At 61.4% G+C, this 56,309-nt stretch carries 52 protein-coding genes, 4 tRNA genes and 1 pseudogene (1 of these 57 cut by a window edge); 32 read left to right on the top strand and 25 right to left on the bottom strand.

Translation table 11 applies throughout. The annotated features are described in order from the left end of the window. The 3 genes in view from H2170_13030 to H2170_13020 are tightly spaced (at most 1 nt apart) and all read left to right on the top strand, a layout consistent with a single transcriptional unit that may run on beyond the window. A protein-coding gene (locus H2170_13030) for a hypothetical protein (protein MCS6300994.1) crosses the window boundary here: on the top strand, positions 1–250 show its 3' portion. Its footprint begins 134 nt before the window's first position; only the last 250 of its 384 coding nucleotides appear in the window; its start codon lies beyond the left edge, outside the window; its stop codon occupies positions 248–250. 1 nt (position 251) lies between these two features. Then, positions 252–497 (top strand): hypothetical protein, encoded by a 246-nt coding sequence (locus tag H2170_13025; GenBank protein ID MCS6300993.1) that lies wholly within the window; start codon positions 252–254, stop codon positions 495–497. Further along, the gene (locus H2170_13020) at positions 494–1,096 is read left to right on the top strand and encodes a hypothetical protein (GenBank protein ID MCS6300992.1); all 603 of its coding nucleotides are present in this window, start codon (positions 494–496) and stop codon (positions 1,094–1,096) included. The genes H2170_13025 and H2170_13020 overlap by 4 nt, the downstream gene beginning before the upstream one ends. 221 nt (positions 1,097–1,317) lie before the next feature. On the opposite strand, the gene H2170_13015 is transcribed toward H2170_13020, so the two are convergent. Continuing rightward, positions 1,318–1,394, bottom strand: a tRNA-Pro gene (locus H2170_13015). A gap of 142 nt (positions 1,395–1,536) precedes the next feature. On the opposite strand from H2170_13015, the gene H2170_13010 reads away from it, so the two are divergent. From H2170_13010 to H2170_12985, 6 genes are all read left to right on the top strand, one after another. Beyond that, the gene (locus H2170_13010; GenBank protein MCS6300991.1) at positions 1,537–2,070 is read left to right on the top strand and encodes a LysM peptidoglycan-binding domain-containing protein; all 534 of its coding nucleotides are present in this window, start codon (positions 1,537–1,539) and stop codon (positions 2,068–2,070) included. A 68-nt stretch (positions 2,071–2,138) separates the two neighbouring features. Beyond that, positions 2,139–2,732, top strand: coding sequence for an NUDIX hydrolase (locus H2170_13005; GenBank protein MCS6300990.1), 594 nt, complete (start codon positions 2,139–2,141; stop codon positions 2,730–2,732). A 120-nt stretch (positions 2,733–2,852) separates the two neighbouring features. Further along, a complete protein-coding gene (locus H2170_13000; protein ID MCS6300989.1) occupies positions 2,853–4,106 on the top strand; it encodes a CoF synthetase in 1,254 nt (417 codons plus the stop codon). A 285-nt stretch (positions 4,107–4,391) separates the two neighbouring features. Beyond that, a complete protein-coding gene (locus H2170_12995; protein ID MCS6300988.1) occupies positions 4,392–5,195 on the top strand; it encodes a succinate dehydrogenase cytochrome b subunit in 804 nt (267 codons plus the stop codon). Between the two features lie 27 nt (positions 5,196–5,222). Continuing rightward, positions 5,223–7,208, top strand: a complete 1,986-nt coding sequence (locus H2170_12990; GenBank protein MCS6300987.1) for a fumarate reductase/succinate dehydrogenase flavoprotein subunit — start codon at positions 5,223–5,225, stop codon at positions 7,206–7,208. Between the two features lie 72 nt (positions 7,209–7,280). Next, a complete protein-coding gene (locus H2170_12985) occupies positions 7,281–8,063 on the top strand; it encodes a succinate dehydrogenase/fumarate reductase iron-sulfur subunit (GenBank protein MCS6300986.1) in 783 nt (260 codons plus the stop codon). 180 nt (positions 8,064–8,243) lie between these two features. On the opposite strand, the gene H2170_12980 is transcribed toward H2170_12985, so the two are convergent. Continuing rightward, positions 8,244–8,320, bottom strand: a tRNA-Arg gene (locus H2170_12980). Between the two features lie 356 nt (positions 8,321–8,676). On the opposite strand from H2170_12980, the gene menD reads away from it, so the two are divergent. Beyond that, on the top strand, positions 8,677–10,404 hold the full coding sequence (gene menD, locus H2170_12975; GenBank protein ID MCS6300985.1) for a 2-succinyl-5-enolpyruvyl-6-hydroxy-3-cyclohexene-1-carboxylic-acid synthase: 1,728 nt from the start codon (positions 8,677–8,679) through the stop codon (positions 10,402–10,404). A 434-nt stretch (positions 10,405–10,838) separates the two neighbouring features. Here menD and H2170_12970 read toward each other — a convergent pair whose 3' ends face one another. From H2170_12970 to H2170_12930, 9 genes are all read right to left on the bottom strand, one after another. Then, on the bottom strand, positions 10,839–11,924 hold the full coding sequence (locus H2170_12970; protein ID MCS6300984.1) for a Gfo/Idh/MocA family oxidoreductase: 1,086 nt from the start codon (positions 11,922–11,924) through the stop codon (positions 10,839–10,841). Positions 11,925–12,163: 239 nt separating this feature from the next. Then, a complete protein-coding gene (locus tag H2170_12965) occupies positions 12,164–12,934 on the bottom strand; it encodes a ThuA domain-containing protein (GenBank protein MCS6300983.1) in 771 nt (256 codons plus the stop codon). Positions 12,935–13,174: 240 nt separating this feature from the next. Continuing rightward, complete coding sequence (locus tag H2170_12960; GenBank protein ID MCS6300982.1) at positions 13,175–14,305, bottom strand: glycosyltransferase family 4 protein; 1,131 nt, start codon at positions 14,303–14,305, stop codon at positions 13,175–13,177. A 98-nt stretch (positions 14,306–14,403) separates the two neighbouring features. Continuing rightward, positions 14,404–14,703 carry a type II toxin-antitoxin system RelE/ParE family toxin gene (locus tag H2170_12955; GenBank protein MCS6300981.1) on the bottom strand — a complete coding sequence of 100 codons (300 nt, stop codon included), beginning with the start codon at positions 14,701–14,703 and terminating at the stop codon, positions 14,404–14,406. Then, positions 14,682–14,894 (bottom strand): hypothetical protein, encoded by a 213-nt coding sequence (locus tag H2170_12950; protein MCS6300980.1) that lies wholly within the window; start codon positions 14,892–14,894, stop codon positions 14,682–14,684. The genes H2170_12955 and H2170_12950 overlap by 22 nt, the downstream gene beginning before the upstream one ends. Before the next feature lie 87 nt (positions 14,895–14,981). Then, on the bottom strand, positions 14,982–17,468 hold the full coding sequence (locus tag H2170_12945) for a DEAD/DEAH box helicase family protein (protein MCS6300979.1): 2,487 nt from the start codon (positions 17,466–17,468) through the stop codon (positions 14,982–14,984). Positions 17,469–17,494: 26 nt separating this feature from the next. Further along, positions 17,495–19,336, bottom strand: coding sequence for a site-specific DNA-methyltransferase (locus tag H2170_12940; protein MCS6300978.1), 1,842 nt, complete (start codon positions 19,334–19,336; stop codon positions 17,495–17,497). A gap of 229 nt (positions 19,337–19,565) precedes the next feature. Further along, on the bottom strand, positions 19,566–20,381 hold the full coding sequence (locus tag H2170_12935; protein MCS6300977.1) for an SDR family oxidoreductase: 816 nt from the start codon (positions 20,379–20,381) through the stop codon (positions 19,566–19,568). Between the two features lie 233 nt (positions 20,382–20,614). After that, positions 20,615–20,866: a hypothetical protein gene (locus H2170_12930; GenBank protein MCS6300976.1), complete on the bottom strand. Its 252-nt coding sequence runs from the start codon at positions 20,864–20,866 to the stop codon at positions 20,615–20,617. 90 nt (positions 20,867–20,956) lie between these two features. On the opposite strand from H2170_12930, the gene H2170_12925 reads away from it, so the two are divergent. The 4 genes from H2170_12925 (at position 20,957) to H2170_12910 (ending at position 25,497) form a co-directional block, all read left to right on the top strand. Then, the gene (locus tag H2170_12925; protein MCS6300975.1) at positions 20,957–21,682 is read left to right on the top strand and encodes a hypothetical protein; all 726 of its coding nucleotides are present in this window, start codon (positions 20,957–20,959) and stop codon (positions 21,680–21,682) included. Positions 21,683–22,285: 603 nt separating this feature from the next. After that, positions 22,286–22,669 carry a hypothetical protein gene (locus H2170_12920; protein MCS6300974.1) on the top strand — a complete coding sequence of 128 codons (384 nt, stop codon included), beginning with the start codon at positions 22,286–22,288 and terminating at the stop codon, positions 22,667–22,669. Between the two features lie 360 nt (positions 22,670–23,029). Further along, positions 23,030–23,968, top strand: a complete 939-nt coding sequence (locus tag H2170_12915; GenBank protein MCS6300973.1) for a PEP-CTERM sorting domain-containing protein — start codon at positions 23,030–23,032, stop codon at positions 23,966–23,968. 14 nt (positions 23,969–23,982) lie between these two features. Beyond that, positions 23,983–25,497, top strand: a complete 1,515-nt coding sequence (locus tag H2170_12910) for a hypothetical protein (GenBank protein ID MCS6300972.1) — start codon at positions 23,983–23,985, stop codon at positions 25,495–25,497. A gap of 243 nt (positions 25,498–25,740) precedes the next feature. Here the strand turns inward: H2170_12910 and H2170_12905 are convergent, their stop codons facing one another. The 5 genes from H2170_12905 to H2170_12885 form a co-directional block, all read right to left on the bottom strand. Beyond that, positions 25,741–26,109, bottom strand: coding sequence for a hypothetical protein (locus H2170_12905; protein ID MCS6300971.1), 369 nt, complete (start codon positions 26,107–26,109; stop codon positions 25,741–25,743). Further along, on the bottom strand, positions 26,106–27,338 hold the full coding sequence (locus tag H2170_12900) for a tetratricopeptide repeat protein (protein ID MCS6300970.1): 1,233 nt from the start codon (positions 27,336–27,338) through the stop codon (positions 26,106–26,108). Before H2170_12900 ends, H2170_12905 begins: the two co-directional genes overlap by 4 nt. Further along, positions 27,335–27,814 carry a hypothetical protein gene (locus H2170_12895; GenBank protein ID MCS6300969.1) on the bottom strand — a complete coding sequence of 160 codons (480 nt, stop codon included), beginning with the start codon at positions 27,812–27,814 and terminating at the stop codon, positions 27,335–27,337. Before H2170_12895 ends, H2170_12900 begins: the two co-directional genes overlap by 4 nt. 198 nt (positions 27,815–28,012) lie before the next feature. Then, positions 28,013–28,927: an RluA family pseudouridine synthase gene (locus H2170_12890; GenBank protein MCS6300968.1), complete on the bottom strand. Its 915-nt coding sequence runs from the start codon at positions 28,925–28,927 to the stop codon at positions 28,013–28,015. Then, positions 28,924–29,742, bottom strand: coding sequence for an SDR family NAD(P)-dependent oxidoreductase (locus H2170_12885; GenBank protein MCS6300967.1), 819 nt, complete (start codon positions 29,740–29,742; stop codon positions 28,924–28,926). Before H2170_12885 ends, H2170_12890 begins: the two co-directional genes overlap by 4 nt. 56 nt (positions 29,743–29,798) lie before the next feature. On the opposite strand from H2170_12885, the gene raiA reads away from it, so the two are divergent. Further along, entirely contained in the window at positions 29,799–30,173 is a 375-nt protein-coding gene (raiA, locus tag H2170_12880; GenBank protein ID MCS6300966.1) for a ribosome-associated translation inhibitor RaiA, read from the top strand. 621 nt (positions 30,174–30,794) lie between these two features. On the opposite strand, the gene H2170_12875 is transcribed toward raiA, so the two are convergent. Continuing rightward, positions 30,795–31,985 carry an alkaline phosphatase family protein gene (locus tag H2170_12875; GenBank protein MCS6300965.1) on the bottom strand — a complete coding sequence of 397 codons (1,191 nt, stop codon included), beginning with the start codon at positions 31,983–31,985 and terminating at the stop codon, positions 30,795–30,797. Then, positions 31,982–32,650: a uridine kinase gene (gene udk / locus H2170_12870; protein MCS6300964.1), complete on the bottom strand. Its 669-nt coding sequence runs from the start codon at positions 32,648–32,650 to the stop codon at positions 31,982–31,984. The genes H2170_12875 and udk overlap by 4 nt, the downstream gene beginning before the upstream one ends. Positions 32,651–32,968: 318 nt before the next feature. Here udk and rpsA point away from each other — a divergent pair, with 318 nt between their 5' ends. The 4 genes from rpsA (at position 32,969) to ligA (ending at position 39,530) form a co-directional block, all read left to right on the top strand. Continuing rightward, positions 32,969–34,639, top strand: coding sequence for a 30S ribosomal protein S1 (gene rpsA / locus H2170_12865; GenBank protein ID MCS6300963.1), 1,671 nt, complete (start codon positions 32,969–32,971; stop codon positions 34,637–34,639). Between the two features lie 453 nt (positions 34,640–35,092). Next, a complete protein-coding gene (locus H2170_12860; GenBank protein ID MCS6300962.1) occupies positions 35,093–36,685 on the top strand; it encodes a 2,3-bisphosphoglycerate-independent phosphoglycerate mutase in 1,593 nt (530 codons plus the stop codon). 284 nt (positions 36,686–36,969) lie between these two features. After that, positions 36,970–37,479 (top strand): VanZ family protein, encoded by a 510-nt coding sequence (locus H2170_12855; GenBank protein MCS6300961.1) that lies wholly within the window; start codon positions 36,970–36,972, stop codon positions 37,477–37,479. Continuing rightward, a complete protein-coding gene (ligA, locus tag H2170_12850; protein MCS6300960.1) occupies positions 37,476–39,530 on the top strand; it encodes an NAD-dependent DNA ligase LigA in 2,055 nt (684 codons plus the stop codon). Before H2170_12855 ends, ligA begins: the two co-directional genes overlap by 4 nt. A 143-nt stretch (positions 39,531–39,673) precedes the next feature. Here ligA and mntR read toward each other — a convergent pair whose 3' ends face one another. Both mntR and H2170_12840 read right to left on the bottom strand, forming a co-directional pair. Then, the gene (mntR, locus tag H2170_12845; GenBank protein MCS6300959.1) at positions 39,674–40,096 is read right to left on the bottom strand and encodes a transcriptional regulator MntR; all 423 of its coding nucleotides are present in this window, start codon (positions 40,094–40,096) and stop codon (positions 39,674–39,676) included. A 33-nt stretch (positions 40,097–40,129) separates the two neighbouring features. Continuing rightward, positions 40,130–40,402 (bottom strand): hypothetical protein, encoded by a 273-nt coding sequence (locus H2170_12840; protein ID MCS6300958.1) that lies wholly within the window; start codon positions 40,400–40,402, stop codon positions 40,130–40,132. 146 nt (positions 40,403–40,548) lie between these two features. Between H2170_12840 and H2170_12835 the strand changes: the two genes are divergently transcribed. Continuing rightward, a tRNA-Gln gene (locus H2170_12835) sits at positions 40,549–40,622 on the top strand. Positions 40,623–41,188: 566 nt separating this feature from the next. Here H2170_12835 and H2170_12830 read toward each other — a convergent pair. After that, positions 41,189–41,347 carry a hypothetical protein gene (locus H2170_12830; GenBank protein MCS6300957.1) on the bottom strand — a complete coding sequence of 53 codons (159 nt, stop codon included), beginning with the start codon at positions 41,345–41,347 and terminating at the stop codon, positions 41,189–41,191. A 277-nt stretch (positions 41,348–41,624) separates the two neighbouring features. On the opposite strand from H2170_12830, the gene H2170_12825 reads away from it, so the two are divergent. The 8 genes and pseudogenes from H2170_12825 (at position 41,625) to H2170_12790 (ending at position 47,755) form a co-directional block, all read left to right on the top strand. Beyond that, positions 41,625–41,900, top strand: coding sequence for a helix-turn-helix transcriptional regulator (locus tag H2170_12825; GenBank protein MCS6300956.1), 276 nt, complete (start codon positions 41,625–41,627; stop codon positions 41,898–41,900). Next, positions 41,897–42,205 (top strand): HipA N-terminal domain-containing protein, encoded by a 309-nt coding sequence (locus H2170_12820; GenBank protein ID MCS6300955.1) that lies wholly within the window; start codon positions 41,897–41,899, stop codon positions 42,203–42,205. The genes H2170_12825 and H2170_12820 overlap by 4 nt, the downstream gene beginning before the upstream one ends. Then, positions 42,202–43,131, top strand: coding sequence for a HipA domain-containing protein (locus H2170_12815; protein MCS6300954.1), 930 nt, complete (start codon positions 42,202–42,204; stop codon positions 43,129–43,131). Before H2170_12820 ends, H2170_12815 begins: the two co-directional genes overlap by 4 nt. 290 nt (positions 43,132–43,421) lie before the next feature. Continuing rightward, entirely contained in the window at positions 43,422–43,892 is a 471-nt protein-coding gene (locus H2170_12810) for a helix-turn-helix domain-containing protein (GenBank protein MCS6300953.1), read from the top strand. A 615-nt stretch (positions 43,893–44,507) separates the two neighbouring features. Then, positions 44,508–44,867, top strand: a complete 360-nt coding sequence (locus H2170_12805) for a hypothetical protein (GenBank protein MCS6300952.1) — start codon at positions 44,508–44,510, stop codon at positions 44,865–44,867. After that, a complete protein-coding gene (locus H2170_12800; protein MCS6300951.1) occupies positions 44,864–46,330 on the top strand; it encodes an IS21 family transposase in 1,467 nt (488 codons plus the stop codon). Before H2170_12805 ends, H2170_12800 begins: the two co-directional genes overlap by 4 nt. Further along, positions 46,327–47,094: an ATP-binding protein gene (locus tag H2170_12795; protein MCS6300950.1), complete on the top strand. Its 768-nt coding sequence runs from the start codon at positions 46,327–46,329 to the stop codon at positions 47,092–47,094. Before H2170_12800 ends, H2170_12795 begins: the two co-directional genes overlap by 4 nt. 103 nt (positions 47,095–47,197) lie before the next feature. Next, positions 47,198–47,755, top strand: a pseudogene (locus H2170_12790) (IS630 family transposase). A 231-nt stretch (positions 47,756–47,986) separates the two neighbouring features. Here the strand turns inward: H2170_12790 and H2170_12785 are convergent. Both H2170_12785 and H2170_12780 read right to left on the bottom strand, forming a co-directional pair. Next, positions 47,987–48,325, bottom strand: coding sequence for a hypothetical protein (locus H2170_12785; protein MCS6300949.1), 339 nt, complete (start codon positions 48,323–48,325; stop codon positions 47,987–47,989). Then, the gene (locus H2170_12780; protein MCS6300948.1) at positions 48,322–48,561 is read right to left on the bottom strand and encodes a type II toxin-antitoxin system HicA family toxin; all 240 of its coding nucleotides are present in this window, start codon (positions 48,559–48,561) and stop codon (positions 48,322–48,324) included. The genes H2170_12785 and H2170_12780 overlap by 4 nt, the downstream gene beginning before the upstream one ends. 486 nt (positions 48,562–49,047) lie before the next feature. Here H2170_12780 and H2170_12775 point away from each other — a divergent pair, with 486 nt between their 5' ends. Next, positions 49,048–50,007, top strand: a complete 960-nt coding sequence (locus H2170_12775) for a hypothetical protein (GenBank protein MCS6300947.1) — start codon at positions 49,048–49,050, stop codon at positions 50,005–50,007. Positions 50,008–50,349: 342 nt separating this feature from the next. Here the strand turns inward: H2170_12775 and H2170_12770 are convergent, their stop codons facing one another. Beyond that, positions 50,350–52,860, bottom strand: coding sequence for a DEAD/DEAH box helicase family protein (locus H2170_12770; protein ID MCS6300946.1), 2,511 nt, complete (start codon positions 52,858–52,860; stop codon positions 50,350–50,352). Between the two features lie 321 nt (positions 52,861–53,181). Here H2170_12770 and H2170_12765 point away from each other — a divergent pair, with 321 nt between their 5' ends. Next, positions 53,182–54,426, top strand: coding sequence for an ATP-binding protein (locus H2170_12765; protein MCS6300945.1), 1,245 nt, complete (start codon positions 53,182–53,184; stop codon positions 54,424–54,426). A gap of 109 nt (positions 54,427–54,535) precedes the next feature. Further along, positions 54,536–54,808, top strand: a complete 273-nt coding sequence (locus H2170_12760; protein MCS6300944.1) for a hypothetical protein — start codon at positions 54,536–54,538, stop codon at positions 54,806–54,808. Positions 54,809–55,012: 204 nt separating this feature from the next. Here the strand turns inward: H2170_12760 and H2170_12755 are convergent. Further along, positions 55,013–55,087 (bottom strand) — tRNA-Arg (locus H2170_12755). Positions 55,088–55,211: 124 nt separating this feature from the next. On the opposite strand from H2170_12755, the gene H2170_12750 reads away from it, so the two are divergent. Further along, complete coding sequence (locus tag H2170_12750) at positions 55,212–56,102, top strand: NAD-dependent epimerase/dehydratase family protein (GenBank protein ID MCS6300943.1); 891 nt, start codon at positions 55,212–55,214, stop codon at positions 56,100–56,102. The last annotated feature ends 207 nt before the right edge of the window (positions 56,103–56,309 follow it).

The following is a 56,309-nucleotide window of genomic DNA, read 5'->3' as shown; positions in this document are numbered from 1 at the left end:
TGTCCGGGCCATCGCCAGCGCCGCCGGTGCGGGCGTGGTGAGTTATCCTGGAAGTCCGGGGTATAAACTGTGGACGCGCTGCACCGTGGATGAGCTCCACGCCTGCGTTGCGGCTTATACGTCACAGGCCGACGAAATGCGGCGGCGGCGGGATCTATATAGGATGCGCCTGCACCGGCAATATCCGGCGAATTTTGATCGGCCAGCACCAGAGCTGAAACCGAGTCAGGGACAGATCACTTTTCTCTAAAATGACACCCTTGGAAGAAACTGCGTTCCACGAGGGCAAGCTCGCTCGCTTGATGGATGAACGCGACTTGGTCGGCAAAGCTCGGTCCGTGTGCCCATATCGGGCGGTTGAGCGGGTGCGGGCGTGGAATCAGGGCTACCTTAAACAAATGACGGTCAGCCAGCCCAAGCCGGTGGATCCGGAGGCCGATCAGCGGCGGGCGGACTTCGTTTCAGCCATTGACCAGTGGATCGCCCGCAACAAATGAACGTTTTTCAAAATATCGCTGATCACCGAGAAGACCACGCCCAGCGTGAAGCCGAGGCCGATGACCGCTGGCTGCGTGAGCGGGGCGGAATCGACCCCGAGGAGCGCCGGGCGAGTTTTAATCGCTGGGTAAAGGCAACGCTTCTCAAGACGCTGACTTGGCCCGAGGATCGCGCCCGCCGCGAAAAGCTGTTGGGCCAATGTGCCGCCGAGATCACGGTCATGGTCCGCCAACTGCGGGGACGGGGTTGGCTGTTGGATGGCGCGGGGTTGGCTCAAGAGGTGAAGTCGTGCCTGGATCCTATCGGTGTCTATCAGCGCAAGGGGAAGGTGGATGACTTCTTCGCCTACTTTCGGTCATCCGTGCGTCGGTACGTCGGCGCGCATGCCGAGGATCTACAAGCTTTGGCCCGCCGCACTGGTCGGGATGAAGGGGCGCAATCGATGGCGGCGGTGATGGCTGGTCTGGGGCTTGACCGGAGGGCAACGCCCAAGGCTGAAAGCATGGTGGAGATCGTTACAAACCACGTCCCGGTAACCAAGCCTGTAGGTCGCCCGAAAAAAGCGAATGCAGGCGATCAGACAATGTCGCTGCTCTGAGGTTGCAGCGGGTCGGCAGGGTGTCGACAGAAGCGCTGCTGGCGGCGCGGGACTTATCAAACCTTTGTCATTTTTGCGGTTTTTCGCCGGATTCTTATCAAACAGAGATTTGGCGCTGATTATTCTATAAGTGCCTATCCTTCGCGGTCATTCGGCCTGATTCGCGCTGATTTATCTATTTATCAAAGCTCCTGTCCTTCCTCACCTTTTTTGTGGGAAAATGGTCGGGGCGATAGGATTCGAACCTACGACCTCCTGGTCCCAAACCAGGCGCTCTACCAGACTAAGCTACACCCCGATGCAGGCCAAGGGGCCAGTCCGATGAAGCACTGTCAACGTAAACCCTGAGTTATTCGTGATGTTAATTAATGCGGACACTCTCTGCTTGCTTAGGTTCCGCTTTCCTACTCACGCTGACCCCTTCAACCTTCTTTATCTAAATGGATACCATCTCTCGTGAGAATAATAGTTACCTGCCCGTTGCAGGCGTGATTGTCGGCGTGCTCGCCCTCGTGCTGTCGGGCGTGGCCCTGGCTAAGATTTCCTCCGCCAAAAAGGAAATGTCCGAAAAAGTCGACCCGCTCGTGCAAAAGATCGACGAAGCCGAAGGCCAAGCGCGCAACGCCGCTGCTGCCGCCGACAAAGCCTCCGGCAGCATTAACAAGCTCGCCACCGACACCCAGGCCGCCTTCACCCAAGTTGCTCAAGAAATTGGCAACATCCGCGGCGAGATCACCAAGGTCCAAGAGGCCAAGGCTGCTCCCAAGGTTGCAGCTAAGGGCGACAAGGCTGGCGCCGCCAAGGAGTCCGCTGCTGCCGGTGCTAACGAGTATGTGATCAAAGGCGGCGACACCTTTGCCAAGATTGCCCGCGCGACTGGCGTCAGTCTCGAGGCGATCGCCGCCGCCAATCCTGGCGTGAACTCCGGCAAGCTCCACGTTGGCCAAAAAATCAAGCTGCCTGCCAAGAAATAAGCGCTTCGCTTATTCGGCCGCTAAAAATGAACCTCCCGCTTCTCGAAGTCGGGAGGTTTTTTATGCCCATGAATTCCGCTTCCACACCGTCTTCTGCCACGCCCGCTCGTTGGGTGAAAGGGGCCAGCCGCTCGCTGGCGGCCACGCGTATTTTTGATCTGCTTGGGGTGGATTATCGCCACCCGGTGCGGGGCACGCAGAGGGAGTTTGTTGTGATTGACGCGCCTGACTGGGTGAACGTGCTCGCGCTCACACCCTGTGGGCGCCTGGTGATGGTTAACCAGTTTCGTTACGGGATGGATGATTTTTCATGGGAAATTCCGGGTGGTGTGATCGAGCGCGGGGAGGATCCGGTGGCTGCGGGGCTGCGTGAGTTGGAGGAGGAGACCGGTTACGTCGGTAATTCGGCGCGCTTGCTCGGCTCGGTGACGCCTAATCCGGCGATCATGAACAATCGGTGCCATTTGGTGCTGGTTGAAAACGTGGTGCTCACCACTGAGCAGGCGTGGGACCCCGACGAAGAGATCGAGGTGTTGTCCCTGCCGGTAGACGAGGTTTATGCGTGGGCGCAGTCCGGGCGGATTACTCATTCGCTGGTGCTGAATGCCCTCCTGTTGTTCACGCCGGTTTGGGCGGAAATGAAGCAGGCGCGTCTCGCCTGATCTTTACAGGGCTGGCGTCGTTGGGCTGCAGGTGCGCGGCGGCTGGTGACGCGAAAAAGAACTTCGGTCACCGTCATTTGACAGCCCGATAGTGCTTCCTAGCTTGGGGCCTTTACTGCCATGAAACCTGCACCAACGTTTGCCAATCACCCCAACGCCTTGGTCGCTGCCGGTCAGCAGCTGCCGGTTTCGCTCGAGTCGGAGATTCGCAAGATTTACGCGCGCAGCCCCCTTTACTCGCGCCGCTTTGAGCTGCATGCGGACCCCTTGCAGTGGTCGTGCTACCGGGAGATCCCCGCTCTTTCCAAAAAAGAAATCGTCGAAAACGGTCACCGCGCGTTTTTCGAGGATTATGCCGTGATCGAGCGAGGCCTGGCTACGCGCCAATTTGAGTATGAGTCGACCGGTGGCACCACCCAGTCGCCGATGACGGTGATCATGGAGGACGGGTGGTGGAATGCGCAGACGGCCCGGGCGTATCGCGCCCACCCCCTGTTGGCGCCTTACGCTGGCCGGCCTTACCGCAAGTGCGTTCTCGCCCCCGTGGGCTGCTCCAGCAACATCTGCCCGTACGAGGACCAGCCGTTTCCGCATCGGTACTTTGACGGTACGGTTTACCTCAATCTCACCAGCGACCCGTTTGTGTTTCCCGAGAGCGAATGGGATCGGATCGTAACTGAGTTGCAGGCGGTGCAGCCCGAGGTGATCGAGGGCGAACCGGTTTACCTTTCGTTGCTGGCGCGGGCGGTGCAAAAACGCGGCGTGCGCGTGCCGAGCGTGAAGGTGGTTATCCTCACTTACGGAAAGGCCAGTCGCCAGCATGCCCAGCGCATCGCCGAGGTGTTTCCCGCGCATCAGGTTGACCTCTATGGGTCTACCGAGGCGGGCTACATTTTTGTGGGCGAGGCATTTAAGGACGATTCACGCGTCATCGACGACAACGTGTTCGTTGAAATCGCGCCCTACCTTAACCAGCCCGACGTGTTCCAGATATATGTGACCACGCGCGACCGGGAGGCGATGCCGTTACTGCGCTACCATACGGGCGACATCGTGCGACGCACGCCGACGGGCTATCGACTGCTGGGGCGCGAGGCAGGACTGTATTTCCGCCCCGATGGCACGCTGGTATCGCCCACGGAAATCGATGAGGCGTTGCCGGCTGATTTTTCCTGTTGGCATTACAGCCTGATACAGACCTCCGAGAACCGGTGGGATTTCCACTATGTTTCCGATCACATCGCGCCCAAGTCGGTAGAGGTCGCAGTGGCCGCCGCGCTCGGGCCGGGGTCGCGGGTAGTCGCGTTTAGGCGCCGTTTCATCGCTCCAGCGGCGAGTGGTAAGTTTGCCCTGCTTAAGCCCCTCGCCAAGTAGTCCGCTGCCCCTTGGTCATTAGCAACTGCTCCTTGCCCATTGGTCATTGGTCATATGGGCATTGGCCATTGGGAATTGGTCATTGGGAATCAGTCCTTGGTCATTAAGCGAGCGGAGGCGCTGCTTCTGGGGTGGTGTAGGTTGTCTAATACAAGCCGGCTACGTAAGCAGGGTGGGAGCGTTACCTTTACATCGGGGAACGCGCTGGCAACGGTGGCGCGACCATTCGTCGGTAACCAACCGTCGGTTGGTTTTTCGACACACAGACCCTGACCCACCTACTCGATGAGCCTTATCGGTAATTTCTTCACTTCGTCCATCGGGCGAAAACTCCTCATGGCCGTTTCCGGCCTTATCCTAGTCGGATTCGTGGTCGGCCATTTGGTCGGCAATCTCCAGATTTTTGGAGCGCCCGACCGCATCAATGGCTACGCTCACTTCCTCCAGTCCTTGGGACCGGTCCTATGGGCTGTTCGCCTGGGGCTCTTAGCTACTGCGGCGGTCCATATTTGGGCTGCGGTCGTGCTGACGCTCGAAAACAAGAAGGCCCGCGGTGCTCTGGACTATGGGGTCAAGGGTTACATCCGAGCCACCGTCGCCTCGCGCTACATGCGCCTGACCGGCCTGGTGGTGCTCGCCTTCATCGTTTACCACATCGCCCACTTCACGCTCGGCACGGCCGACAGCGCCAACTTCAAGTCGCAGCTGCCCGAATATACACTCACCGAAGACGTGCGTGAGTTCGGCTTCCCGTTGGCCGCCAAGGGCACCGTCGTCCACGACGTTTACAGCATGATTTTCCTGAGTTTCCGCAACCCGATCATCTCGGGCTTCTACATTCTCGCCACCGGCCTGCTGTCCTTCCACTTGCTGCACGGCTTCGAGTCGATGTTCCAGACCTTTGGCCTGCGTAACCACCGCTGGTGCTGCTGCCTACGCCGGTTTACGGCCTTGATCTGCATCGCCTATTTGGTCGGTAACCTCGCGATCCCGGGCGCCATTTTGCTCGGCCTGAACAAGCCGCACGCCGGTAGCCACGCCGCCACGGTCATTCCCACCGCGTCCTGCACCAGCTGCACCGCCAAGTAACCTTTAACGCATTTCGCTCTACCCGCCATGGCCCAACTCAATTCCAAGATCCCTTCCGGCGCACTCGCCGACAAGTGGCGCAAGTACAAGACTGAGATCAAACTCGTCAATCCCGCCAACAAGCGGAAGTACAAGGTCATCGTCGTAGGTGCCGGCCTCGCCGGTTCCTCCGCCTCCGCCACGCTCGCGGAGCTCGGCTACCAGGTGGAAACCTTCGTTTTCCATGACAGCCCCCGCCGCGCGCACTCCATCGCCGCTCAGGGTGGCGTCAACGCCGCCAAGAACTACCAGAACGACGGCGACAGCGTTCACCGCCTGTTTTACGACACCATCAAGGGCGGCGATTACCGCGCCCGTGAGGCCAACGTTCATCGTCTGGCCGAGGTGTCGGTTAACATCATCGACCAGTGTGTCGCTCAGGGCGTGCCTTTTGCCCGCGAATACGGCGGCCTCCTCGCCAACCGCTCCTTCGGCGGCGCGCAGGTTTCCCGCACGTTTTACGCCCGCGGCCAGACCGGCCAGCAGCTCCTCCTCGGTGCCTATTCCGCCCTCTCCAAGATGGTCGGCCAGGGCGCGGTAAAACTCCACGTCAACTCCGAGATGCTCGACCTCGTAATCGTCGACGGCCAGGCCAAGGGCATCATCGTCCGCGACTTGGTCACCGGTGAGATCACCCGCCACGCAGCCGACGCCGTCATCCTCGGCACCGGCGGTTACGGCAACGTGTTCAACCTCTCCACCTACGCCCGCGGCTCCAACGTGACCGCAACCTGGCGTGCCTATAAGCGCGGCGCCTGCTTCGCCAACCCCTGCTACACGCAGATTCACCCGACCTGCATTCCCGTTTCTGGCGAATACCAGTCCAAGCTCACCCTCATGTCGGAGTCCCTCCGCAATGACGGTCGCATCTGGGTGCCTAAGAAGGCCGAAGACTGCAAAAAGGCCCCCGCCGACATCGCCGAGGCGGACCGCGATTACTACTTGGAGCGCCTGTATCCGAGCTTCGGTAACTTGGCTCCCCGTGACGTGTCCTCCCGCGCCGCCAAGCGCATGTGTGACGAAGGTCGCGGCGTGGGTCCGACCGGTTTGGGCGTTTACCTCGATTTTGCCGACGCCATTCAGCGTTTCGGCAAACAGGCCGCCAGTCGCGCCAACCTCAGCAATCCGTCCGCCGAGAAGATCCTCGAGTTGGGCGAAGCTGCCGTGAAAGAGCGCTACGGTAACTTGTTCGACATCTACCACGAGATCACCAACGAGAGCGCCTACAAGCAGCCCATGCGCATCTACCCCGCCGTGCACTACACGATGGGCGGCCTGTGGGTGGACTATAATCTCATGTCCAACCTCCCCGGCCTGTTCGTGCTGGGCGAAGCCAACTTCTCTGACCACGGTGCCAACCGCCTCGGTGCCTCCGCGCTCATGCAGGGTCTGGCCGACGGTTATTTCGTCGTTCCCTACACCATCGGTGACTACCTCGCGGGCATCAAACCCGGCTCCTGCCCCTCGGCCGACGCGCCCGAGTTCAAGGCGGCCGAGCAGTATATCCGCGACTTCACCAACCGCCTACTCAACGCCAAGGGCACCGAGCCGGTTAATTACTACCACAAGAAGCTCGGCAAGATCATGTGGGATCATTGCGGCATGGCTCGCACCAAGGAAGGCCTTGAAAAAGCCCTCGTTGAAATCCCCAAGTTGCGCGCCGAGTTCTGGGCCAACGTCAACGTCCCCGGCTCCGGCGACACGCTCAACCAGGCCCTCGAACGCGCCGGCCGTCTGGCCGACTTCATCGAGCTGGGCGAACTGATGTGCCGTGACGCGCTCACCCGCGAAGAGAGCTGCGGCGGTCATTTCCGCGAGGAATACCAATACCCGGACGGCGAGTGCAAACGCGACGACGAGAAGTTCGCGCATGTTGCCGCCTGGGAATTCCAAGGCGAAGGCAAGACCCCGCTGCGTAACGTTGAGCCGCTCAACTACGAGTTCACCAAGATGAGCGTGCGTTCTTACAAGTAAGCCGCGCCCCACCGACCGCCAACCCACCCAACACCCATTCCCATGGTTGCACACAAAGTTTCCGAGAAAAACATCTCCGTCACGATCCGCGTCTGGCGCCAAGCCGGCCCCGGAGCGCCCGGCAAGTTCGTCGATTATCCGGCGAAGGACCTCAACCCCAACATGTCCTTCCTGGAAATGCTCGACGTCATCAACGACGACCTCGAGCGCAAGGGGCAGGACCCGATCGCCTTCGCTCACGATTGCCGCGAAGGCATCTGCGGCACCTGCTCGCTGGTCATCAACGGCAAGCCCCACGGCCCCAACAAGGCCATCGCCAGTTGCCAGACTTACATGCGTTCCTTCGCCGACGGCGAGACGATCATCGTCGAGCCCTACCGCGCCACGCCGTTCCCGATTGTTAAAGACCTGATCACCGACCGCTCGGCCTTCGATAAGATTCAGCAGGCCGGTGGTTTCATCAGCGTGCGCACCGGCGCTCCTTGTGACGCCAACGCCATTCCGATTCCCAAGGAGTATGCCGATCTGGCGATGGATGCCGCCCAATGCATTGGTTGCGGCGCTTGCGTTGCTGCCTGTAAAAACGCTTCAGCCATGCTCTTCGTTTCGGCGAAGGTTTCGCAACTCGGCCTGCTGCCGCAGGGCCAGCCCGAGCGCGATTCCCGCGTTCTGAACATGGTCGCGAAGATGGACGAACTCGGTTTCGGCAACTGCACCAATCAGTACGAGTGCAGCGCCGCCTGCCCGAAGACGATCAGCCACGACTTCATCGCCCGCATGAACCGCGATTACCTGAAGGCCAGCTTCCGCCAGGCCTTCCGCGCCAAGAGCGATGCCGTCGCCGGCGGCGCCTGAGTCGCGAAAACCAAGTCCCACCTGCAAAAGCCGCGTCCTAACCGACGCGGCTTTTGCAGGTGTGGAGGTTCGTGGCGGTGAAAAGTAGCGCAGACTTCCAGTCTGCTCAGTGGGAGAATGCAGGCTGCTACAGGCTGCAGTGGGCCAACGGCTCATGGCTCGTGATCCGAACTGGAAAGCTGGTGCGCCCGGCGGGACTCGAACCCACGACCACCAGCTTAGAAGGCAGGTGCTCTATCCAACTGAGCTACGGGCGCAAACACTAGCGGTATAACAACTTGTTTTTGGTTTAGGTCGTGTGGTTCACCGTCCATTTCACGGTTTAACCGAGACGACCTGTGCTCAACCTGACCCCTGCAACGATCTTACCGAAGGAGCTGTTTAGCCAAACCAAAGAACCTTCGCACACGCCCAAAATGGCGTGATCCCTGCGAATGGGCGAGTTGTAGCGGCTAAGTTTCGCCCACCGCAAGACCGCGTTTGCATCACTGTAAAACGAGTCATCCCGCCGCACTCTTGTGGCACCTCCTCCTTTCGTGCTTTTGGGGGTGCGCCCGTGTGCCCGCGATTCGCGTATTGAGGTCGCTGGGTAGCCGCGTACCTTGGCCGCTTCATGACGCCTTTGGATTTTCGCAACACCAACACTTTGTGGTGCAGTGTGCTGGTCGAAACCCTGGTGCGCGGCGGCGTTGCCCAGGCAGTGGTTTCGCCGGGCTCGCGTTCGACTCCGCTCACGATGGCGCTCGTGCGTCATCCGGCAATCGAGGCGGTGCCGGTTCTCGATGAGCGTTCGGCGGCTTTTTTTGCCCTTGGTCTGGCTAAACAGTCGCAGCGTCCCGTGGTGCTCGTGTGCACCAGCGGCTCGGCTGGCGCACACTACCTGCCGGCGATTATTGAGGCCCAAGAGAGCGCCATTCCGCTGATCGTGATCACGGCGGATCGTCCGCCAGAGCTGCGCGATTGCGCTTCAGGGCAGACTATCGACCAACAAAAACTGTTCGGCGGCTTTGTGGGGTTTTACCATGAGCTGGCCGTGCCGGAGACGAATCTCGAACTGTTACGCTACCTTCGCCAGACTCTGGTTCATGCGGTCGAGCGCGCGCTGGCCGTCGGCCCCGTCCACTTGAACGCACCGTTTCGTGATCCTTTGGCGCCGATCGAGGACGATAGCGCTAAAGGCCTCGTTGGGGCGCAGGATTGGGATCGGTTTTTTGCGCTGCCGCACCTCGCGACGGAGCCCGCGCTTTTGGGGAATTCCTTGGCCATGCCCCCGCCGCAAGCGCAGCGCGTGGTGGTCATCGCGGGTAATGACTGGCCGCATGACCACATCGTGCGCTGGGCCGCAGCGCGGGATTGGCCGGTGCTGGCGGATGTGTTGTCCCCGGCCCGGCTGCGCCATGGCGGCGGGACAGGCGTGGTGGTGGCGGCTTATGACGCCATCTTGCGCGATCCAAGGGCCGTGCAGGCGCTTCAGCCTGACGTGGTTTTTGTTCTGGGCGAAATTCCGACCAGCAAGAGCCTACGCGCTTGGCTTGGGGCCGTGGATGCCCAAGTCGTTCAGGTCACTCAAAAAGCGGGTAATCGCGATGGGGTTCACGGTCGCACCCTGACGTTGCGCCTGCCGCCGACGGCACTCGATTCAGTGGCTGCCGACTGGCCCGCCGCACCGACCGAATGGGCTGCACGTTGGGCGCAGGCCGAGGTGGCGGCGCAAGCGGTGCTGGTTCGTTGTGCCGAGGTACCCGGCTTCGAGGGGGCGTTTACGCGGACATTGGCGGAGACGTTAACCCGTGAACAAGTCCTGTGTGTGGCCAGCAGCATGCCGGTGCGTGACCTCGAGTACTTCGCTCCCGTGCGAACGGACGGACCGCGGGTGTTTGGCAACCGCGGCGCCAACGGCATCGACGGCACCCTCTCGACCGCTCTGGGCGTGGCGCATGGTGGCAGTCCGACCGTTCTGCTTACGGGGGATTTGGCGCTGTTGCACGACACCAACGGGTTCTTAGTCGCGGCCAAACTCCGCGGCTCGCTGACCGTGGTGTTGATCAACAACCAGGGGGGCGGGATTTTTGGCCACCTGCCGGTCGCACGGTTTAATCCGCCCTTCGAGGAGTTTTGGGCAACCCCGCAAACGGTGGATTTTGCCCGCCTGTGTGCGGCCTACGGGGTGGCGCATCACGGGGTGAAAACGCCAAGCGAATTGCGTGGTTTACTCCTAACTGAGGTCGGCAAACCGGGTCTGCGGGTGATCGAGGTGCACACCGACCGGACGCACGATGTGGCGACCCGTCAGTGCATGCTTAAAGAGGCCGCGCAGGCGGCCGGTGATACGTTGGCGTAGGGTAGAACTCGGACGGCGTGCGGAGGCCGGCGCAACGAACGCCGCTACGGTTAGAGCAACGGCCAATCTAACGGGTTGTTATACGACTGAGCGCTCCAGTTGAGCGTTGCGGCATCCTTGAGCTCACGCTCAAGGCCACCAGGATTGTATTAACCTGAATTCCGAAGTTCAAACCAACCACAGATTACACAGATTGCACAGATACAATCCCTTAGGAGGTAAACGGACTCAGCTTGATCCCCTTTTTTTCATCCTGTCTTCAAATTCAGTAACACTCTGTTATCTGTGCTCATCTGTGAATTCCGTGGTTAAAACTTCGGCGTTCGGGATTAACGAAGGGTGTGGCCTTGAGCGTGAGCTCAAGGAGTTTGCCCGAAGGTAGCCGCTGCCCCACGAACCGATTTCGTCAGGCTCACCTTGAACGCGAATGGGTGTTATAGGTTAACGGGCAGTTTCTTGTCGTTGGATGAAATGCAGGCGTCCAAGACTTTTTGCACCTCGGCTCCGCGCGCGAAATCGGGCTGGTCCTGCACTCCCGTGCGGATGCTTTTAATGAAACGCGCGTAGTTGCTTGGCGTCGGCTTGCAGGCGACTTCCTTCCACGTCGCCGTGTCGAGGTCGGCCCCGACGCAGATGCGGTAGCTGCTGGTCGAGCGGTCAGAGTCGATTTCCACGCTGCCCAAGGTTCCGGAGATTTTGAGATAGAGCCGGTTGGCGTGACCGCCGGACCAGCGTGTGGTGTGGATCGTACCGAGGGCGCCGTTGGCGAACTCAACGGTCATCACCGCCGAATCGTTGGCGTCGAGTACGTAGTCGCCGACCCGGTTGCCGGGCGCTTTGGCAAAGGTCTTCAGCTTGCAGTAAACGTTCTTTATTGGCCCGGCGGGGAACGATGCAAAATCGACGATGTGCACGCCGACGTCGCCCAATACGCCGCGACTGCCGTGCTGGGTGGACAGCCGCCAGAGCCAGGCCGGGGTGGTACGCCAGTCGCCCCAAATTTTACTCGGGAGCCACGATTGCAGGTAGTTGGCCTCGACGTGACGAAGCTCGCCGAGTTTGCCGGCGGCGATCACTTGGGCGACGCCCTGGATGGCCGGCCAGTCGCGGTAGGACAGGTTTACCATGTTGATCACCCCGGCCTTTTTGGCTGCCGCGACCATTTTTTTGGCGTCGGTGTGGTTGAGCGCTAGGGGCTTTTCGCAAAGCACGTGTTTGCCGGCGCGCAGGCACTGGATCGACAGTTTGGCGTGAAAGGCGTCGGGGGTGACGATCGAGACCGCGTCAAATTCGCCCCACGCGAGCAAGTCCTCCACCGCTGTGTAAACCGCGGGAATCTTGTGCTCGGCGGCGAAGGCGGTGACACGTTCGCGGTTCACATCGACCGCGGCGACGACGCGGCAGCCGGGGATTTCCTGGTAACGTTTGGCGTGGTTACCGGCCATGCCGCCCGTGCCGATGATGGCGAGGCGGACGGTTTTTTGCGGCGTTTTGGCTTTGCGGGAGGCGGTGGTGGACATGGGGTAGGGGGGGGCTGGGTGAAGCGAAGAAGCGGGAAGCTAGAAAGTTGTTGGTTGCTAGCAGGCAGTGACCTTCGAGTTTTCGCATCTGTCGGTCCTGCGAAATGAGCGGAATACTTAGAGCCTTTTAGCCGCAAAAGAACGCAAAGAGCGCATAGAATACAGGTCCGGTTCTTTGCGCTCCTTGCGTTCTTTCGCGGCTAAACTGACTTGGTTTGGGCGCTTTGGTTTTTGCGATTTCAGACGTGGCCGATCGTGGAGCGGGCGGCGGCTTCGGGGTCGGGCGGGAGCGGTTCCAGCGGCTGCGCATTGGGGCAATGATCCGGAATGCACACGGTGGCCTTTGCCCAGCGCACGGCGTTGGTGATCACCCGCTGGACCTGCGGGTGGTGGTAGGTCGGGTAGGTTTCATGGCCGGGACGGAAATAGAAAATTCGTCCATTGCCACGCTGCCACGTCGCCCCGCTGCGGAAAACCTCTCCGCCCGTAAACCAAGAGATGAAAATCAATTGGTCGGGCTCCGGTATACCGAAAGGCTCGCCGTACATCTCCTCGGCAGGGATCTCGAAATACTCGCCGACACCCTGGGTGATCGGGTGGGCGGGGTTGATGTTCCAGAGGCGCTCCTTGTCGGTGGCCTCGCGCCATTTGAGCGAACAGGTGGTGCCGAGCAGGGTTTTGAAGATTTTCGAATAATGGGCGGAGTGCAGGACGATCAGGCCCATGCCCTCGAGCACGCGGGTTTTGACTTTGGCAACAACGGTGTCGTCCACGTCGTGGTGCGCCTGGTGTCCCCACCAAATGAGCACGTCGGTTGCCGCCAAGACGGTGTCGGTGAGCCCGTGCTCGGGTTGGTCGAGCCAGGCGGTGCGCACGGCGAAATCGGTGTGCGGGCGCAGGAAGTCGGCGATGGTCTCGTGCATGCCCTGCGGATAAATTGCGGCAACCTTGGGGTTCTTTTTCTCGTGGCGGAATTCGCCCCAGACGGTGACGCGGGTGGGTAAGCTCATAGCGGGTAAAAGCGGTTGAGGTGACCAGGCAACCGACAGGGGCGTCGGCACGACAAAAGAACTAGGGAAAGCGCGTTGTTTTTAAACCCTTAAATCCGGCCGTGAACAAACTTCAGCCCGCGCTTTAAATGCCACTCGTTTTTTTAAGTAGCGCAGGCTTCCGAGTCTGCTTCGGCACGGTTGTGATTTCGAAAACCGTCAACCCGATGCGGAATGCAGACTGGAAGTCCGCGCTACTTTTCACCCCGCCGCCTCCCGATAAAGCGTCGCCGTGGCCCGGGCCGAGCGGTTCCAGTCGAACAGTTGCGCCCTAACCAACCCGCGTTTACGCCACTTTTCCGGGGCGGCCAGTACCTCGCGCAGGCCTGCGACGATGGCCGACGTAGACTCCGGCTCGACGATCCGCGCCGCCTCACCCACTACTTCCGCCAGCGAGCCGCGTGCCGAGCACACCACAGGACACCCGCACGCCATGGCCTCGACCGGCGGCAGTCCGAAACCCTCGAACAGCGACGGGTAGGCGAGCAACTCGGCTCCCGCATACCAGAGCGGTAAGTCGGCTCCGGTGACAAAACCCGGCGTGCGGATGCGGTCGCGCACGGGGGAGGCGGCCACGCGCGCATGCACCACCTCAGCACCGTGCCAGTCAGCTCCGGCAAGCACGAGGTCGTGCGGCAAGTGCGGTTGCGCGGTGAGTAACTGCTCAAACGCCTCGATCAGGCGCACGTGGTTTTTGGCCGGGTGTTCCAGGCGAGCGAGGTAAACAATATAGGGCCGCGTGAGCTGGTGGCGGGCGCGGAACGCGGCCAGCGCGGCCGGCGTAGCGGAGTGAAAGCGCCGGTGGTCGATGCCGTTCCAGATCACCTCGATGGCGGCGGCCGGGCGGTGGAAAAATTTTTCAACGTCGCGGGCGGTGGCCTGGCTCACGGTCGTGAGGCGGCGGGCCTGGCGGGCGAGGCGAGGCACGACGTGGCGGCCGTAAGCCATGCGCGCGGCATCGTATTTGCCGCGCACGTGGAAGGCCGCGCAGTCGTGCACCGTGACCACTTGCGGGCACGGCGGTCGGGCGAGGATGCGGCGGTAACTGGGGATGTGCACCACGTCGGCCCTGATTTGGCGCAGGCGTCCCGGCAGGACGCACTGGTGCCAAGCCACATCACGCACGGCTGGTCGCCACGTTTCGGAGACCTCCGCCCACTTCGCGCGGTCGAGCCATGGGGCGAACAGCGGGCGGTCTTCGGCGAGCCCGAAGAGGGTGAGGCGCACGTCGGGGCAGGTGTTAACTAGTCCGTCGATGAGGCCGAAGAGGTAAGCGGCGACACCGGATTTGCCGCGTTGGTTAACACTCGTGCTGATTGCGATGTGGAGCATGCCGGCAATCAGTCCACGCGGCGCACTTGCGCAACTGAGTGCTAGTGATCGCAGCGTTGCTTCGGCGAACTTAATTGGGCTCAGGCCGCGGCTGCCGTTTAAGCGAACCGAAGCGCCGTCGGGTTCTGTCGACCATCCCAGATGCGGATGATCTCGACCGTTTGGGTTGCGTCGTTGATCTGATAAAAAATCAGGTAATGGCGATGGGCGAGTTTACGCATGCCAGGCCGCCGACGAACTGGGGCACCGCGCCGGGGAAACAGAGTGAGGGCCAGCGCGGCGTCGAGCAGCTCGTGGCCGAGGCGCTCAGCGGCCGCTGGGCTTTTTTCGGCCAGAAATCGAACCACCGATCCGAGATCGGACTGGGCCTCTTCGGTCAGGCCGACTTGGTAGCCCATGTGGCTATATTTTGACGGACCTGCTCGAGCGGGATTGTGCCTTTTTCTTTCAATGAGCGCAGGCCTTGGTCGATGGCGGCCAACATTTCGGGTGTTTCCTCCTCCGTATCGTCGAGCCAGTGCCGGAGCGTTTCACGGTCCTGAGGCGCGAGATGCAAGATGGCATCTTGGATTTCTTGAACGGTGCTCATGGCGGGAAAATTAGGCTGGAAAGCGTCGGGCGCAAGCACCCAGCTACGCGCCCTGCAACAGGTCCGCTTCGTTGCCCCCTCTGAAGCTCAAAACCCCGCAGCATCCGCCAAGCGGAACTCACGGGCGACGTAGGGGCGTTTGGCTTTGTCGTCGTAGCCCACCGTCATCCAGCGGGTGCCGCCGTCGAGGTAGAGGATCATGGCCTTGCCATAGACGCCATGCGAGGCGAGCACCTTGGGGGCTTCGTCCTCACGGGCAAAATTTAACTTCGGGTCGGCGAGCAGCGCGTTGTCCTCGGTTTTGCGTCCGGCAATCCCGATCACGAAATCAGGATAAAACCCGCGTCCGTCGGGCATGAGCACGTTGACCGACCAGGGCTGGCGCGGCTCGTTACGGTGCCACCACAGCACGGTTTCGCTGCTATCGCGGTCCAACAGCTCCGCAAAGGGCTGCTCCCACGTGTTCAGCCCCGAGGGGTATACGCCATAGACGTTGCGCGTGGATTTGGCCAAGGGCTCGGCCCACGTCAGCTCCGACGGCAAATCGCCCGCTTCGATCACTTCCGCGTACTTGGCGTGGGCTGCCTTTTGTGCCTCCCACAGCAGCTCCGGATGGGTGGCTAGGATCACGTCGAGAAACCGCGCCACCTGCACCGGCTCGTCGGCCTCGGCCATCGACTCCTCGCGCATGACCCGCTCCATCTTGCGCAACAATGCCCGGCGCAGTTCGCGCGGATCGAAGGTTTGGTTTTTGCACAGCGCGGCCTGGGCGCGCCGTGCTGCTTGGTCGGGCGAAAGATCGGCCGCAAAGTTAAACTCCGATTGGAACGCTTGGGCAAAAACGTCGAGCGTCCGCTTCTCCACCGGAATCCGGTTCTTCATCACTTCAAACAAGTCCCGCGTCGAAACGATGAAGCGGGCCGCGCAATCCTCCTCCGTCACCTCGTTTTGCGGGCAAACCGTCTGGGTTTTGAAGCGTCGCGGCACGTCTCCCCGCAGCGGGTAACGGTAGCCACCGACCGAGCCCACGACTTGCTTCGGTGTCCGCCCCGTTCCATTTTCCCCGCCTGGGCATTGCTCCGCTGCGGGAGTGAAAAACGCCCCCAGATCAAACTCGGCGGCCGGCCTTACGGCGACTGATGTCTCGCGGCGCACGAACTCGTCGTCACCGGTTTCGCCGACCTGATCGCTCGGGCGGGCCTCCCCCTCCAAACCGAACATCGAAACCTGCCCATACGAATCGACGGTGGCCACCCCGGACGCGCCCGCCGCAATGTGTAGCGCCACGGTGGCGGAACTCGCCTTGGCGTATTCCGTCTGGATCTGATTGATCCGCTGGCCCGCCAAATCAAGGCCGGTCTGGGTGTCGGCATCGGCGAGAAAAACGTACCCGTAATGCAGCGCTTCGGGCAGCGTCTTGGCGCGCGCCTTGGTTTGCAGGTGCGCATGCACGCGCAGGAGCCGGCCGACCAGTTGCACCCCAAAATCCACTTCTCGGCTGGCCCGCATCGTGACCAGGGTAAACGCCCGTGGCGCGTCAAAGCCGAGCGCCACCGCCATCTTAAACACCAGCACCTCGCGTTGCTCGTCGTTAGCGATCGCCAGCAGGTCGGGATCGGGTTCGTCGGCCGTGTGCGTCGCGATCTGCTCGTCCGCAAACCCCATGCGTAGCAGCCGCGCCTTGAGCTTTTCCACGCTGTCCTTGCCGTCGCCGGCCTGAACCAACAGCAGCGGCACGAAGGGTTTTTCGGTCGCGGCCAGCAGTTTCTTGATCTTGCGGTGGGCGGCCACGCCGTCGCGCAGCGCCGTCCCTTCAAGGTCCACCAACGCGCGCTGTGCCGGCTCCACAAAATAGGCCGCGCACTTCACCCCCATCTTAATCAGGCCTTCGTTGACCGCATCGCCCCGACTCACCCGGATGCGTTGCAGCTCGGCGATCCCGAGCGCCTTCTCGAAGTCTTTAATCTCGGCGTCGTCCGGCGTGGCGGTGATCAGGATGGTGTACTCGGGTTGCAGCACCTCGTGGAAAAATTTAGCCGCTTGCGTGCCTTCACCGAAACCGTGGTGAGCCTCGTCCACGACCACGCCGATCCGCAGGCCTTGCGCACGCAGCGCCTCGATCAAGCCGTCAATCGACGGGTTGCTGTCGCCGTCCTTGCGCACGTTGCGCTTGTCCTTGGCGCGGGTAGCGACGGCCTGCCAGGTGGTGACAAACACGTCGCCCGGTTTGCTCTGCTCCGGTGAACGGTCGTCGGCGAGCTGCCGCAGGCTTAGGCCCTTGAACTGGCCGCGCAGGCTGTCGGCGGTTTGCCCCACCACGCCCTTGAACGGCGCGAACCAAAACCACACCACCCGCTCTTGTCGGCTAAACCGTTCCACTAGGGTGCCCGCCATCAGCGTTTTGCCCGCGCCCGTCGGCGCCTCGATCAGCAGGTAACCGTTGTGATTGATCGCCGTGGCGCGCCCGCCCGCATCGGCCCCGGCGGCATCCAGCAGCCGCTGGTTGGCGGCAAAGAGGGCGACGCCGCTCTCAACGGCGGTTTCCTGAAACGTGCGCAGGGTTTTGACGCTCATGGGTTGGGTTCGGTTTTGGTGGGCAATTAGGCGCGAATGCCAAAGCGCAGGACCAGGCTTTCGGGGATGGCGGCGTGCTCGACGTGGCCGAAGCGCACCTGCTGGCGCAGGGTCTCCGGTTGCCACGAATAAATCACCGCCGCCAGGCACGGTTTTACCGCCAGACGCAGCGCCGCCACGATCGCGGGGGTGAAACGCGGGATATAAATGAGCAACTGCTCCGGGTCGCCGGCGGTCAGGAACGGCGCGTCGGCGTAGGCCGTGAGCGTGTCGCCGTGGATCATCTGCAGCGCCGTCCAGACTTGCGCGTGCTCGATGTCGAGCATCCGCCCCGGCGCAACTCGGCGGCACCGCAGGTAGGCGAAATCACCACCCAGAGCAGGCATGTTACTGTAGCCTTCAATCACTCGCTGCATACGTCGGGCACACACGTCTCGACACAGGTTTTTAGCGGGATCGGCGGGCGTTGATTCGGTATTGGAAACCAGGATAAAGCGGCGCGTGCCCCCGTCTTCAGCGTTGCGTTGGAGCACGGCGTGACCGGTGGTGCCGGAACCACCAAAGAAATCGAGCACCAGATCATTTTTGCCCGTCGCCTGCGTAACCAGTGCGCGAATGAGCGAAGGCGGCTTGGGGTAGTTAAACGCTTTGTTGCCGAGGATGGCGTTGATGGCGTCGGTGCCCTCTCCGCCACGCTCACTGCGCATCGTCTCCACCTGCTCCTCCATTTCGTCGAAGGTGTAGTCGATGTCCTCGTTCTTACCGGCAATCCAACTACTCAAGGGGGCGACCAACTTGGTTTTACGTTTGAGATAGTCTTTGCGGGAGGGGCGGCCGGGGGCGATTAGCTTGCCTACCCAGAACGCCAAGTCGGGCAGGTCGAGACGAAGCAGTGGGGTCTTTTTTTTTGGCAACACCGGCCCTTTGCCGGCGCGGATGGCTTTCTGCAGGTCATCCATCGTATCCCACTGCATGACCGTGCCCGGTTTACTGGCGGGAAAATAGATTTCTTTTTTGCGAATCAGCTCCTCGATGGTGTCCGCACGCAGCTGGGTGCCGGGCTTCACCCGTGATTCCGTCGCGTAGGCCCAAACACGATCAGGGTCGCAGGGATACCAGTAACCGGTGGCCGGATCTTGGATCGGGTAATAAAGGTTTTCCCGTTCGGTTAGACTTTTGGCGCAAGTGATCGGTTGTGGAGTCCAGTCGCCCTCGGGATCGTTGTCCGGGTTACGGTAGTCGTCGAGGGTGAGGGTCTTTCCGGCGAACTGGAACCCGGCGTTGGCATAAACCAAGACGTGTTCGTGCACCTGACTGAGGTTGCCGCCGGCGTCGTTGGCCGAATCCTTGGTCCGCCAGACGAAGCTTCCGACTCTGCGGCCGGGCATCACTTTTTCGAGGAGAAGTTCCAGTTTTGAGCGGTTCTCATCGTTGATGCAGACGAGCATGACGCCGTCCTCGCTGAGCAAGTCGCGGGCGATGATGAGGCGCTGGAACAGGAACTCGATCCAGGTGGAGAAGCGCCAAGAGTCGTTTTCGTCGACGAAGCGGTCGTTGTAGACGAAGTCCTTTTTGCCGGTGTTGTAGGGTGGGTCGATGAGGATGCACTTCACCTCGCCGGCGTAGGCCATGCGCAGGTGGCGGAGGGCGTCGAAGTTGTCGCCTTCGATGATGAGGTTGCGCCACGGTCCGGGGCCGACGCTGTGTTCGGGCAGCAGGTCGAGGGCGACAAAGTCGGCATTCACGGCCTGGTCGCGCTCGATCTCGTTGGCCTCCCAGACGAGCCCGAAGCGGGTGGCGTCGCGGCGGTCGCGGGCGGTCAGGAGGCGGACGAGGTCTTCTTTGGACAGGTGGTCGTAGCTGGGCATGGCCAAATGGAGTTAATTGCCGAAGCGAAGCGGGGTGGCAGGGGTGCTGTTGCCAAGCGCCAAAGGGACCCCAAACGCATTCGGGGCAAGGTGAGGAGAGCGGGAGACGGGGTGCGTGAGCTGAAGCGCCGAAAGCATGGATTGCGGCGAAGGTGTTGGCCGCGATTTAGCGAGGCAAGCGCACAGTCAGCACTCACCATCAAAGGCGGGTGGGGACGGCCTACGCGGTTCATGAATCGCCCCGCTGCCGCACCCGCGCCGCCGTGCGGTCAAAACTCCACCGCAGTACCGGCGCGATCAGGCTATGCAGCCATGCCAACGCCGTGAGTTGCACCCCCGGCGTCACCGCGAAACGGCCCCGGCGTACGCCTTCGAGTGTGGCCCGCGCCACTGCTTCGGCCGTCCATAAGCCGGCTGCGGCGGTTAACGCTTTTGTTTCCTGGGGCTTGGTGAGGTTTTCCTCGGCGAGCTGCGGGGTATCGGTATCGGGTGGGTAAACAATGCTCACCGTAACGCCCGCCGGCTTGAGCTCGCCGCGTAGTGATTCGGCAAAACCGCGTAGGGCGAACTTGCTCGGGGCGTAGGCGGTGTAGCCAAAAAGTCCGACCAGTCCCGCGCCCGAGGAAATCATCACGATTTTGCCGCGACCGCGCGCACACATCGACGGCGTGACCGCTTTCACCGCGTAGAGCGTGCCAAAATAGTTAACCGCCATCGTGTGCTCAAAGACTGAGACCGGGATTTCGGCGAAATGTCCGGGGCGCGCCACGCCCGCTGAGGTGATCAGTATGTCGACTGGGCCATGCGCAGCTTCGGCGGCGCGGATCGCGGCGACCAGGTTTTTCTCGTCGGCGACATCCGCCGGGGCGGTGACGATTTCCGGTGCATCGGGGGCAGCCGTGCGCACCTGACTGGCGGCGGCGGCGAGTTTGACGGGGTCGCGGGCGATCAGGCTCAAGTGGGCACCGGCGGCCGCCGCTTGGCAGGCGAGGGCGAGCCCGATCCCGCTGGATCCTCCTGTGATGAGCACGTGTTGGTCACGCATCGCGTTCTGCTGAGAGCATTTGTGGGCCGGCACTATTCCAATTCGAGTTCAATCGGAGCATAATGGAATCGGTTTGAGGGGGATCGGATAGCTTTGGGCTAAACACCCTGCGCTCACGCGCAAGGCCACGAGGCGTGTGACCCTGAGATGGCCCTGTGGCCCTGAGCGTGAGCTCAGGGATTCCGTAAGCCTCATTTTGAACGCGAATGAGATTAGCGCGAAAAAAGCCTGCCTCAGCGCAAGAATTTGGTGCGCATGGCCTCGATCTCGGCGAACTGTTTGGGCGAGATCAGGCGGCGGGGGACACGGCGGTTGGCCTCACCGATGAGGCGATCCCAGTCGGATTCATCGGGCTGGTGCGGATCCCAGCCGGTATTGTGGCCTTGGTGACGTGTCCACTCGGCCTTGCCGCCGTGAATTCGTACCAAGACCTGAAATTTTCCCTCTTCAGGGCTTTTGTCCCACCAGCCAAACTCCATTGCCATAACCGTAGGAGTAACCGCACGACAGGGCCGCGCGCCAGCGGAAACGCCTGCAGGCTTGAGATAGCTGCGGCAGGCGCTTGGGATGGCGGCATGAATCTACCCCTGCGTTGTCTCATTTTTTTGTGCCTGCTGACTGTGCCGGCGCGGGCGGATTTCGCGGCGGATTTGGCGCGTATTCACATCGAGGCGAGTGGGGGCCGGGCCCGGTTGGACGCGCTCAACGGGCTGGTTGCCTATGGCGTGACGCGCAACGAAAACGGCGAGCGCAAATTGGTGCTACTGGCCGAGCGGCCCAACCGCGTTTGCGTCGAGGTTAGCGCTGCCGGTCGCACCATCGGCCAAGGTTGGGACGGCAAGGGCACTCCGTGGATCAGCGATTCGGCCACGGGGCGCGTTACCTGGCTAAGCGGGGACGCGGCGCAGGCGTTCAAGGCCGAGGCGGAGTTTGACGATCCGCTGGTGGCGGGGCCGGACCGCAAGGTGGCGCTGGACTACGTAGGCGAGGTCACGGAGGGGGAAGTCGAGTGGTTAAAATTGGTGGTGACGCAAAACTTCACCGAGACCTCGTTTGTTTATTTGGATCCCTCGACCTACCTGATCGTCCGGCGTGACGTGGTGCGGCGGGTCCAGGGCAAAGAGGTGGTGTTACGGACCGATTACAGTGATTTTCGCCCGGTGGCCGGGGTGATTTTGCCGCATCGCTGGGTGATTATGCAGGATGGCAAGCAACTGCGTGAAACCGTGATCGACCGCATGGAGGCAAATCCGGTGATACCGGCCCGGGTGTTTGCGCCGAGCCCCACGGGCGGGCGTTGAGGAGCTCGGCAGGAGATCGGCAAGTAGCGCAGACTTCCAGTCTGCTCGGGGCGCTGGACGCGGGGCCGGAGCAGACTGGGCAGTCTGCGCTCGTGTGCCCGGCATGGGCTTGAACTAAACATATGAAACGAAATGTTCGGAAAAAAGTGACAACAACCGTAGCCAAGACCAAGGCGGGAGCCGTGAGGCACTCAGCACGAAAGAAGGAGGAGGCAAAAGTCCGACCGTAGGAACACGAACAGGCAGCGAGGCCGCGATGCGGGCGACGAGCGTGCGAGAAAACGCGAAGTCCAAAAGTCACCGAAAGACGCATCGGGTAGAGCCTGACGGCACGGATGGAGAGTTCACGCACCTTACCCGGGGCGGCCTGCCAAGCGAAAGCGAGGCAGGAGTCAGCAGAGGCCGTAGTAGCGAAGAGGCCCGCGTAACGGCGGCAGGAGCGAAGGGCCAAAGAGACGGAGAAACGCGGATCGCCAGAAGCCCCCGAGGCAATGGAGAACGTTCAACATCCAACATTGAACATCCAACGTCCAAAGTCCGATTCGGAGGCCGACTGGTTGGATGTTGGACGTTGATTCAGGGGCTTTGCTCCGGCGGCACTGGGTGGAACGCCTCAAGGCCAAGGTCAGGGAACTGTGGGACGCACGGCAAAGCCTGACGAGCGAGGAGCTGCGCGACCAGTGGCTGCGATACATCAACGGGTGGTGGGGGGACTTCCGGCTGACCGAAAGGCTCTGGGACGTGACCGACCTATCTGGATGGATACGCCGCCATATGCGCAAATGCTTCTGGTTAAAATGGCACCACCCAAGAGGGCGACTCAACGCCCTGAAGTGGCTGGGACTGCGAGGAGAAATCCTCGGCATGGCCTACAGCGCGAAAGGAGCGTGGGCGATCGCCCGGCACTGGGTGATGACGAGTGCGCTGAAGAACAAGACGCTGAAACGCTATGGGTTTACCCTGCCGTGGGAAACGGCGACGACATAGGTCGTCCTCCGACTCAACCGCCGGATGCGGAAAACCGCACGTCCGGTGGTGTGGAAGGCTCACGGGGCGCAATCCCCGTGAGCCCATCCGATCGAGGGAGGGTCCACCTCCGTGTGGCCTGGATTCAATTCTGGCGCTTATTCGGTATTTTAGCCTCTTCCACTTCTCTTAAGGGGCGTGGGGTTATGCCGAAGGGGGGCTTCGTGAAACCAGTATTCCGTTTCAATGCTTGGTCGGGCGCGCCACTTCCGTTGACATGTTTTCGGAATAGCTTTTGCTGATTCCGCGAGTTACTCGGATAGTCGTTATTCGGATGAAAATCCCCTTTTTTTTAACCCCAGTAGCCCAAGCTGCCACCCCATGAGCCACCGCGCCTATACGCAGCATTCGCCCCACCCATTCACTGCAGTCAGGGCAAACGGCGTGCGCGTGGCTGTGCTGGCGGCGCTGCTTGCGATGGGCGGCACGTTGGATCTGTTGGCTATCGCCGTGACGGATACGACGGGGTGGACGGCTTGGAATACCTTCGGCACGACCACGCCGATGACCGATGGAAACTCTACGGATAAGAAAATCAACAATCAGGCGGCCGATTTCACCGGATCGATCTCCCAGCAGGCCGGCGCTTTGAACGGCACCTCGTCGATTATGTGGCAGGTCAATACCGCGACTACGGGCACGGGGGCTTTTCCAGGGGTTATCGGCCTCGGCGTGGGGCTGACGGATAATGCCAATGCGATCAATTTTGTCATCCTGCTCAACGGGTCGACTCCGGCGGTTCAGTTTGCCTCAATGGGCACAATGACCAACGCTGGGGCAGTCGCGAGTTCACCGAGCACGCTGGCTTGGGCACCTGCCGGCAATGCCGCAGGCACGGCGAACAGTTCCAATGCACTGAGTGCGGGTGCGTCTGCCACCAGTACTTATACTAAAACTACCGCCGGGGTGGTGACCTTTGCGCTCAGCTACGCCACCCTTCAGCAGGCTATCCGCTCCTATGCGGGCTCGGCGTTTAGCAGCTTCGTGGTGGATGATTTAACCCACCTCAACTTCGTCGCCTTCACCGACTCGAGTTCCACTTATAACGCTCAGGTGAACGGCGATCTGTTCGCCACCTCGAACACCAACAAGGGTTCGACCGCGACGTTCACCTCCCTGGGCATGGGTACCACCCTGATTCGACCCGGCGGCGGGCCGATTCCTGAACCGGCGGCGATTTACCAGCTCGGCGGGTTCATTGGCGTGGGGCTGCTCGGTTTCTTTTGGCGGCGGCGAAGGGCCGCTAAGCAGGCGGTTTGAGCACCTCGTTGAACGTGAAACTCCTCAGCGGCTTGGCCGACGCGGCGCGGTGTGCGTGGGCGCTCGTTTACTGGAACACCCGCAAAACCCTGTTCGTTCTCGGTGGCCGACGCGGCAATGCGCCCTGTCAAAACCCCAGTGACATCGGCGGGCCAGGTGGTGTGCGCTGCGACGCTTGTTTGGACATGGCCGTCGCCATGCGCTTTCGGCGGGTTTGCCCGCTACTGGTGGCGGGAGCGGATGGGCGTGGGGCCTTTTGCAGCGTCGCGGCGGACCGCGTAAGGCCTTTTTGGGGACGTGCGGCGGGCATTTTTACCGCAGCTGCCGTGATGCTTTACCTCGTCGCTGCGACCTTCGCTTTTGTGGGCATGCGGGCCACTGGCGTCGCAACGTTATCTTGGCGGCAGGTGGCTTGGCCGGGGGCGTGGCACGAGATCCCGCAGGAGCGATCCAAATACTTTTTTCGCCAGGCGTTGCTGGCGTGCGCGCGGCGGGATTATCCGGCCGCCTATCAGTCCATGGTCACGGCGCTCGCGCAGGATCCGTACAATTACGACGCCCGTCTTTTGGTCGCCCAATTCGCCGCGTATTCCGGCGAAAGCCTCGGCTCGGACCGCTTGTTTGCTCTGCTGGACGAGGGCTTTCCCGCGCAGCGGGAGCGCACCGCCATCACCTACCATGACACGTTGTTGGCCGTGGGGCGGTACGAGGTGCTCGCGCGCCATTGCCTGAAACAGGCCCAAGCGGAGGCATCCCGACCGGCGTGGGTCAACTCACTCTTACTGTCGATTAATTTGGGGCGGCTCGGCCCGGCGTTTGTGGCGGAAAACCAAGCTGAAGTCGCACAACTGGGCGCGGATGCCTCCCGGTTGGTGAAAGCGGTGGCGGCGATGTCCGCCGGTGACGCGGCGGCGGCTCTGGCTGCTTTACGGTACACCTCCCCGGTGCCGGTCAACGACGGCTACGTCCTGCAGCAGCTCCAGTTGCTGCTCAAAGTCGGCGCTCCCGTGGATGCCGAAATGGCGTGGACGGTCAACTCGCCCACGCTGCCCGAGTTTGACCGGTTGCTGGCCCGGTCGTGGATCGACGCCGGCCAAGGCTACGGGGCGCTCGCCGCGATGCAGTTTTCCGCTCTCGTGGCGCGGGCGCAGGGACCGGCAGAATGGGACAAGCTGGCGGCCACGTTGGTCAGGCAGCCCAATCGCGAGGCGTTGGGCTACTGGCACCGGCGGGCGTTGCTCGCGGGCGATCAGGTCACGCACGAGCAGGCGAGTTTACTGTGGGTGGCCGCGCTGGTGTGCGGCGCTGAGGTGGAGCGAGACCTGTGGTCACGCTACCTGGCCGAGCGCTTGCGCGTGGTGTATCCGCCGATCAAGGCGGTTAACTTCAACTCCAGCAGCGGCGCGGAAGTGGGCTCCGTGCCGTTTTTGGTCGGGCTGGCGCCACTGGGGCGTAACACGATCGCCAGTCTCTATTGGCGCATGCAGCCGCCGGCGCCTCCGGCGGCCGTCAAGCCACGTAGGAACTGAAGCGGAGCGCAAACGCGAGTGCAGGGTAATCCTACTTAGCGTTCGAGATGGGCTTAATTAAGCTGGTTTCGGGGGGGGGCAGATTCGTTTGGGAAAACACCTTGAGCTCATGCTCAAGGCCACGGGGAACGTGTTCGCGAAGCGTGTGGCCTTGAGCGTGAGCTCAAGGATGTCATCTCCAATTGACCGCAATTAGGATAAGCGTGTTTGCGCGGCGGTTACGGCGCCCGAAGGCGCCTGCGCTTACCCGCTGCGGCCGTAGGCGCGGAGGGCGCCGGCCGTCGAGATGGGCTGGGGGGTCTCGGGGCGCGGGGGGGAAAGGCTGCAGCGCAGCAGCAATTGCTCGTTTTCGCGGTCGAGGTGGAGGATTTGCAGCGAGCGTTGCTTGGTGCGTTCGAGTAACTCCCCGCCGTGTTCGCCGACCGCACTGGGGCGGGCGCGTAACGAGGCGACACTGGCCTCGAAGCGTACCGCCAGCGCCAGCTTGCGCTCGCGCCATTCGGCATCCGGAGCATGCCGTTGTTGCTTAAGAATGCGGTTTTCCTCCAAGCACAGTTGGTGGAGCTCGTCGCACAGGGCGAGGTGGTGGGTCAGGGTCTCGGCAAGGCTCATTGGGTAAGGGGGGGCGTAACGGGCGGGGGGACGGGACCTAGATCGCGGATTTGATTACGCGTGGAAAGGGTCCAGGCGATCTGGGTACTGCGCCACGCCGCCATACGCACGATATCGGCCAGATTTTCCGGCGGTTTTTCACCCGCCATTTTTTGAATTTTGGCGTAGGCCTCGGTTGCGGCGAGTGATTGATCGAGGCGCTCCAGGCACAGCCCGAGTTGGTAAAGCACGGGTATGCGCCAGGCGGGGGTGGGGTCGAGTGCCTCCAGCGAGCGGTACACAAGCAGCGCCGAGGCGAATTCGCCTTGTTGGTAAAACTGGTTGGCGAGTTGGTTACCGGTGCGGCGCTGCCAGGTTTGCCACGTGCCGCTTTTGTCGCCGCGGGCGCGCTCATTGTTGAGCAGGTCGAGGGTGACGCGCAGCGATTCGTCGCGCCGACCGAGCTCACCGAGGAGTTGGGCGAGCAGGAAACGGGCTTCGGGGCTGTTGGGGTCGTTCGAATCCTGGCCGATAAACACGGTCAGGGCGGTCACCGCGCCGGTTTTGTCGCCGGCGTAGATGCGGGATTGGGCGGCTTTGAAGCGGGCGCGGCCTCGGTCCGCCGGGGCCAAATCGAGGAGGTCAAGGCGGTTGAAAAAGCGCACGGCTTCCGGGTAGTTGCCCATCGCCAGGTGGGTTTCGGCGATTTCGAACTGGGCGGTGCGCACGATGCGGCGGTAGCGCTCGGACTCCGCTTCGGGCAGCTTGAGGGTGGAATTGATCACCGAGTAAAAGCGGGCCATGGCGAGCTTGGGGCTGCCGAGGTCGCGCAGGGTGCGGCCGAGCTCCAGCAGCGCGGTGGGCAACTCGGTGCAGTCGGGGTGGTTTTTAATCAGATGCTCGTAGGTGGCGGCGGCTTTCACGCCGTCGCCGGTGAGCCGGTAGGCGCGAGCCAAGCCCATCAGCGCGATGACCTCCTCCTCGTCATTGCGGGCGGTGGTGGCGATTTGACGGTAGGCGATGAGAGCGGAGGCGGCGTCGCCGGAGGCCAATTTAGCCGCGCCGATGCGAATCAGGCTGGCACGTTCTTCGTTTTCGATTTTGGCGGGCGTGTCCGTCACCGCCGGCTTTTCAGCCGCCGGCGAGGCATGCGACTCGCCATGGCCTGCCGCCGCCGCATCCGCGTGAGCGGCAAGCGGTGACAGCAGGGTGGCGAGCAACAACCAGGGCAGTGAGGCAGAGGACTTCATTTCAACTCATAGGTGGCTCGACTGACCGGGTTGGACGGGGGCATAAAAAACGGCAGGATGTCGTCGACCCGTATGTTGGTACGGGGGGAATACGCGTCCGGAACGAGTTCTATGCCTCCGGGTGGGGGAGGTGGCTTGGGAGTCGGTGGGACGATCACAAGCTCGGGTTGGGGTGTGCTGGTTGGGGCGGTGGCGTCGTCCGGATTTTTGGCCGAGGATGGCTCGCTCTCTGGCGCTGGAGCCAGGGGGAGTGATTCCCACGGCCGCACGGGTGGCGGCAACGTCGTTGGTGTCTGGGCAAAACGCAGGGCCTGAGGCGCATCTTGAAGCAAGTAAGGCAGTGAGGCGTCGGAGCGAGTGGCGGCTTGGTTGGCTGCCATGATCGTAACTAATATACAGGCTGCGGGCGTACCGATCCGATTGGCAGCCGAACGGATTCTTACGAATCCGCACGGCTGCCTTAATTGGGCGGTCATGGGAGGGTGGTTCAGTGTTAGTTTTCACAGTTCCATCCTGGTTTGGGTTCAAGAGAGATATCGGCACAAACCCGTGCAAACTTGAGCGGCTTTTTTTAACGGCCCGCCGTGGGCGCGAGAGCATGGCGTGTAGTTGCCCTCAGATCTGTGAGTTACGCGCCAATCAGTTTGTTCCGCTGAATTCGCTCCCGCTGCCGATCACGCCGGCGCGGCGGCCACCTCAAGCCCCATCCGATCGGCGCAAAACGCGCGCATGTCCGCCGGCATCGGCGCGCGGAAGGTGAAGGGCAATCCCGCCGCCTCCAGGCCGATTTCGGCGCAGTGCAGCGCCTGGCGGTCGAGCAGGAGTTTTTCTGCCAAGGCGGGAGTCCATCCGTGGTCGATGAAGTCGAGGTAGCAGCGCGAATCCGGCCCGTAGATCTTGTCGCCAACGACCGAGTGCCCCAGCCATTGCAGGTGCGCGCGGATCTGGTGTTTGCGGCCCGTTTCCAGGTCGGCTCGAACCAACGAGAACCCGTTGGCCACCGCTTCCGGGGTGAAGTGCGTGACCGACTCCTTGGCCTCCATATCGCCGCTGCGCACCACCGCGCTTTTGACAAAAACCGGGCTGTGCAGATCGACGCCCAGCGGTTGGTTAACCGTCACCGGTTCACGAAACTCGCCCCAGGTGATCGCCTGGTAGCGTTTGGTGACGCGCCGCTCCTGCACCGCTTTTTGCAGGCGCGAGGCCATTTTGGAGTCCTTGGCCAGCAGGATGATGCCGCTGGTTTCGCGATCCAGGCGGAACACCAGGTGGACGGTGGGCAGTTGAGTGTATTCGCGCGCCGCGCCCACCAGGCTCGACCACGGGCCGGCCTTGGAGGGGTGGCACACCACGTCGCCGGGTTTGGAGAGCACGAGTAGTCTGTCGTCCTCGTGCACGATCCAGGTGCGTAACTCATCGGGTGCGATCATGCGCACGGTACCCTCGCGGGGCTCGGCGCGCCGGGGTGGCCACGCGCAGGCGCGGATGGGGAAATCCACCGGCAGGGGCGGAGTCGGGAGGGACGCGGGTGTCACCGGAGCTGCGGGTGCTCCAGCGTTCGCCTGCGCGGCGGGATCGGTCGGGCTCATTTGGAGGCCTTGGCCAGGCGCCAGCGCGCCAGCACGACCGCACTGATGCGGGTGACCCACGTTTTGGGCAGCAGGCCGGAGAAAGACGTCAGCAGTTTGTTTTTCCAGCCGGTGACAACGAGGGCTTTGCCCGCAGCCAGCGCCTGCAACGACTCGTCGACGACCTGCTCGGTGGTTTGCCCGAGCGAATCGGTGACGGAGCCTTTTTTGAGGCCGGCGCGGCGAAAGAATTCCGTGGAGGTGGGGCCAGGGCAAACCGCCAAGGTGCGCAGGCCGGTGCCGCGCAATTCCTCGTTGAGGGCGAGGCTCCAGTGGAGCACAAAGGCTTTGGTGGCGCCGTAGGTGGCGAGGTACGGGGTGGGCTGGAAGGCGGCGGTGGACGCTACCGTGATGATGGCGCCCCCGCGCTGTTTCAGTACTGGCAATAATTGCCCAGTGAGATCGACCACCGCGCGCATATTTACGTCCATCATCTCCAGTTGGTGCGCTAAATTAGGCTCGGGAAAATGGCCGTAGGCGCCAAAGCCGCTGTTGTTGATTAGCAGAACTGGCCCGCTTGGAGCGACTTCCTTCAGAAAAATTAATACCTCGGCGGCGGCGGCGGCGAGGGCCGAAGATTGCGATAAATCGCAGGGAACTTGGCGCAGGTTAAGCTGACTCAAATTTATGTCCGGAACACGTCTTGAAAGATTGCAAATGGGCACTCCGCTGTGCAGCTTGGCCACACGCTCGATGAACGATTTTCCAATACCGGAAGAGCCCCCCGTCACGATGACGGCTGAGTACTTAATGAGCTCGTTGCTTAGCGACGACATAGTGCCGAGCAGGCATCCAATTTCAGGCTAGGTCTAACCAAAAACATACCGCAGTCATGAATAGACAAAATAATAAACAGGAAGTGATCGTTTCAGGTATCCATCTCGAGCTAACACCGTCCCTTAAAACCTTTGTTCAAGAAAAAGCGGAACGATTGTTCCGTCATGAGGAGAGTATCGGCCGTATCCGCGTCGAACTGGAATGCGACCCTAAGCAAGCCGTGGCCCAGCGCTTCACCGCCAAAGGCCACCTGCAGATCCAAGGGCCGGATTGTAATGTATCGGTGTCCTCCGACGAATGCCATAAGGCGATCGCCATGCTGATCGATAAACTCGATCGTATGTTGGAGCGCCGTGCACGAATGATGAAGTCCAAGCGTAGTCATCAACGTGCCGCCGACTTAGAGGCCGCTATTCCCGAGGGCTACTAAGCGTTAAGTCCCAGAAGTTCCGTTAGGTTTTTGCCGAACCCGCCGCTCCTAGCCCGGCGGGTTTGTTATTTTCTGGGGGGGGGGAGTCGGGCGCCGGCCGACTCACCGCCGTGGAAGTTATGCCGTCCATCGGCTTACACGAGTTCCCAATCAAGATGAGCTTAATTAAACGGGTTTGGTTCCTCGACGTTTCCGGTGGGTTGCGAGGTAGAAAAACAGACCGCCGGAGTGTATCACAGATCCGAGCCGGAGCGCCGACACAGAGTTAGAAGACATGAAGACCTCATAGACTTGGTTAGTTCTGAAGCATTCAAACTCCCTTCCGTCTGGATTCATTACTCCTTCATTGTATTGATATTAACGATTTTCAGCTGCTGCGGATCGAACTCTGTGCTCTCTGTGTCGGCGCTCCGGCTTGGCTCTGTGACACCCATCCGTTTCCGCGTTCGTTGTTTGGCTTTTCACACACTGAAACTGTCGAAGAACCACTGGTTTGTAGGAAGCGGATGCCTTTGGGCAAACTCCTCGAGCTCACGCTCAAGGCCACGAGGAGTGTGTTCTCGAAGCAAGTGGCCTTGAGCGTGAGCTCAAGGAGGCGCCCAACCTCAACTTGAACGCTAATTAGTATTTGTGGCTAGCAGTAAGTGAGCTCGGTAACCCTGCGATGCGATCGGCGGCGGCACGCATCACGTGGTAAATTCCCTCGATGCGGTCGGGCGGTTGGGCGACCGCGTGGCTGGTGAGCCAGCAGGCGCGTGATTGCGGCAGGTCGGGGTCGAAGCCGTGCATGGCGGGCACGCGGCGCTGGTTCATAAACGAAGGCGCGAAAATCACGCCTTCGTTGAGCACGTAAAACAGTTCGCCGTACCGCCGGTCGGGAAAAAGGCACCCCCAGCGCTCCAGCTCGGCCTCGGTCACGATGCGGCCCTCGGGCCGCCCGGCCAGCCAGGTTTCCACCTGAGTGCGGATGCCTGCACCGCCCGGAAACCAGAAGCGTGCCATGGTCGAATCCCAGGCGGCGGCATAATCCTTGCCGTAGCGCAGGCCAAGTTGTTCGAACTCGGGCATCATGCGGCTGCAGGTGTGGGTGTCGGCCATGCCGTGGTCGCTAAAAATATGCCAACGCACTTCGGTGTAACGGGTTCTGGCCAGCGTATTGAGGTCGCGCAACCAGCGTTCGAGCCGGGCGAAGGCGGCGTCGGTCTGTGGGCCGGTCGTGGTGTGAGCGTGCATGGTGGCGTCGAGGCCGCCGTTGATGAGGTAGGCGAGGCGGACCTTGCCCTCGCGCAAGTGGTCGGCCATAGCGTCCATGTTGGCGGCGTCGCCCGCGTGCCAGTCCGAACGAAACCAAGGGACGCCGGACGCACGCCAGTACTCAAAAATGGCGGGCTGCCCGCCGATGATGCCGCCGGGTTCGTAGAGATCGCGTTTTTCGGTGTAGTCGAGCTGCGGCAGGCGCTTAAACGGGGTGCTGTAAAGTTGGAAATAACCGGTGTAGCCGAGGTTTTTCGCCACCCAACGGCTGAGGGGGTGGCGCAGGCGGTGGTGGGCGGCGATTATTTCTGGGATCCATCCCAGCGGGCGCGCCCAGCGGAAGGACGAGCGGTCTGGGGCATAGGTAAAAAAGGAAAAATGGCCGTGTTGGTAGGGCAGGGCACCGGTGAGGATGCTCGGGTCGCAGGTGCAGGAGTAGCCGAACAGGGTGTCGCAGGCTTGGCGGTGGGGCAGCAGGTCGGTGAGGAAGCGGCGGCGTTGGGCCAGTTCCCAGCCGAGGGCGTCAACGAAGACAAAGAGGTCGATGCTGGGCGTCATGGGGTTTGGCGCAGGCGTGTCAGCAGGCGGGAGGGGAACGTGTCGTCGTTAGCCTGATCCCAGACCAGGTCGGCGTGCTGGCGCGACGGGTCGACGTGGCGCTCGTGACCGGGGCGCACGCGGGTTTCGTAGCGTTCGAGGACTTCGGTGAGCGGTTGGCCGCGTTCGGTGGTGTCGCGCTTGATGCGGCGGGCTAGGCGTAACTCGTCGTCGGCGTGGACGAAGATTTTGAGGTCGAGCACGCGGCGCAGGCGGGCATCGGCGAGCACGAACAGGCCCTCGATGATGATGACGGGGGCGCGGTGGAGCGGAGTGGTTTCGGCGGCTCGGCCATGGCGGGCGTAATCGTAGTGAGGCAGCGCGATCGCACGTCCGGCGCGCAAGGCGCGCAAATGCCTCAGCAGCAGCGCGGTTTCGATGGCGTCGGGGTGGTCGTAATCGAGTTGTTGGCGTTCGGCGGCGGTGAGCCGCGGGTGGTCGCGGTAGTAGCGGTCGTGGGCGATCACTGCACAGTGGTGCGGGCCGAGTCCGTGGGCGAGGCGGTGGGCCAGGGACGATTTTCCCGAGGCGCTGCCCCCGGCGATGCCGATCACCAAGTGCGGGGGCGGGTTGGTGGCCGGCGTGCGGGTGGGGGAGTCCACGGGGTTGGGGGTGTTTACGCTCATGTGCTGAGGGTGAGTTCTCGCAGATTGGAACCCGATAAGGTGAGACGGTTCCTGCGGAACGGGAATGGCGGGTTGGGCGCGGCTGGGGCGGGAATGTCCGCGCCGCGCTCGGAATAAGGCCACTTTTCCCTTGCGGGAGCGCCGGTACGTGCACGACTGTGACCGTTCGCGGTATTTGTTTAGAACAGGCCGGTGTCGCCGCGACGCTCCCATCGGCCCTCTCAGTTAGTGTAACCATCAACCCACGGCGCCTTTACCGGCGTCATCGCGGAAGATCGGCGCTTTGGGGCACGCGACGGTTTTTTCGTTCTGTTTCACATGAGTTCTATAATGCAGGAGCTGCTCGCTCAATCCGGTTTCGATAAGCTTAAAGAAGGCGCTATCGTCTCCGCCACCATCACCGAAATCCGCCAGAACGACGTCGTCGTTGACATCGGTGGTAAATCCGAAGGCGTCATCCCCGCCAATGAGTTCATCGACATCGGCGAACTCCAGATCGGCTCCCAGATCGACGTTTACGTCGTCAAACTCGAAGACAAAAACGGCGCTCCCGAATTGTCCTTCGACCAAGCCGAGCAAAAGAAGAATTGGGACAACATTCTCACCAAGTTCCCCGAGGGCTCCATCGCCGCGGGTCGCGTTAAGGCCAAGGTCAAGGGCGGCCTGATCGTTTCGATCGGCGTCGACTCCTTCCTGCCCGCCTCGCACATCGATATCCAGCCCCCCAAGAACCTCGACCAGTACGTCGGCCAGACCTACGACTTCAAGGTTCTCAAAATCAATCTCGACCGGAAGAACATCGTTCTGTCCCGCCGCGAGCTCATCGAGGAACAGCGCACCAACAAGCGCAAGAACCTGCTCGACTCCATCAAGCCCGGTCAGGTCCGCAAGGGCGTGGTCAAGAACATCACCGACTTCGGTGCGTTCATCGACCTCGACGGCATGGATGGTCTCCTCCACATCACCGACATGTCCTGGGGCCGTATCGCTCACCCGAGCGAGATCCTCAAGCAGGGTGAAGAGATCAACGTCATGATCATCGAAGTGAACCGCGAGAAAGAGCGCGTTTCCCTCGGCCTCAAGCAGACCACCCGCAATCCGTGGGACGAGATCGAGAACAAGTTCCCCGTCGGCGTCAAAGTTCACGGCAAAGTCGTCAACTTGGTCCCCTACGGCGCGTTCATCGAGATCGAGCCCGGCGTCGAAGGCCTCGTGCACATCACCGAGATGTCCTGGACCAAGCGCATCACCAAGCCCTCCGAGCTGCTCAAGGTCGGCCAGGAGTTGGACGCGGTTGTCCTCGGTATCCAGAAGGAAGACCAGAAGATCTCCCTCGGCCTGCGCCAGCTCGAGCCCAATCCGTGGGACATGGCTCGCCACAACTACCCGATCGGCGCTCGTGTTCGCGGCAAGGTGCGCAACATGACCACCTACGGCGCCTTCATCGAACTCGAAGAAGGCATCGACGGTATGGTTCACGTGTCCGACCTCAGCTGGACGCGCAAGGTCAACCACCCCTCCGAGATCCTCAAGAAGGGCGACGAGGTCGAGGCCATCGTTCTCGATGTCGATGCTTCCCAGCAGCGCATCAGCCTCGGCGTCAAGCAGCTCGCCGTCGATCCTTGGACCGACATCGACGCCTTCTTCAAGATCGGCGACGTCGTCTCTGGCGTTGTCTCCAAGATCACCTCCTTCGGCGCCTTCGTGGAGCTCAAGGACGGTATCGATGGTTTGGTGCACATCTCGCAGATCAGCGAGGAGCGCATCGAGAAGGTGAAGGACGTGCTCAAGCCCGGCCAGGAAATCAGCGCCCGCGTGATCAAGATCGACCGCGACGAGCGTCGCCTCGGTCTGTCGGTCAAGGCCGCCAACTACTCCGAGCAGCAGCTCGCCGCCGAGACCGCCTCCTTCGAGGCCCTCAACCGCGACAGCTCCGGCGACATGATGAACCTGGGCGACATCCTCGATGCCGCTTCCGACAAGAAGTAATCGTCCGCCCCGACTCGTTCGGTGCTAACTCGAAGCGCCCCACCCCGCCACGCGGGATGGGGCGCTTTTTTGTGGGCCTATATTCTCGGCCTCAGATGTAGCGGGTCTTTAGCCCGCTCGTATAAAAACACCCTGAGCTCACGCTCAAGGCCACGGGGAGTGGTCCGGGTGTTCTGCTGCGCGTGCCTGCCGCTCCCTCAATTGCTTTTATCGGACGCCTGCGCGTGCCTCTGAATGTGGCCTTGAGCGTGAGCTCAAGGTCTGGAGCTTCGCCTCCCCTTGAACGCGGTTAACCAATGGGCGTGTCCGTCGCTGCCCGTTCGCCTGCCTGAGGTTAACCCCAATCCGACTCGGCTCCTTTTGGCCGGGCGATTTTATCCCAAAAAACGCGGCGAGTTTAGCCTTTTACCCGGCTGCTTCTGCCTTCATGCGTGAAGCCTTACTTTTTCCAAAATGAACACTCCGCGTAAACCTGTTCTGCTCATCATCCGCGACGGTTGGGGCCATAACCCTTATCCCGACCAGGCCGCCACCAACGCCGTGGCTTTGGCCAAAAAGCCGGTCGATGACGCCCTTCAGGCCACCGCTCCGGTCGCCTACGTCTCCGCCAGCGGTCTCGACGTCGGTCTGCCCGACGGCCAGATGGGCAACTCCGAGGTGGGCCACGAAAACATCGGCGCCGGCCGCATCGTCGACCAGGAGTTGGTACGCCTCAACAAACTGTTCTCCGAAAAGCAGCTCGCCCAAAACGCCACCTGGCACGGCGTGGTCGCCCGCATCAAGGCCTCGCCCACGGCCAAACTCCACCTCATGGGCATCGTTTCCGACGGCGGCGTCCACGGCATGCTCGAGCACCTCTACGGGCTGCTGGTGCAGGCCAAATCCGACGGCATCCCCGCCGACCGCGTGTTCATCCACGGCTTCACCGACGGCCGCGATACCGCGCCGACCAGCGGCCTGGGTTTTGTGCGTGCCGTTGAGGCCAAGCTCAAAGAACTCGGCTACGGCCGCATCGCCTCGATCTGCGGACGTTTCTGGGCGATGGATCGCGACAACCGTTGGGAGCGCGTGCAAAAGGGCTACGACCTGCTCACTGGCCGCGCCCTCGCCGCCACCGCCACCTCCGCCGAGGCAGCCGTCCAGAGCTATTACGATAAACCCCTCAGTGAGACGCAAAAGGGCGATGAGTTCGTGCCCGCCACCGCCATCGTAGACGCCGCCGGCAAGCCCCTCGCCACCTTCCAAGACGGTGACGCCGTTGTGTTTTACAACTACCGTGGCGACCGCCCCCGCGAGATCACCCGCGCCTTTGTGATGGACGACTTCAAGGAGTTTAACCGCGGTCCGAAGCTCGACCTCTACTACGCCACCATGACCGAGTACGAGGCGGGCCTGCCGGTGAAGATCATCTCGCCCAAGCCGGAAAAGCTCAAAAACATCCTCGGCCAGGTCGTGGCCAACGCAGGAATTGCCCAGTTCCGCTGCGCCGAGACCGAGAAGAATCCGCACGTCACCTTCTTCTTTAACAACTACAATAAGGAGCCGTTTGCGGGCCAAGTGAACGCCTGTCCGGCCAGCCCCAAGGTGCCCACCTACGACATGCAGCCCGAGATGAGCGCGGCCGAGGTCACCGCCTTGAGCAAGGAAGCGATTCTCTCCGGCAAATACGGCTTCATCGCCGTTAACTACGCCAATCCCGACATGGTCGGCCACACCGGCTCGGTTCCGGCCACGGTGAAAGCCTGCGAAGCCACCGACGCCGGCGTGGGCGAACTGCTCGCCGCGCTCAAACAGGTCGGAGGTAAAGCGGTGATCTGTGCCGACCACGGCAACGCCGAACAGATGTGGGACTCGGTACTCAAAGGCCCGCATACCGCGCACACCTTGAACTTGGTCGATGTGTTTGTGGTGGGCGAAGGTCTGACCAAGGCAGGCACCAAGATGCGCTCGGGCGGACGTTTGGCCGACATCGCGCCGACCGTCTTGCAGTTGATGGGCCTGCCCAAGCCCGCCGAGATGACCGGTCAGAGCCTGATCGAGGCTTGAGCGATTCAGCGGCTCCGCCGCTCCGGCCGCCTCCGGTAACTTTCGGCCGCCACCTCGCCCAAGAAGCTCGGGGCTGAGGGGCGGCGAGGCAGACGCAAAAGCGCGCGATCCCATAGTGTCACCCATTAGGTGACACTATGGGGTCGAAGCGGGCGCGAGCAGGACTGTTTATGCGTGAACCCGAGCTGGGGGGTATCCCCAGTCGGTGTATTCCCAGTCGGTGTATTCCCTTTCGCGTGCTTCCTCCTTGGTTTTTCCGGCGAGGGTTCGCAGCATTCGCGACCATGTCCTCCGTTCACACTCCGTCCCGCTGGCAGTGGGGCTACGCTCTGGCGCTGGCCGCCACCGTGGTCTGGGCCTCCAGCTTTGGGCAGGTGGCACTGCCGGACTGCGCCGATTTTGTTAACTTCGACAAACTCGCCCACGCCTCAGTCTTTGGCCTGATGGCCACCTTGGTGCTGCGGCCGTTTCGCTCTCGGCCGATCGTCTGGTCGATCATCATCGTTTCGCTTTTCGGCGCGGTCGACGAACTCCACCAGAATTTCACCCCGGGGCGTTCGATGGATATTCTCGATTGGGTCGCCGACACCACCGGCGCCGTCGTCGCCGTGAGCGCTTACACCTTCTGGGGCGGGTACCGGCGGGTGTTGGAATTCAAACTCCTTAAACGTAAACCCCGTGTCTCCGCCCCTGTTTACGTAGTCGCCTCCGTTGATCCGACTGCGCGCGCCGCCGCTCCCGCGCTTGCCACCGTCGCCGCTCCCGTCGTCACCCCGATCCCACCCGCATCATGACCCCTTCCGAGGCCAAAACCCGGCTCGCTCACCTCCGCCAAGAACTCGTTGCTCACGACGAGCGCTACTACCGCCTGGCGCGTCCCGAGATCAGCGACTTCGAGTACGATGTGCTCAAGGCCGAATTGGCCGACCTGGAGGCGCGTTTCCCCGACCAGGTTGCGGCGAACTCGCCCACGCTACGTGTCGGCGATGACCGCGCCGAGGGGTTTGCCCGCGTCAAACACCGGCTGGCCATGACCACCTTGGACAACACCTACGACGAGTCCGAGCTGCGCGAGTTTCACGCCCGCCTGGTCAAGGCCTTGGGCAGCGAAGGCCTCGACTACACCGTCGAGCCCAAGATCGACGGCGTGGCGGTCAGCCTCACCTACGAACGTGGACGGCTCACACGCGCGGTCACCCGGGGCGACGGCGAGGAGGGCGACGATGTCACCGCCAACGTGCGCACGCTGCACGGCCTGCCGCAGACCTTGCGCGGGGGCGAAGAGCTGCTCGATCTCGCCTTGCCCGACGGCATCGAAATCCGCGGCGAGATTTTTATGCGCGAGGATGAGTTTAGCCGCATCAACCAGATGCAGGAAGAGGCCGGCGAGGCGCTCTACGCCAACCCGCGCAACCTGGCCGCTGGCACGTTAAAACTGCTCGATCCCAAGTTGGTGGCGGCACGCCGACTGGAGATCGTGCTCTACGGCATGGGTGCGTGTGAACCCGCGCCCGAGGCCCTCGACCTCGATGCCCAAACCGCGTTGCAGGCGCGGCTGCGCGCATGGGGCCTGCCGGTGGTGGAAAAATTCTGGGCGGTGCGCGGCGTTGACGCGGTTTGGGCGGCCATCGGCGAACTCGATTCGCTGCGGCGCACCTTTGCTTATCCGACCGACGGCGCGGTGGTGAAACTCGACCGTTTTGCCCAGCAGGCCGTGGTGGGTTACCGAGGCGCTGGACAGGCGGCGCGCAAACTTTCCCCGCGTTGGGCCTGCGCCTACAAGTTCGCCCCCGACCGGGCCGAGACGCGCATCCGCGCGATCACGTTGCAAGTCGGGCGCACGGGTGCGGTTACCCCGGTGGCCGAGCTCGATCCGGTGCTGCTCGCCGGCACCACGGTGAAGCGCGCCACGTTGCACAATGCCGACGAAATTGCCCGCAAAGATGTGCGCGTGGGCGACGCCGTGCTGGTGGAAAAAGCCGGCGAAATCATCCCCGCCGTCGTCGAGGTGCTGCTGGCCAAACGCCCCGCCGACAGCGTGCCGTATGTGTTTCCGACCGAGTGCCCGGCGTGCGGCACGGCGTTGGTGCGCGAGGAGGGCGGCGTCAAATGGCTGTGCCCGAACCCGGCGTGCCCCGAAAAAGTGCGGCGCAAGATCGAGCATTTCGCCTCCAAAGCGTGTCTCGACATCGACGGGCTGGGCGAGGAGGTCGTGGATTTGCTGCTGCGCCACGGGCTGATTCAGACGCAGGCCGACGTGTTTCGGTTAACCGTGGCCGAGCTGCTGCCGCTGAAAAAGTCGGGCGAGGTGTGGGCCAACAATTTGGTCAACGGCATCGCGGCGCGGCGCAACGCCGACCTTTGGCGGGTGATTCACGGGCTGGGGATTCCGCTGGTGGGTGCGGCCTCGGCCAAGGATCTGGCGCGGCGCTTCCGTTCGCTCGACGCGCTGGCGGCGGCCTCGCTCAACGACCTGGTGCAGATCGACGGCTTTGGCGAAAAAACCGCCGAGGCGGTGCGGCGCTGGTTCGATGACGCGGCCAACCAGGCGCTGGTCGCGGCGTTGCTGGCGGCCGGTCTGGCGCCCAATCCGCCGAGCGAGGCGGCTGCCGGTGGCGCGGTGCTGGCGGGCAAGACGCTGGTGTTGACCGGCACTTTGCCCACGCTCTCGCGCGATGAAGCGGCGGCGCTGATTGAGGCGGCGGGAGGCAAAATCAGCGGCAGCGTGTCGAGGAAAACCCACTACGTCGTCGCCGGCGAGGAAGCCGGCTCGAAGTTGGAAAAAGCCAAAACACTCGGCGTGCCGGTCCTCGATGAAGCCGGGCTGCGTGCGCTGCTTGGCTGATATCAATTCGCGGTCAAGAAGAGCTGAATTAACCTGCTTCCAGGGGGGGGGCGGATACCGTTGGTCAAACACCTTGAGCTCACGCTCAAGTTCACAAGGAGTGTGTTCACGAAGTGTGGCCTTGAGCGTGAGCTCAAGGATGCCTAACGCTTGATTTCGGCGAGCACCTCGGGGTGGGTGGCGAGGTAGCGATTGAGCTTTTCCAGCACCTCGAAGGTTTCGGCGCTGACGTGGTGCTCCATGCCTTCGACGTCGTGGTCGATCACTTCGCGTTCAAGCCCCAGCAGACCGAGAAAATGGGTGAGCAACTCATGCCGATGGGCGATGCGAGCGGCGACCTGTTCACCGGCGCGGGTGAGCACCATGCCCCGGTATTTTTCGTATTTGACCAAGCCCTCGGTATCGAGGCGCTGGACCATGGTGGTGACGCTGGCCTGCGAAATCTTGAGCTCGGCGGCGATATCGACCACCCGAGCGTAGCCCTTGGTTTTGATCAGTTCGCTGATCCGCTCAAGGTAGTCCTCCACCGCAGAGGAGGTACGGGGAGGTGCGGGGTTTTCGGCCACGAAAAAAAGGACGCGCGACCGAAACCGGTGCGGTTAGCGCTTTTGTTTGTTGGCCAGACGCTGGGCGGTGAGCACCACGCGGAACATCTGAATGGCCAGCCAGAACACGCCGCTCATGCAGCCGGCGGTGAGGAAGGCCCAGAAGAAGACCATCTTTGGGTCGTTGGAGGGCACGTGCGACTTCAGCAGGCTGAACAGGAACCCGAAGAAACCGGCGACGAGAATCGCGTCGATTACGAGACTTACGGGAGAGGTCAGTTTGCCGAGCTTGATATCGGGGGAGGAGGAGACGGTCGGAGACGACATAATGGGTGGAACGAGACGCGGAGGATTCAGGGTTGTCGACCCGTTTTTTGCCGGAGTGAGGCCGGAGGGGCGCAAATAATAGGTGGGGACGGGCCATCTCGGGCCTTGACGCTGGGGGCTGGGACCACAAATTGCCCCTTCCTCATTGCCTGATGGTGTAATGGCAGCACAGGTGACTTTGACTCACCTAGTCATGGTTCGAATCCATGTCGGGCAGCCAATGAGGACTTTTTAGAGAATGTCGGATAACGGTTGACTGGTTGGAATCGGGGACGGTGCAGGCACCGCATTATTCCAAACGCATATCGCTTTTATTTAGTGGGTTATGTTTTAAGGCAATGGAGCTGGCGCGTCCGATATCGGTCCGGTTTCTGGATCTACGACGCGATAACCCATTTTCCCATAGGCGGCCGACCGCCGGCGGAACATGGCGTGGGTCAATGGGGTGGCGTCAAGGTAGTCGTGAATGAGTACCGTGGTCTTGGTCTCCAACTAGACATTGGATGAGTCCCCGTTACCGGAACCCGACTCGGAAGCATTGGACTTCCGAGTAGCTTCCGAGCTGCTCCCTTTGCATGCGCCACTAAAACCAGCCGGCATCCATCTGCGGCAACTCGTTCAGCATGGCCACCGTCTCGTGACCACCGTTGGCGGACTTCTTCTGGTCGGTTGAGATTCCTCCGCCCGATTCCCCGACGCGTGGATTCAGTGTGGTTGTTTCCGAGGTGAAGAAAAAAACACCGTGATGATGCCCAATTCAGTCCCCATGGCCGGTTCGTGCGGGCATCAGGCGAGGAAGGCCGGCTTTTGGCAAGGGCCGGCACGGCGGTGATCGGGCAGGGCGGTTAAGCGTTCTCTTAAGGCCGTGTGTATCGACTTGGTGGCGGCCGGCGCGTCGCTGTGTTTAAACTCAAAGCCGAAGCGTTTACCGCGAATGATCAGCATCAAATCCAGCTCCGCGCCGCCGTGGGTTGCCTGTAATAGGTCGAACGCGACCGGGTCGCCGTCACCAGCTGCTCAATCACAAATCCCACCCACGAGGTTCCCACCACGGCACTCTTTTTTACCTCCCTGGCAGTAAAATTGACGTGATTAATGGCCTGCTCTTGGGTTATTGGGCGTTTCTATTGAAAACACCCCTATGGCGGTAATATTCAGTATGAATCGATGTTGCCTCGTCCACTCTTGGTCTTTTTGCTCCGAATTGCCGTTAAGGCAGTAAATGCAATCGTTGGCACAACTTATTCTCGCTCACCGTAAGAAGGCCGAGCTGACTCAGCCGCAGCTTGCGAAGCTGGCAGGCGTGGGGAAGACCGTCGTCTGGGATTTGGAACACGGCAAGGAATCGGTGCAGTGGGACACGCTGCAAAAAATTTTGCACGTGCTTAACATCACGGTCGAATGGCGAAGCCCTCTGCTGCAACGCATCGCAGCCAAGGCGACAACCGAGGCAACCATACCTGCTACGACCGAATCCCCAAGGGCTGAATCATCATGAGAACAGCCCGCGTTTTTCAGCAGGACCAATTCGCTGGGATTTTGGAGCCCGTCGGGGATGGGGCCTTTCGGTTCACCTACGCTCCTGGATTCTGCGGCGAACCGGTGTCGCTCACCATGCCGACGACTCAGCAGATATGGGTGTTTCCTCAGTTCCCGCCACCGTTCGAAGGGTTGCTGCCGGAGGGGGGTCAACTCGACGCACTCCTGCGGCATCGCAAGTTGGATCGGTATGATTTTTTTGGGCAGTTGCTCGCGGTCGGTCACGATGTCGTTGGGTCGTTGCGAATCGAGGAGGCGGCATGAGGTGCCTGATCACCAACGCAGAGTGGGCGGGGACGGGTTCCTATTCACCGGAGGGCTTGCGCCTGTTGGACCGGCGGCTGCAATCGCTCGCACCGTTGCCCTTCACGCGCGAGCAGTTGATTGAGGAGGCTGCCGCGCGCGCCGTGAAAATGTCCATCCAGGGCATGCAGCCCAAAGTCAGCGCCGTGTTGCACGTGAGCGAGGGACGGATGGAGATCGTCGACACGGGTGGCCGCTATATCGTGAAGCCGCCGCACCTGGTGTATTCGGAGCTGCCTGAGAACGAAGCGGTGACGATGTCGTTAGCGGCTACCTTAGGCATCGAAGTTCCTGTGCACGGATTACTCCTTAATGCCGATGGCACTCGGTCGTATTTTATCCGTCGTTTTGATCGCGTGGGCAGGGACAGGCAACCGGTGGAGGACTTCGCGCAGTTGAGTGGTGCCAGCCGCGACACGAAGTATGATTCCAGTACGGAGCGCTTGATCGAGATCATCGACCGCTTTTGCACTTTTCCGGCACTGGAGCGTATCAATTTTTTCGAGCGTCTGCTCTTTTCTTTCCTGACTGGCAACGAGGACATGCACCTCAAGAATTGGTCGCTGGTCACCCGCGACGACAAGGTGGAGCTATCTCCTGCCTATGACCTGCTTAATAGCACCATTCCCAATCCGAGAAGTCGGGAGGAACTCGCGTTGCCGCTCAACGGCAAGAAGTCCAATTTGAGGGCCAATGATTTCTGGCGCTACCTTGCGGTCGAGCGACTCGGGTTATCTCCCGCCGTGATCGAGCAGACGAAAACCAAGTTCGTCGTGGCCTGCCGTGATTGGCATGAGCGCCTTGATTCCAGTTTTCTCTCCGATGTGATGAAAACGCGTTACCGTGAGTTGTCCGCTGAGCGGCGCGATCGGCTTGGGTTGAAATGAAACGCGCAATGATAGCACCTTGGGACGCCGTCGTTTCGATTAAGTGGCCGGTGGAGGGCGATTTATTTTAGTATCTGAAATAACAATACTGAATGGCAATGACGACCAATCTACCAGTTACCTAGTGCTTACTTGCAATAATAAGTGATATTGTATCCGCTTTGTAGATGGGACGAAAAGCCGTGCGAATCACTTGTAGCGAGGGGGATCAGCAATCCCTAGAAAAACGGGCAACCAGCCGGATTGAGTCGAGGCAGCGAGTTGAGCGCGCCCGGATGATCCTTGGGTGCGTGAGTGGCGAGCAGGTGCAAGAGGTGGCGCGCCGCTGCAACACCAGGCCGAACACCGTAATAAAGTGGAGGGATCGCTTTGTGCTGCTTGGCATGAAGGGGCTGGATGATGCGGCACGGCCGGGCGCGAAGCGCACCTACGGTGAGGACTTTCGAGATCGGGTGCTGGCTTTATTGGAAGGGCCACCCCCTCCGGGGCAGGCGCGCTGGGATGGTCCAGCGGTGGCCCGTGTGCTCGGCGGCTCGGTGCACGCGGTCTGGCGAGTGCTGCGCAAGGAGGGCATTTGCCTGCAGCGCCAGCGCTCGTGGTGCGTGAGCACTGACAAGCAGTTCGCAGCCAAGGCAGCCGATATCGTCGGGCTCTACCTGAGCCCACCGGAAAAGGCATTGGTTGTGAGCGGCGAGCGGGAAAGCGTCTATTTCTGGCGGTTAGGAATGCACTTCTTCTTCGGTGGATCTTCTTCCCCTTAAAAAGAGTAATACTCTTCTTCCGTGGGTGGGTTTTCTTCCCTGTCCGGCTGGGGATATGAGGGGTGCGAATGGGTGGAGATTGAACCGGCGGGACGCTTGGCGGATGCACAGCGATGCATCCAACCGGTTCACGCAAGTGTTTGCACTGTGCCGATTTCTTTCTGCCCGACGCGCATAACCGCGAGCGTCAGCGCTACTGCGGGAAGCCGGGATGCCGACGGGCGAGCCGGGCGGCCAGTCAGGCCAAATGGTTGGCGAAGCCGGAGAACCTCGACCACTGGAAAGGCCCAGAAAATGTCCAACGGGTGCAGGAGTGGCGGAAGGCCAATCCGGGGTACTCAAGGCGGAGGGGGCCGCGACGGCGGGTGGCGTTACAAGACATCCCAACTACGCAATCCGTTGTGCACCAGCCTAAAGCCGAGCCGGTCGCCGAGGTGGCGTTACCGAATCCCTGCGCGGCGTTACAAGACAGATGGGAGTCGCAAAACCCTGTGCTCGTGGGGCTTATCGCGCAGTTCGCCGGAGTGACGTTACAAGAGGACCTCGAACCCATGCTGCGACACCTGCAATCCCGGGGGCGGGTGATCCTGGGCATCGACGTCCAGCCGCCCGATTATGCAAAAACAACCGATCGATCGCGAACAACTCCGGCGCACGCCGGCCCAGTTTAGCTGGCTGGACCACCGGCTGGTGCGGGGCAATTACCTGGGGCGGGCCAGTGCCCCCGCCTGGGGACTTTATCTGGTCCTGGTAACCGTGGGTGACGCCGACGGGCTGAGTTACTACGCCACGCGCACCCTGGCCCGGCTGCTCACGCTCAGCGAGGACGGCCTGGTCGAGGCGCGTCGGCAGTTAATCGAGGCCGGGGTGATCGCCTACGCCGCGCCACTTTACCAGGTGCTCTCCTTGGACCGGGGCAGGCCAACGCACACGCTGGCGGCAACGCCGCCGCCGAGCCGGGAGGTGGGCGCGTGATCGATTACGAACTGTATTGCCGGATAAAACAGGCGGAGGCGGCCGGTCACAGTGCGCCGCAAATCGCCCGCTCGCTCCAGTTGCACGTGCAGACGGTGAGGCGCTGGCAGGCGCAGGAAAAGTACGTGCGCAGCCAGGCCGCGCAGGTGCCTAGGCCAAGCAAGCTCGACGTGCACAAGCCGGCGATCGCGCGGTGGCTGGAGGCCCATCCGTTCACCGCCATGCAGCTCTGGCAAAAGGTGCGCGAGCGGGGGTACACGGGCGGGTATTCAATTTTGAAAGACTACGTGCGGCGGGTGCGGCCGAGGAACCTGGAGGCGTTTCTTACCCTCAAGTTTGCCCCCGGCCAGACCGCGCAGGTGGACTGGGGCAGTTTTGGCGCGGTGGAGGTGGACGGCACCCGGCGGGCTTTAAGTTTTTTCGTCATGGTTTTGGGGTACAGCCGGTTCCTGCATGTGGAATTTACCCTCGGGCAGGGCCAGGAGTGGTGGCTGGGCTGTCACCGGCGCGCCTTTGAAAAACTCGGCGGGGTGCCGCGCGAGGTGATGGTGGACAACTGCAAGACGGCCGTCCTCTCGCATGTGCCCGGGACCGACCCGGTGTACAACGCCCAGTACCTGGACTTTGCCCGGCACTACGGGTTTACGATAAAAGCGTGCGGGCCGGGGCATCCGCAGTCCAAGGGCATGGTGGAAAACGCGGTGGGTTACGTGAAAAAAAGCTTCCTTGGCGGGCGGCAGATGAACGGGTTTACCGAGCTGGGGCCGGCCGCCAGCTTGTGGCTGGAAACGGTGGCCAACGTGCGCGTTCACGCTGAAACCCAGGGCCGGCCGGTGGACCGGCTGCCCGAGGAGCGCGCTGCGCTCCTGCCGCTTAACCCGGTGGCCAGTCCGGCGGTGCGCACCTTAAGCGTGCGGGCGTCGCGGCGGTGCCGGGTGAGTATCGAAACGAACCGCTACTCGGTGCCCACGAAGTTTGCCGGGGCGCTACTCACCGCGCAGATCGAGGGGGCGCAGGTGAGGTTTTATGCGGACCGCACCCTGGTGGCCGAGCATGCCCGCAGTTTTGCCCGCCGCGCCGATGTGGAAAACCCCGAGCATGTGCGCGAACTCGAGGAGCGCAAACGGCAGGGGGCGCGGCAGCGCCTGCGGCTACGGTTTTTGGAACTGAGCCCGGCGGCACCCGCCTACCAACGGGGGCTGGAGGAGCGCCGGCTCAACGCGGGACACCACCTGGCGACTATCGTGGGTTTGGTGGCCCTGTATGGAACGGAGGCAGTCGGCCGGGCGATCGAAAGCGCCCATGAACTCGGCGCCTACTCCAGCGATTACATCCTCAACTTGCTCGAACAACGCGCGCGGGCCTTGCCGCAAGCCGGGCCGATCCACCTCACCCGCGCCGACGCGTTGGCCGCACTGGAACTCGAACTGCGTCCCCCGGATTTAAGCCCCTATACCCAATGAAAACAGAACCCGAAAAAACCGATTTATTAAAAGATCAACTCAAGTACCTGAAACTCGGTTACCTGCTGCGCCACCACGGCGAACTCACGGCCGAGGCGGCCAAGGCGCGCTGTTCGCACGCCGAATTTTTACGCCGACTGGTGCAGGCCGAGACCCAGGACCGCCAGATCCGGGCGCTGGAGCGGCGCATCCAGGCAGCGCGCTTCCCGGTCAAGAAAACCGTCGACCAGTTCCAGTGGGACTGGCCCAAGGAGTTGAACGAAGCGCAGGTGCGGCACCTCTTCGAACTGGGCTTTGTCAAGGAGCGCACCAACGCGGTGTTTTGCGGTGGTGTGGGGCTTGGGAAGACACATCTCGCGAGCGCGTTGGGCTACGCGGCGTGCCAGGCGGGCTACACGGTGCTGTTTACGACGGCGGTGGACGCGATCAACGCTTTGGTCACCGCCCAGTCCCTGCACCGGTTGCAAGCCGAGTTGAAGCGTTACATGACCCCTGCGGTGCTCGTGCTCGATGAGGTCGGCTACCTGCCGCTCGACAAGTCGGGGGCCGACCTGCTCTTCCAGATCGTCAGCCAACGCTACGAACGCGGCTCGCTGATCGTCACCACCAACAAGGCCTACAAACACTGGGCAGGGATCTTTAACAACGACGCTGGCATCACCGCGGCGATCCTGGACCGCCTACTGCACCGGGCCCAGACCGTCGTCATCGAGGGCAAATCCTACCGCATGAAAGACCGCCTGGCCGACGAACCTGCAAGCTGACCGGGCCTGATGATCGGCCCCTGGCGGGGCCGGTCATCGGCTTTTACGACAGGTGATTTTGTAACCGCCAGAAATAGACGGTGTTCGCGCCGCCGCTCACACATTGGTGATAAGTGTGGATGAAAAGCCTGGCATCCAAGCCCTAGAGCGCGCCACCGGTTACGTGGAGACCGACAATGGTAAAATCGTCCAGGGACTCAAAAGCACCTACAAGCGCCACGGTACACTCAACTTGTTCGCTGCCCTTGATGTGGCCACGGGCTTGATCAAGACGCAGAAAACCACCCTTAAGCGCCGGGAGGAGTTCCTGCTGTTCATGGACCAAGTGGTGGCGGATCACCCGCCCGAGAGAGAACTCCACGTGATTTTGGATAATTATTGCACCCACAAAAAGTGCGACGCTTGGCTCGCTCGGCACCCCAATGTCCACTTCCACTTTACCCCAACCTCGGCGAGTTGGCTCAATCAAGTTGAAATCTGGTTCGGCATACTAACAAGGAAGGCGCTACGGGGCGCGAACTTCAGAAGCGTCGCCGAACTTAGTCAGGCCATTGACGCTTTCGTCGCCGCCTACCTGCCCAATGCCAAGCCGTTCAAGTGGCGCAAGCGCGAGGTCAAGGGAAGCCAACTCAGAAATACTATCATTAATCTACGCAATTAAGCACTAGAACTGGCCTAATTCCGGAGTATGCGAAGAAGTATGTCGCTACGCCACGACGTCCAGATTGGGTTCTGTACAGGGGAGTAAGTCGCGTCCCGTGGCCAGTGCCGAAAGCGTATTGAAGCCCATGAATAATGGTGAGCGATAATTGGGATAAAGCGTAGCGGATCCCCTGGGGTTGCTGGTAAGCTGGGAGGAGTGAAACCCGATTTGCTGGCAGCGGACTTCGCTTCAGGCGACGATTACCTTACCCTTGCGCGGTCGTCCTCCACGTAGCCCGTTGAGCTTGGCCGCAGCACTTTTCCGCGCGCTCTTCGTTGCCCCGCCTGCTCGGCCCAGCGCCGCCAGTGCGTTATGTTTCGGCGCTGGAGGGGCTTCTCCCGCTTCCGCAGCTATGGCTAACGCCAAGGTGAGCGCCTCGTTGATTTCGTGTGCCGCTTCTTCGCAACTCGCCCCGTGAGCCATGATTCCAGGCATCTCGCTGACTTGCGCCACAAAGCACTCGTCGCCTTTGGCGGCACTGTACCAAATGCGGATTTCATAGTCGCGGGCGTGGGTGGTGGTTTTCATTTTTGTTCTATTCTAAGGAGTTCGCGGATTTGGGCGACTTGGTAGGACTTGGCCTTGCCGCCAGCATTCTGTACGTTGATCATCTGGCAGCCCGTCTTGCGGAAGACGTTGTGGCTGCCGGATTGCTTGGCCGTGTAGCCAAGACGCTTGAGCAGGTGGCAAAGATCGTCGTAACCAATCCCGGCATCGGCTTGGCCGCTCATCAGCTTTTCGAGGGTCTTCTTCCAATTGCCCATGTTTAGAGCCTTAACCCAAGCGTTGGGTTTTGTAAACGTAATTAACCCTCGTTCGCTAAAAACGCTAGCAGGCCTTACCTCTGTCCACATACCCGAGACGCAAATGAAGCGAAACGGCTCCCCCGCCGCATTAAGTTAAGGCGGCGACTTGCCACATGGCGAAAGCGGGGCAGTTGTTTTTTTACACGGGCAATCACGGTGGTAAAACCTCGATTTGCCTCAGCAAAGTTCGGATTTTCAAATGCCTCGGGCAGCCAATGAGGACTTTTTAGAGAATGTCGGATAACGGTTGACTGAGTGGAGACGGGAACTGGGCGAAATGGGTTTATTGGACACCATGCGAACAGCAATCGGTTCGCGGAGGATCCTGTAATTTGCTCTACATAAAGTGAAACGGTTGACCGCTTCGAATTGCCTGCTTTTCGTTTTGGCCAAGCCGGTTTCCCGGCTCAAACTCTAGCCATCGCCTGATTTAGCCCGTTCCTGATGTCGCCTCCACGTTCACCCGACGATCCGCCTTCCACCGCGTCCGCCGGCGCGGCGCAGGCTTTTCAACAGGGGCAACGCTCGGGCACCCTGCTGTCGCCCGCCGCCTTGACGGAGCAGGCGATCCAACTTAGGTCTGATAATCGTTATGCCTCCCACCCAGTCGAAACCGCTTTGCGCGCTCTCCGTGCCCTCGCCCCGGATTCATGTGAAGAAGGCCACGCTGGCTTCGATTTTGAGTCGGCCGAAAGTATCTACCGCGCAGGCGCTCAGGGGCTACGACTACCTGAAATCCCACAGCTCCCGGAAAGTCTCCGCGAGCTGAGCCGCCTGAGCGCAGTCGATCGCGCTGGGCGCACCCATTTGCGGCGCTGGGTGGAGTCCCAAGGGCCGGTTTTTGACGAGGCTGTCTTTTTGACCGCGTGGGAAGCTCAAGGCCGTAGAGGTGGAGCCGAGCACCACGTTTATCACGACCAGGCAAAAAATCGCTGGTTCAAACGCCTCTACTACGGCGTGAACCAGAGTACTCTGGGCGACTATTTTGAGCGGATGCGTTTGCACGCCGTGCTCTTCCCTGAAACCGCCTACCGGTTGGAAGGCTTTACCATTAACCCCAAGAGCAAGGCCTTGGCTCCCGTGGTTTCCCAATCCCACGTTGAGATCGACACCGAGCGCCCTCCGGTCACCAAGCATGAGACCGATGCGCTAATGTCCGCCATCGGCTTCGCTTCCGTGCAGCTTTATCACAACGAGGTTTTAGACGACGGGTACTTCGCCTATGTTCATCCGCAGACCGGCGTGCTCGCCCATGATCTCCACGACGAAAACGTCGTGCGAGTGCTGGGCTTGGCTGATCTGGCAGTCATCGACCCGTATATTTCGCTCGTCCGCCGCGGCTCCTGGGGAGCGATCAAACTCGCCGAGATTGGGCTGCAATGCCCACCCGACGACCAGTCGTAATGTGAGCGGGTAACGTGGCAGGAATCGCACGGGAGGAAATAAGTGGCTTGATGGTCGAATTCGACCCGTGACGCGAATGAAGCGAAACGGCTCCCCCGCCGCATTAAGTTAAGGCGGCGACTTGCCACATGGCGAAAGCGAGGCAGTTGTTTTTTTACACGGGCAATCACGGTGGTAAAACCTCGATTTGCCTCAGCAAAGTTCGGATTTTCAAATGCCTCGGGCAGCCAATGAGGAGTTTTTTAGAGAATGTCGGATCCGCGTTGACTTCGTGAAGACGGGATCGGGGCGAAAACCACGGATTTAGGCCTATATTTCTCATTTTCATAACAGGTTGTGATTTTAAAGTAATTGCGCAGGCTCGTCAGTACTCGGTTCGCTTTCTGGATCTTCGATGATGTATCCCATTTTTCCATAGGCGGCCGACCGCCGCCGGAACATGGCTTGGGTCAATGGGGTTGCGTCAAGGTAGTCGTGGATGAGCACCGTGGTCTTGGCCTCGTGGCTCCGGTGGAGCCGACCGGCATACTGCACCAACCGCCCCTTGAACGAGAGCGGCATGGTTAGGAAGAGCGTGTCCAGCCTTGGGATATCCAGCCCCTCACCCACCAAGGAGGCGCTCGCAAACACCACAAAGGGCGTGCCAGTCGCGTAGTGTTGGGTAATCGCATCCAAGACCAGCCGCCGCGCTTTTTTCCCGATACTCCCATCCAAACGGTAATGGGTGGTCTGTGGTGCCCTGGCAGCGAATTTACCTTCCAGTGTGTCGAGGTAGGCCGTGCGATCCGCGAGCACCAGCGGTGAGCGACCCGCTCGCCCACAATCCAATAATTCGGCTACGATCAGGTCGCTGCGGCCTTCGTCGGCTACCAAGGCCTGCCAGACTTCGTGGATCGGTGGCCGTGGCTCGTTTCCGCCAACACCATTCGGCAGGGTGAAGGAAGTACGGCGGATACGCACGGTACGGGTGACTTTCGATGGCGTGTTTCCAAGGGTGTGGCGAATCGGGCCGCATTGGAAAAACATCAGTTTCTCCAGCCGGTCCTTGCGCGCCGGGGTGGCGGTTAATCCGTAGACGCGTCGGCTCGCGCAGGCTTTGAGCACCCCTTCGAAAGTGGCGGCGGGCAGATGGTGGCACTCGTCCACGATCACCAGTCCGTAGTTCGAAAAAACCGCGGCGAAATCCTCCGCTCGCGCCACACTCGGCAGCATGGCGATGTCCAGGCGCTGGGTGAGGCGGGGCGCTTTACCCCGCCATACGCCGATCTCTTTGCGCTTCAGTCCAAGGAAACGCATGGCCGCCTCGCGCCATTGATCGAGCAGCACGGACCGGTGCACCAGCACCAGCGCTGAGACGCGGGTTTGGGCGATGAGGGCGCAACCCATCACGGTTTTCCCTGCTCCCGGCGGCGCGCACAGCACGCCGGTGTCGTGCGCCGCAATTGTCTTAACGGCGAGGGTCTGTTCGGGGCGCAGTTCCCCGGTAAACGTCCAAGGGATGCGGGCACCAGGAGTACGGGCGTCCTGCAGCACCACCGTCGCGCCCGCCTGCTCCAATAGCGCCAGACTTTTAACCAATACGCCGCGTGGCAAAACGAGCCGGTCGGGGTGCCATTCGCCGGCGAAGAGGAACCGTGGCGTGTCGTAGGTGGCGAAGCGGAGGCGGAGTTTTTCGTGAAACTCTGGGTTGGCCAACGTGGCGAGGCGTCGCAGGGCTGCCAGCAATGCGGTGGGCAAGGTGCGCGGCAGGTGAATCCCCGCATCCAACCGCACCGTGATTTCGCCGGTAACCAGACCGGCCCGCACCGGCGCATGCGAAATATCCAGCAGCGCTTCGTCGTGTCGCAGGGCTAAGGCGGTTTCACCATCGCTTTCTCCGTCACGGTCGGGCTCACGGGTTTGCCCAGCCGCAGTTTGAGTGGAGGCGGCCAGCGCGGCCAGCGGTGCCTGCGGCGAAAGGCGGGCAACGATGGTTTCAAGCTCCTGGCGGCGCAGTCGGGGCAATTTTCCTAGATACGCCCATTGGTCGGTAGTCGGCTCCAAGCTGGTATCCAAGAAAACGGTATTGCCCTTCTGGCGTGGCTCGCGGGCCAGGGGCAGCGCGATGAGATTGCCAAAACCGCCGGCGGGCAGGGTGTCTTGATTGGGAAACAAACGGTCATAGGCCGCCAGTCCGAGGGCGGGCCGCGCCGCTGAAGCGCGGGCAATCAGCAGCAGGCCGAGGCGTCGAGCCAGCGCGGCGGGCACGGACTCGGTAAAGAACATCCAGGCATGGGCGCCATTGCCTGAACGCGAGCGCTCCACCGCCACGGTAATCCCGCTGCGAGCGGCGGCGTCGCGGTAGGCGACCACGTCACCGCGCCAACCTTCACCATCGAAATCGGCCGCGAGGAACCGGCAGGTGTTGTCTACGGCGATCGCATACACCCCGAGCGTGTGTTTTCCGCGTAGGTGAGCCTCGACCGCCCGCTCATCGAGTGGTGGGAATTTCTGGTGCAAGCATTCGCTGCATTTAACTCGAGGTTTTTGGCAGATGCCGGTGCGCCATTCGTTGTTACAAACGGGCGAGTAGCCCATGCGCCCAGTCTTGGGGTTTTCCCAGAGCTTTGGGAAAACCGAACGGCGAGTCGCAAAGAGTTTTAGGAAAAGCGCCACCTTTGCCTCCGGCGTCACCGGCGGTGCATCGGCGTTCGAGGCCGGTTCGCCACTATCCAGTGCGGATGTGAAACCCAACTGCCGGTCTGTCTCGCGCGCCGCAATCTCGGCTTCCAGCTGCAGTGCCTCGGCACGGATTCGTCCGAGTTTATCCCGGAGTAATTCCAGGTTTTCGGAAGACGGCGGATTCAGGCTCATCGGCATTACCTAAATTGACCGAGTGGCTCGCGGCAATGGATTCGCGCGGAGGCGCGGATGGGGAAATCGGCAGGCGCGTTTTGCGCCAGTGCATCGGGTGCATGTGGGGCCCCCATCTCATTTTTTCTGGTCAACTAGGAATGCCCCGGGGCTACAGTACTTCCTAGTTTGATTCCGAGCTGTCTCGGGAATGAATCTTACGAACAAGGTTACCGGTTTGTCTGCCGTTAGTGTCATACACGGAAGTCGACGTTTTGGGGTTTCTTGTCCAGCGATTGGACGCTAGACAAACCAGCGTTTAGACGCACTACTGTGCCGCATATGGACGACACTCCTCTACCCCGTGCCCTCGCGACGGCGTTAAGCGCAGCCCTTGCCGATACGCCCGTGGTGTGCCTCCTCGGCCCGCGCCAATGCGGCAAAACAACGCTCGTTCGCACCCTCGGTCCGAACTACGGTTACGTGACTCTTGATGACGCCGATGCGCTGGCCTTGGCCCGGAGCGATCCCAACGGCTTTATGGCCGCGTTGCCCGACCCCGTCATCATTGATGAAATCCAGCGTGCCCCCGAGTTACTCCGAGCCATTAAGCTTTCCGTGGATCGTGACCGGCGCCCGGGGCGGTTCCTGCTCACCGGTTCGGCCAATCTACTGCTCCTACCCAAACTCGGCGATTCCCTGGCTGGTCGCATGACGGTGCTGGAACTGCATCCGCTCACAGCCGCCGAAATGAACCGTGCACCCGGAGGCTTCCTCGCCGCTTGGTTGGCAGGCCGACTTCAGCCCTCACTTGTCACCGATCGAGTGATACCCGATCCGTCCGGGTTGGCGGCTCGCATTGTGGCGGGCGGTTTTCCTGAACCGCGTTTACGCACTCCGGCCCGTGCCCGCGCTTGGCATCGCGATTACCTTCGTGCGCTGCTGGAGCGCGACGTGCAGGACGTCGCGCGCGTGAAGGAACCACGTGATCTGTCGCGGCTGCTGACCCTCCTTGCTCTGCGCACCGGCGAACTCCTCAACCTCACGACCCTCGGCAACGAACTCGACCTGCGTCGCGAGACGGTGGAGCACCACCTCACGGCCTGCGAACGTCTTTACCTCGTTCGGCGTCTTCAGCCTTGGCATCGGCATGAGGCTAAGCGGCTGATCAAAACCCCTAAAGTGCATTTTATCGATACCGGCCTCGCCGCCTCGCTGGCGTCGCTTACCATCGGGGATTGGCCCGCGCGGCGGGATCGTTTTGGTCATCTGCTTGAATCCTATGTGCTTCAGGAACTCATGGCGCAGTCGGGGTGGACCGATCCTGACCTGAGCTTCTGGCATTACCGCGACAAGGATCAGGTCGAAGTCGATGTGGTGCTAACGCGGGGCACTCGCACCTGGGGCGTAGAGGTCAAAGCCACCGCCACCCCATCGGCGGCGGATGCCTCCGGGCTACGACGACTCGCGGCACAGTGTGGCGACGACTTCGCGGGCGGGATTCTTTTCCACGCCGGGGTAAACACCTTCGCTTTGGGTGATCCGCGGTTTCTTGCCGTGCCTTTGGCCAAACTTTGGGAAATGTGAGCAGGTAACTTGGCCGGGATTACGCAGGCGAAACCGAGTGGGATAGGGGCAAATTCGGCCCACGGATTCACTCATCACAAAGCTCGGGGTCCATGTGAGCCGCCCCTTTGTGGCCAAAAAAATCGGGTGGATTCCCGATCTGAGCCTGAGCGCCAGCCGCCATTCGTATAACCCCAACCCTATCACCGCGCGTTTGGCCGCCGGTGCAGACGCTTTTAGGGTTAACCCACAGACCGGTGGCAGTGAGTACATTAATCCCGGCACTAGTAGCCTGTCGGCGCTGTTGCCCAACGGCTGGACGGTGCGCTTGAGCTACGACGCGATCCTCAATCCGCAATACTCCGAACACCGGGTTAACCTCAGTGTCGGCGCTGGGTATTAGGTCAGCGCTGGATGGGGTTTGGGGCTGAAAGCGAACGGGCCGGCGCCGACATCAAGGGTGATCTTCGTGCCTGAAGTGAGGGTGTTTTAAGTGGTTCAAAACCGAGCAAATTGAATTAAGCGCAGGTAAATACAGGAAATCTACCCCCAAGCGAGAAAGGCACAAAAAACCCCATTTCGGCGGGCGAAACGGGGTTTTCAAAACTGGTGCAAGCGGCGGGAATCGAACCCACATCTACGGCTTCGGAGACCGCTACACTATCCATTGTGCTACGCCTGCAAAACTGAGCAGCGAAAATCGTCCGCTCATCTCGCGCTGTCGAGTGCAAAGACGGTTCGCCGCCACCTTCTTAACCAACAAAAAGGCTTTCGGCAGAGGAATCGACCGCCTTCACTGCACCGATATGAACCTGTTTTCCACCGAGCCCCGCCACCTCGTTATCTTCGGGGCCGGTTATGTCGGGGCCGTGGTGGCGCAGCAGGCCTTTGCCCGCGGCTTGCGGGTCACCGCGCTGACGCGCAATCCAGAAAAAGCCTGCGCGTTGTCGGTGGCCGGGGCCGATGTCATTATCGCTGATCTGGCGGATACTGACTGGCATGAACGGTTGCCCGGTGGTGCGGATTTGGTGCTCAATTGTGTGAGTTCTGGCGGGGGCGGACCGGAGGGTTACTGGCACAGTTATGTCGAGGGCATGAAATCGGTGCTCAGTTGGGCCGGGCAGGTGCCGGTCGCTTCGCTGGTCTACACCAGCAGCACCTCGGTGTATCCACAGGGTGGGGGTGCACGGGTGGACGAAAGTGCCTCAATCGAATCTACGCGGCTGGAAGGGAATCCGTTGGTCGAGGCCGAGGATCGATTGCTGCGTTCCGGGAAGCGCGGCTTCGTGCTGCGTTTGGCGGGCATTTACGGTCCCGACCGGCATTACCTGCTCGATCAGCTCAGGTCGGGCAGCGGCGAGATCGCGGGCTTGGGCGGGCATCGGCTTAATCTTATCCACCGTGACGATATCGCGGGTGCCATCTGGGCGGCATTTGAGGCGCCGATCGAGGTGAGTGGAGGGGTGTTCAATGTCGCTGACGATGGTGCTGCGACGAAGGGGGAAGTGGCGGCCTATTTGGCTAGTAAACTGGGGCTGCCGGCGCCGCGTTTTACGGGGGAATCGGCTCCGGGGCGGCGGCGTGTCACGCCCGACCGGGTGATCGCCAATGATAAAATCAAGCAGGTGCTCGGCTGGAAACCGCAGTACCCGACGTTTCGCGAGGGCTATGACGCTTACTTTGCCGAGGTAAAGTAAGGGCGAAGGAATGCAACGTTCGGGCAGGGGCGTAATGCGGGAGTTAACTGGTCTGAACGCGTGCGTTTCGCTCCTTAGCTTTCAAATTGAGTCTGGCTGAATCCTTGAGCTCACGAAGGGTGTGGCCTTGAGCGTGAGCTCAAGGTGTGAGTTCACGAAGGGTGTGGCCTTGAGCGTGAGCTCAAGGTGCGCGTAGAGGCATCCGCA

Origin of the sequence: Opitutus sp. (genome assembly GCA_024998815.1) — a bacterium.
Lineage (GTDB): Bacteria > Verrucomicrobiota > Verrucomicrobiia > Opitutales > Opitutaceae > Rariglobus.
Note: the sequence above shows the minus strand (reverse complement) of the source record. Positions and strands in the feature narration are given on the sequence as shown.

Coding starts and splice junctions, on each gene's coding strand:
- H2170_13025 (MCS6300993.1), top strand. CDS start 252: ATGACACCCTTGGAAGAAACTGCGTTCCACGAGGGCAAGCTCGCTCGC.
- H2170_13020 (MCS6300992.1), top strand. CDS start 494: ATGAACGTTTTTCAAAATATCGCTGATCACCGAGAAGACCACGCCCAG.
- H2170_13010 (MCS6300991.1), top strand. CDS start 1,537: ATGGATACCATCTCTCGTGAGAATAATAGTTACCTGCCCGTTGCAGGC.
- H2170_13005 (MCS6300990.1), top strand. CDS start 2,139: ATGAATTCCGCTTCCACACCGTCTTCTGCCACGCCCGCTCGTTGGGTG.
- H2170_13000 (MCS6300989.1), top strand. CDS start 2,853: ATGAAACCTGCACCAACGTTTGCCAATCACCCCAACGCCTTGGTCGCT.
- H2170_12995 (MCS6300988.1), top strand. CDS start 4,392: ATGAGCCTTATCGGTAATTTCTTCACTTCGTCCATCGGGCGAAAACTC.
- H2170_12990 (MCS6300987.1), top strand. CDS start 5,223: ATGGCCCAACTCAATTCCAAGATCCCTTCCGGCGCACTCGCCGACAAG.
- menD (MCS6300985.1), top strand. CDS start 8,677: ATGACGCCTTTGGATTTTCGCAACACCAACACTTTGTGGTGCAGTGTG.
- H2170_12970 (MCS6300984.1), bottom strand. CDS start 11,924: ATGTCCACCACCGCCTCCCGCAAAGCCAAAACGCCGCAAAAAACCGTC.
- H2170_12965 (MCS6300983.1), bottom strand. CDS start 12,934: ATGAGCTTACCCACCCGCGTCACCGTCTGGGGCGAATTCCGCCACGAG.
- H2170_12960 (MCS6300982.1), bottom strand. CDS start 14,305: ATGCTCCACATCGCAATCAGCACGAGTGTTAACCAACGCGGCAAATCC.
- H2170_12955 (MCS6300981.1), bottom strand. CDS start 14,703: ATGGGCTACCAAGTCGGCCTGACCGAAGAGGCCCAGTCCGATCTCGGA.
- H2170_12950 (MCS6300980.1), bottom strand. CDS start 14,894: ATGAGCACCGTTCAAGAAATCCAAGATGCCATCTTGCATCTCGCGCCT.
- H2170_12945 (MCS6300979.1), bottom strand. CDS start 17,468: ATGAGCGTCAAAACCCTGCGCACGTTTCAGGAAACCGCCGTTGAGAGC.
- H2170_12940 (MCS6300978.1), bottom strand. CDS start 19,336: ATGCCCAGCTACGACCACCTGTCCAAAGAAGACCTCGTCCGCCTCCTG.
- H2170_12935 (MCS6300977.1), bottom strand. CDS start 20,381: ATGCGTGACCAACACGTGCTCATCACAGGAGGATCCAGCGGGATCGGG.
- H2170_12930 (MCS6300976.1), bottom strand. CDS start 20,866: ATGGCAATGGAGTTTGGCTGGTGGGACAAAAGCCCTGAAGAGGGAAAA.
- H2170_12925 (MCS6300975.1), top strand. CDS start 20,957: ATGAATCTACCCCTGCGTTGTCTCATTTTTTTGTGCCTGCTGACTGTG.
- H2170_12915 (MCS6300973.1), top strand. CDS start 23,030: ATGAGCCACCGCGCCTATACGCAGCATTCGCCCCACCCATTCACTGCA.
- H2170_12905 (MCS6300971.1), bottom strand. CDS start 26,109: ATGAGCCTTGCCGAGACCCTGACCCACCACCTCGCCCTGTGCGACGAG.
- H2170_12900 (MCS6300970.1), bottom strand. CDS start 27,338: ATGAAGTCCTCTGCCTCACTGCCCTGGTTGTTGCTCGCCACCCTGCTG.
- H2170_12895 (MCS6300969.1), bottom strand. CDS start 27,814: ATGACCGCCCAATTAAGGCAGCCGTGCGGATTCGTAAGAATCCGTTCG.
- H2170_12890 (MCS6300968.1), bottom strand. CDS start 28,927: ATGAGCCCGACCGATCCCGCCGCGCAGGCGAACGCTGGAGCACCCGCA.
- H2170_12885 (MCS6300967.1), bottom strand. CDS start 29,742: ATGTCGTCGCTAAGCAACGAGCTCATTAAGTACTCAGCCGTCATCGTG.
- raiA (MCS6300966.1), top strand. CDS start 29,799: ATGAATAGACAAAATAATAAACAGGAAGTGATCGTTTCAGGTATCCAT.
- H2170_12875 (MCS6300965.1), bottom strand. CDS start 31,985: ATGACGCCCAGCATCGACCTCTTTGTCTTCGTTGACGCCCTCGGCTGG.
- udk (MCS6300964.1), bottom strand. CDS start 32,650: ATGAGCGTAAACACCCCCAACCCCGTGGACTCCCCCACCCGCACGCCG.
- rpsA (MCS6300963.1), top strand. CDS start 32,969: ATGAGTTCTATAATGCAGGAGCTGCTCGCTCAATCCGGTTTCGATAAG.
- H2170_12860 (MCS6300962.1), top strand. CDS start 35,093: ATGAACACTCCGCGTAAACCTGTTCTGCTCATCATCCGCGACGGTTGG.
- H2170_12855 (MCS6300961.1), top strand. CDS start 36,970: ATGTCCTCCGTTCACACTCCGTCCCGCTGGCAGTGGGGCTACGCTCTG.
- ligA (MCS6300960.1), top strand. CDS start 37,476: ATGACCCCTTCCGAGGCCAAAACCCGGCTCGCTCACCTCCGCCAAGAA.
- H2170_12840 (MCS6300958.1), bottom strand. CDS start 40,402: ATGTCGTCTCCGACCGTCTCCTCCTCCCCCGATATCAAGCTCGGCAAA.
- H2170_12830 (MCS6300957.1), bottom strand. CDS start 41,347: ATGCTGATCATTCGCGGTAAACGCTTCGGCTTTGAGTTTAAACACAGC.
- H2170_12825 (MCS6300956.1), top strand. CDS start 41,625: ATGCAATCGTTGGCACAACTTATTCTCGCTCACCGTAAGAAGGCCGAG.
- H2170_12820 (MCS6300955.1), top strand. CDS start 41,897: ATGAGAACAGCCCGCGTTTTTCAGCAGGACCAATTCGCTGGGATTTTG.
- H2170_12815 (MCS6300954.1), top strand. CDS start 42,202: ATGAGGTGCCTGATCACCAACGCAGAGTGGGCGGGGACGGGTTCCTAT.
- H2170_12805 (MCS6300952.1), top strand. CDS start 44,508: ATGCAAAAACAACCGATCGATCGCGAACAACTCCGGCGCACGCCGGCC.
- H2170_12795 (MCS6300950.1), top strand. CDS start 46,327: ATGAAAACAGAACCCGAAAAAACCGATTTATTAAAAGATCAACTCAAG.
- H2170_12785 (MCS6300949.1), bottom strand. CDS start 48,325: ATGAAAACCACCACCCACGCCCGCGACTATGAAATCCGCATTTGGTAC.
- H2170_12780 (MCS6300948.1), bottom strand. CDS start 48,561: ATGGGCAATTGGAAGAAGACCCTCGAAAAGCTGATGAGCGGCCAAGCC.
- H2170_12775 (MCS6300947.1), top strand. CDS start 49,048: ATGTCGCCTCCACGTTCACCCGACGATCCGCCTTCCACCGCGTCCGCC.
- H2170_12770 (MCS6300946.1), bottom strand. CDS start 52,860: ATGAGCCTGAATCCGCCGTCTTCCGAAAACCTGGAATTACTCCGGGAT.
- H2170_12765 (MCS6300945.1), top strand. CDS start 53,182: ATGGACGACACTCCTCTACCCCGTGCCCTCGCGACGGCGTTAAGCGCA.
- H2170_12750 (MCS6300943.1), top strand. CDS start 55,212: ATGAACCTGTTTTCCACCGAGCCCCGCCACCTCGTTATCTTCGGGGCC.